Origin of the sequence: Devosia sp. ZW T5_3 (assembly GCF_044987315.1) — a bacterium.
Lineage (GTDB): Bacteria > Pseudomonadota > Alphaproteobacteria > Rhizobiales > Devosiaceae > Devosia.
This window is the reverse complement of the sequence record NZ_JBJDRE010000002.1, coordinates 281,947-339,617: the sequence shown is the minus strand read 5'-3', so window position 1 is coordinate 339,617 and position 57,671 is coordinate 281,947. Positions and strand designations below refer to the sequence as shown.

Annotated in this window: 52 protein-coding genes (2 of these 52 only partly in view); 32 read left to right on the top strand and 20 right to left on the bottom strand. The window is 61.9% G+C overall.

The window, feature by feature from the left end; all coding sequences use genetic code 11:
- The 6 genes from ACI3KW_RS04105 to ACI3KW_RS04080 all read right to left on the bottom strand — a co-directional run.
- Window positions 1–451 carry the 5' portion of an APH(3') family aminoglycoside O-phosphotransferase gene (locus tag ACI3KW_RS04105; RefSeq protein WP_404847032.1) on the bottom strand. Its footprint begins 347 nt before the window's first position, so only the first 451 of its 798 coding nucleotides appear in the window; its start codon is at window positions 449–451; its stop codon lies off the left edge, out of view.
- Window positions 430–1,065, bottom strand: a complete 636-nt coding sequence (aat, locus tag ACI3KW_RS04100) for a leucyl/phenylalanyl-tRNA--protein transferase (protein WP_404847031.1) — start codon at window positions 1,063–1,065, stop codon at window positions 430–432. Before aat ends, ACI3KW_RS04105 begins: the two co-directional genes overlap by 22 nt.
- Before the next feature lie 42 nt (window positions 1,066–1,107).
- Entirely contained in the window at window positions 1,108–2,454 is a 1,347-nt protein-coding gene (gene accC, locus ACI3KW_RS04095) for an acetyl-CoA carboxylase biotin carboxylase subunit (protein ID WP_113120274.1), read from the bottom strand.
- Window positions 2,455–2,466: 12 nt separating this feature from the next.
- The gene (gene accB / locus ACI3KW_RS04090; protein WP_113120275.1) at window positions 2,467–2,955 is read right to left on the bottom strand and encodes an acetyl-CoA carboxylase biotin carboxyl carrier protein; all 489 of its coding nucleotides are present in this window, start codon (window positions 2,953–2,955) and stop codon (window positions 2,467–2,469) included.
- Between the two features lie 35 nt (window positions 2,956–2,990).
- Window positions 2,991–3,428: a type II 3-dehydroquinate dehydratase gene (gene aroQ, locus ACI3KW_RS04085; RefSeq protein ID WP_113120276.1), complete on the bottom strand. Its 438-nt coding sequence runs from the start codon at window positions 3,426–3,428 to the stop codon at window positions 2,991–2,993.
- 94 nt (window positions 3,429–3,522) lie between these two features.
- Window positions 3,523–4,377 carry a DsbA family protein gene (locus tag ACI3KW_RS04080; RefSeq protein WP_404847030.1) on the bottom strand — a complete coding sequence of 285 codons (855 nt, stop codon included), beginning with the start codon at window positions 4,375–4,377 and terminating at the stop codon, window positions 3,523–3,525.
- A gap of 151 nt (window positions 4,378–4,528) precedes the next feature.
- Here ACI3KW_RS04080 and ACI3KW_RS04075 point away from each other — a divergent pair, with 151 nt between their 5' ends.
- Window positions 4,529–5,674, top strand: coding sequence for a pyridoxal phosphate-dependent aminotransferase (locus tag ACI3KW_RS04075; protein WP_404847029.1), 1,146 nt, complete (start codon window positions 4,529–4,531; stop codon window positions 5,672–5,674).
- Here ACI3KW_RS04075 and ACI3KW_RS04070 read toward each other — a convergent pair whose 3' ends face one another.
- The 3 genes from ACI3KW_RS04070 to ACI3KW_RS04060 form a co-directional block, all read right to left on the bottom strand.
- Window positions 5,675–6,049: a VOC family protein gene (locus ACI3KW_RS04070; RefSeq protein WP_404847028.1), complete on the bottom strand. Its 375-nt coding sequence runs from the start codon at window positions 6,047–6,049 to the stop codon at window positions 5,675–5,677. It abuts the gene before it with no gap.
- A 66-nt stretch (window positions 6,050–6,115) separates the two neighbouring features.
- Window positions 6,116–6,799, bottom strand: a complete 684-nt coding sequence (locus tag ACI3KW_RS04065; protein WP_404847027.1) for a helix-turn-helix transcriptional regulator — start codon at window positions 6,797–6,799, stop codon at window positions 6,116–6,118.
- A 66-nt stretch (window positions 6,800–6,865) separates the two neighbouring features.
- Complete coding sequence (locus tag ACI3KW_RS04060; RefSeq protein WP_404847026.1) at window positions 6,866–9,547, bottom strand: ribonuclease E/G; 2,682 nt, start codon at window positions 9,545–9,547, stop codon at window positions 6,866–6,868.
- A gap of 605 nt (window positions 9,548–10,152) precedes the next feature.
- Between ACI3KW_RS04060 and ACI3KW_RS04055 the strand changes: the two genes are divergently transcribed.
- The 4 genes from ACI3KW_RS04055 (at window position 10,153) to prfB (ending at window position 15,731) form a co-directional block, all read left to right on the top strand.
- A complete protein-coding gene (locus ACI3KW_RS04055; protein WP_404847025.1) occupies window positions 10,153–11,394 on the top strand; it encodes an N-acetylmuramoyl-L-alanine amidase in 1,242 nt (413 codons plus the stop codon).
- 190 nt (window positions 11,395–11,584) lie between these two features.
- Entirely contained in the window at window positions 11,585–14,038 is a 2,454-nt protein-coding gene (locus ACI3KW_RS04050; RefSeq protein WP_404847024.1) for a penicillin-binding protein 1A, read from the top strand.
- Window positions 14,039–14,536 carry a peptide deformylase gene (locus ACI3KW_RS04045; protein WP_404847023.1) on the top strand — a complete coding sequence of 166 codons (498 nt, stop codon included), beginning with the start codon at window positions 14,039–14,041 and terminating at the stop codon, window positions 14,534–14,536.
- Window positions 14,537–14,605: 69 nt separating this feature from the next.
- Window positions 14,606–15,731 (top strand): peptide chain release factor 2 gene (gene prfB, locus ACI3KW_RS04040; RefSeq protein WP_404847022.1). Its coding sequence is split into 2 segments (ribosomal slippage): window positions 14,606–14,674 and window positions 14,676–15,731, totalling 1,125 coding nucleotides; the frame shifts between segments, so codons are not numbered across the junction.
- 18 nt (window positions 15,732–15,749) lie between these two features.
- Here the strand turns inward: prfB and ACI3KW_RS04035 are convergent.
- Window positions 15,750–16,892, bottom strand: coding sequence for a M23 family metallopeptidase (locus ACI3KW_RS04035; protein WP_404847021.1), 1,143 nt, complete (start codon window positions 16,890–16,892; stop codon window positions 15,750–15,752).
- Between the two features lie 75 nt (window positions 16,893–16,967).
- Entirely contained in the window at window positions 16,968–17,447 is a 480-nt protein-coding gene (locus ACI3KW_RS04030; RefSeq protein WP_404847020.1) for a peroxiredoxin, read from the bottom strand.
- 212 nt (window positions 17,448–17,659) lie between these two features.
- Between ACI3KW_RS04030 and ACI3KW_RS04025 the strand changes: the two genes are divergently transcribed.
- Window positions 17,660–21,076: an AsmA-like C-terminal domain-containing protein gene (locus ACI3KW_RS04025; RefSeq protein WP_404847019.1), complete on the top strand. Its 3,417-nt coding sequence runs from the start codon at window positions 17,660–17,662 to the stop codon at window positions 21,074–21,076.
- Between the two features lie 45 nt (window positions 21,077–21,121).
- Here ACI3KW_RS04025 and tyrS read toward each other — a convergent pair whose 3' ends face one another.
- Both tyrS and ACI3KW_RS04015 read right to left on the bottom strand, forming a co-directional pair.
- Window positions 21,122–22,372 (bottom strand): tyrosine--tRNA ligase, encoded by a 1,251-nt coding sequence (gene tyrS / locus ACI3KW_RS04020; RefSeq protein ID WP_113120288.1) that lies wholly within the window; start codon window positions 22,370–22,372, stop codon window positions 21,122–21,124.
- Between the two features lie 132 nt (window positions 22,373–22,504).
- Entirely contained in the window at window positions 22,505–23,167 is a 663-nt protein-coding gene (locus tag ACI3KW_RS04015; RefSeq protein ID WP_113120289.1) for an alpha/beta hydrolase, read from the bottom strand.
- A 288-nt stretch (window positions 23,168–23,455) separates the two neighbouring features.
- Here ACI3KW_RS04015 and ACI3KW_RS04010 point away from each other — a divergent pair, with 288 nt between their 5' ends.
- From ACI3KW_RS04010 to aroA, 10 genes are all read left to right on the top strand, one after another.
- A complete protein-coding gene (locus ACI3KW_RS04010) occupies window positions 23,456–24,604 on the top strand; it encodes a cysteine desulfurase family protein (RefSeq protein ID WP_404847018.1) in 1,149 nt (382 codons plus the stop codon).
- Window positions 24,605–24,673: 69 nt separating this feature from the next.
- Complete coding sequence (sufB, locus tag ACI3KW_RS04005) at window positions 24,674–26,176, top strand: Fe-S cluster assembly protein SufB (RefSeq protein ID WP_113120291.1); 1,503 nt, start codon at window positions 24,674–24,676, stop codon at window positions 26,174–26,176.
- Window positions 26,176–26,679, top strand: a complete 504-nt coding sequence (locus ACI3KW_RS04000) for a cupin domain-containing protein (protein ID WP_404847017.1) — start codon at window positions 26,176–26,178, stop codon at window positions 26,677–26,679. The genes sufB and ACI3KW_RS04000 overlap by 1 nt, the downstream gene beginning before the upstream one ends.
- A gap of 47 nt (window positions 26,680–26,726) precedes the next feature.
- A complete protein-coding gene (gene sufC / locus ACI3KW_RS03995) occupies window positions 26,727–27,476 on the top strand; it encodes a Fe-S cluster assembly ATPase SufC (RefSeq protein ID WP_035097067.1) in 750 nt (249 codons plus the stop codon).
- A 2-nt stretch (window positions 27,477–27,478) separates the two neighbouring features.
- Complete coding sequence (sufD, locus tag ACI3KW_RS03990; protein WP_404847016.1) at window positions 27,479–28,690, top strand: Fe-S cluster assembly protein SufD; 1,212 nt, start codon at window positions 27,479–27,481, stop codon at window positions 28,688–28,690.
- Window positions 28,691–28,747: 57 nt separating this feature from the next.
- A complete protein-coding gene (locus ACI3KW_RS03985) occupies window positions 28,748–29,968 on the top strand; it encodes a cysteine desulfurase (protein ID WP_404847015.1) in 1,221 nt (406 codons plus the stop codon).
- 11 nt (window positions 29,969–29,979) lie between these two features.
- On the top strand, window positions 29,980–30,375 hold the full coding sequence (locus tag ACI3KW_RS03980; protein ID WP_035096953.1) for an SUF system Fe-S cluster assembly protein: 396 nt from the start codon (window positions 29,980–29,982) through the stop codon (window positions 30,373–30,375).
- Window position 30,376: 1 nt separating this feature from the next.
- Complete coding sequence (locus tag ACI3KW_RS03975) at window positions 30,377–30,796, top strand: VOC family protein (protein WP_404847014.1); 420 nt, start codon at window positions 30,377–30,379, stop codon at window positions 30,794–30,796.
- 14 nt (window positions 30,797–30,810) lie between these two features.
- Window positions 30,811–31,191, top strand: coding sequence for a HesB/IscA family protein (locus ACI3KW_RS03970; RefSeq protein WP_404847013.1), 381 nt, complete (start codon window positions 30,811–30,813; stop codon window positions 31,189–31,191).
- Between the two features lie 75 nt (window positions 31,192–31,266).
- Window positions 31,267–32,544, top strand: coding sequence for a 3-phosphoshikimate 1-carboxyvinyltransferase (aroA, locus tag ACI3KW_RS03965; protein WP_404847012.1), 1,278 nt, complete (start codon window positions 31,267–31,269; stop codon window positions 32,542–32,544).
- Here aroA and ACI3KW_RS03960 read toward each other — a convergent pair whose 3' ends face one another.
- The 3 genes from ACI3KW_RS03960 to parE form a co-directional block, all read right to left on the bottom strand.
- Window positions 32,545–33,609, bottom strand: a complete 1,065-nt coding sequence (locus ACI3KW_RS03960; RefSeq protein WP_404847011.1) for a GGDEF domain-containing protein — start codon at window positions 33,607–33,609, stop codon at window positions 32,545–32,547.
- 145 nt (window positions 33,610–33,754) lie between these two features.
- A complete protein-coding gene (locus tag ACI3KW_RS03955) occupies window positions 33,755–35,308 on the bottom strand; it encodes a DEAD/DEAH box helicase (protein WP_404847010.1) in 1,554 nt (517 codons plus the stop codon).
- Between the two features lie 393 nt (window positions 35,309–35,701).
- Window positions 35,702–37,717 carry a DNA topoisomerase IV subunit B gene (gene parE, locus ACI3KW_RS03950; RefSeq protein WP_404847009.1) on the bottom strand — a complete coding sequence of 672 codons (2,016 nt, stop codon included), beginning with the start codon at window positions 37,715–37,717 and terminating at the stop codon, window positions 35,702–35,704.
- Window positions 37,718–37,915: 198 nt separating this feature from the next.
- On the opposite strand from parE, the gene ACI3KW_RS03945 reads away from it, so the two are divergent.
- From ACI3KW_RS03945 to ACI3KW_RS03915, 7 genes are all read left to right on the top strand, one after another.
- Entirely contained in the window at window positions 37,916–38,242 is a 327-nt protein-coding gene (locus tag ACI3KW_RS03945; protein WP_262167679.1) for a hypothetical protein, read from the top strand.
- Between the two features lie 571 nt (window positions 38,243–38,813).
- On the top strand, window positions 38,814–40,328 hold the full coding sequence (locus ACI3KW_RS03940; RefSeq protein WP_404847008.1) for an ATP-binding cassette domain-containing protein: 1,515 nt from the start codon (window positions 38,814–38,816) through the stop codon (window positions 40,326–40,328).
- 163 nt (window positions 40,329–40,491) lie between these two features.
- Window positions 40,492–41,109 (top strand): LysE family translocator, encoded by a 618-nt coding sequence (locus tag ACI3KW_RS03935; RefSeq protein WP_404847007.1) that lies wholly within the window; start codon window positions 40,492–40,494, stop codon window positions 41,107–41,109.
- Window positions 41,109–41,609, top strand: coding sequence for a GNAT family N-acetyltransferase (locus ACI3KW_RS03930; RefSeq protein WP_404847006.1), 501 nt, complete (start codon window positions 41,109–41,111; stop codon window positions 41,607–41,609). Before ACI3KW_RS03935 ends, ACI3KW_RS03930 begins: the two co-directional genes overlap by 1 nt.
- Window positions 41,610–41,640: 31 nt before the next feature.
- A complete protein-coding gene (gene coaD / locus ACI3KW_RS03925) occupies window positions 41,641–42,135 on the top strand; it encodes a pantetheine-phosphate adenylyltransferase (RefSeq protein ID WP_113120305.1) in 495 nt (164 codons plus the stop codon).
- On the top strand, window positions 42,132–42,683 hold the full coding sequence (locus ACI3KW_RS03920) for a peptidylprolyl isomerase (RefSeq protein ID WP_262167686.1): 552 nt from the start codon (window positions 42,132–42,134) through the stop codon (window positions 42,681–42,683). Before coaD ends, ACI3KW_RS03920 begins: the two co-directional genes overlap by 4 nt.
- Window positions 42,684–42,784: 101 nt before the next feature.
- Window positions 42,785–43,264: a peptidylprolyl isomerase gene (locus ACI3KW_RS03915; protein ID WP_262167688.1), complete on the top strand. Its 480-nt coding sequence runs from the start codon at window positions 42,785–42,787 to the stop codon at window positions 43,262–43,264.
- Between the two features lie 70 nt (window positions 43,265–43,334).
- Here the strand turns inward: ACI3KW_RS03915 and ACI3KW_RS03910 are convergent, their stop codons facing one another.
- Window positions 43,335–43,679 carry a hypothetical protein gene (locus tag ACI3KW_RS03910; RefSeq protein WP_404847005.1) on the bottom strand — a complete coding sequence of 115 codons (345 nt, stop codon included), beginning with the start codon at window positions 43,677–43,679 and terminating at the stop codon, window positions 43,335–43,337.
- A gap of 4 nt (window positions 43,680–43,683) precedes the next feature.
- Window positions 43,684–47,436: a methionine synthase gene (gene metH, locus ACI3KW_RS03905; protein ID WP_404847004.1), complete on the bottom strand. Its 3,753-nt coding sequence runs from the start codon at window positions 47,434–47,436 to the stop codon at window positions 43,684–43,686.
- Window positions 47,437–47,695: 259 nt separating this feature from the next.
- Between metH and ACI3KW_RS03900 the strand changes: the two genes are divergently transcribed.
- Genes ACI3KW_RS03900 through ACI3KW_RS03870 form a run of 7 tightly spaced genes read left to right on the top strand, consistent with a single transcriptional unit; the run spans window position 47,696 to window position 54,829 of the window.
- Window positions 47,696–48,721 carry a septal ring lytic transglycosylase RlpA family protein gene (locus ACI3KW_RS03900; RefSeq protein ID WP_404847047.1) on the top strand — a complete coding sequence of 342 codons (1,026 nt, stop codon included), beginning with the start codon at window positions 47,696–47,698 and terminating at the stop codon, window positions 48,719–48,721.
- 60 nt (window positions 48,722–48,781) lie between these two features.
- Window positions 48,782–49,927, top strand: coding sequence for a D-alanyl-D-alanine carboxypeptidase family protein (locus ACI3KW_RS03895; RefSeq protein ID WP_404847003.1), 1,146 nt, complete (start codon window positions 48,782–48,784; stop codon window positions 49,925–49,927).
- Window positions 49,928–49,948: 21 nt separating this feature from the next.
- Window positions 49,949–50,635: a dTMP kinase gene (gene tmk, locus ACI3KW_RS03890; protein ID WP_404847002.1), complete on the top strand. Its 687-nt coding sequence runs from the start codon at window positions 49,949–49,951 to the stop codon at window positions 50,633–50,635.
- Window positions 50,632–51,660, top strand: a complete 1,029-nt coding sequence (locus ACI3KW_RS03885; protein ID WP_404847001.1) for an AAA family ATPase — start codon at window positions 50,632–50,634, stop codon at window positions 51,658–51,660. Before tmk ends, ACI3KW_RS03885 begins: the two co-directional genes overlap by 4 nt.
- Complete coding sequence (metG, locus tag ACI3KW_RS03880; protein ID WP_404847000.1) at window positions 51,657–53,207, top strand: methionine--tRNA ligase; 1,551 nt, start codon at window positions 51,657–51,659, stop codon at window positions 53,205–53,207. Before ACI3KW_RS03885 ends, metG begins: the two co-directional genes overlap by 4 nt.
- A 2-nt stretch (window positions 53,208–53,209) precedes the next feature.
- Window positions 53,210–53,992 carry a TatD family hydrolase gene (locus ACI3KW_RS03875; protein WP_404846999.1) on the top strand — a complete coding sequence of 261 codons (783 nt, stop codon included), beginning with the start codon at window positions 53,210–53,212 and terminating at the stop codon, window positions 53,990–53,992.
- Complete coding sequence (locus ACI3KW_RS03870; RefSeq protein WP_404846998.1) at window positions 53,993–54,829, top strand: MBL fold metallo-hydrolase; 837 nt, start codon at window positions 53,993–53,995, stop codon at window positions 54,827–54,829.
- A 149-nt stretch (window positions 54,830–54,978) separates the two neighbouring features.
- Here ACI3KW_RS03870 and ACI3KW_RS03865 read toward each other — a convergent pair whose 3' ends face one another.
- Both ACI3KW_RS03865 and ACI3KW_RS03860 read right to left on the bottom strand, forming a co-directional pair.
- Complete coding sequence (locus ACI3KW_RS03865; RefSeq protein ID WP_404846997.1) at window positions 54,979–55,770, bottom strand: creatininase family protein; 792 nt, start codon at window positions 55,768–55,770, stop codon at window positions 54,979–54,981.
- 10 nt (window positions 55,771–55,780) lie between these two features.
- Entirely contained in the window at window positions 55,781–56,170 is a 390-nt protein-coding gene (locus ACI3KW_RS03860) for a RidA family protein (protein ID WP_404846996.1), read from the bottom strand.
- 210 nt (window positions 56,171–56,380) lie between these two features.
- Between ACI3KW_RS03860 and ACI3KW_RS03855 the strand changes: the two genes are divergently transcribed.
- A complete protein-coding gene (locus ACI3KW_RS03855) occupies window positions 56,381–57,391 on the top strand; it encodes an ABC transporter substrate-binding protein (RefSeq protein ID WP_113120474.1) in 1,011 nt (336 codons plus the stop codon).
- Window positions 57,392–57,525: 134 nt separating this feature from the next.
- Window positions 57,526–57,671, top strand: the start of a protein-coding gene (locus ACI3KW_RS03850; protein ID WP_404847046.1) for an ABC transporter ATP-binding protein. 619 nt of this gene lie beyond the right edge of the window; 146 of the gene's 765 nt are visible here — the first part of the coding sequence; the start codon lies at window positions 57,526–57,528; its stop codon lies off the right edge, out of view.

Sequence of the window (57,671 nt, the reverse complement as noted above, 5' to 3'; positions counted from 1 at the left end):
CCGCGACACGGACGGCAGCGCGGGACAATTGGGCTTCGATCCGCTGGTCAAACGGACAATCGGCAATGTTGAGGGCGTGCAGCGGCTGCAAGGCCTCGACATAGAGGTGAATGAGCCGGTCCGGGGGCAGGTCACCGGAAGCCAGGTCATGGCCGGGGACGGCGGACATCAATAGCCAATGGGCGTCGGCATGATCGGCAACGTCGATGATGCGGGGGCAGGGAACGCCGTGCTGCGCCATCCAGTCGAGGCGGGCGATCTCACCCGGCAGCTCGGCCAAGGGCGCGTGTTGCTCGCTCTTGACGAATAAGGGAGCGCCGCCGGCCGGCGTCAGCCGATAGACCGAGGCGATGGATTCACCGATTGTCTGGCGTTGCCAAATCGCGTCGGCATATTTGGCACGCCAGGAAGGCGGAAGGTTTTCGGGGATCATTGGTCGCGGCGGTCCCATGCCGACCAGTCGCCCTCGAGTTGCAATGCCGCCGCCAATTGCTCTTCATATTCGGCGCGAGGGATTTCGATGCCGCCGAGCGAAGCCAGATGGTCCGTAACAAACTGGGTGTCGAGCAGCACGAAGCCGCCGGCGTTCAGGCGTTCCACCAGATGGGCCATGGCCATCTTGCTGGCATTGGTGGCGCGGTGGAACATGGACTCCCCGAAGAAGGCGCCGCCGATGGCGAGGCCATAGAGCCCGCCGACCAGGTTGGGGCCGTCCCAGACCTCTACCGTATGGGCGATGCCGCGGCGGAACAGTTCGCCATAGACACCTCGGATGGTCGCATTGATCCAGGTGGAACTGCGGTCCTTGCCGACGGTCGCACAGCCTTCGATCACGGCGGGGAAGTCGGTGTCGACGCGGATGACAAAGGAACTCTTGCGGATCGCCTTGCGCAGACTGGTGCTGAGCTGAAAGCCGTCGAGCGGAATGACACCGCGATATTCGGGGCTGACCCAGAACAGGTCTTCGTCCTCGGCATCCTCGGCCATGGGGAAAATACCGGCGCGATAGGCGCGCACGATCAATTCCGGGGTGATCTCGACATCGAAGGGATTGGGCCGCGACATGCTCGATCCTTGCAAAAGAAAGGGCGCCGCAGCGCCCCTCCGTCAGACTTTGTTCTCGGCCAGGTATTTTTCAAGCCAGTGGATGTCGTAATTGCCCGCGATGATGTCGGGTTCTTTGATCAGCCTCTGGAACAGGGGCAGGGTGGTCTTGACGCCATCGACCACGAATTCGTCCACGGCGCGACGCAGGCGCTGCAGGCATTCTTCGCGGGTGCGACCGTAAACGATCAGTTTGCCGATCAGCGAGTCATAATAGGGCGGAATCTTGTAGCCCTGATAGACCGCCGAATCGACGCGCACACCGACGCCACCGGCGGGGTGGTAGAAGGTGATCGTGCCGGGTGAGGGTGCAAAGGTCTGCGGGTCTTCGGCATTGATGCGCACTTCGATGGCGTGGCCATAGAACTGCACGGCGTCCTGCGTCATCGAGAGCTTTTCACCCGAGGCAACGCGGATCTGCTCATAGACGATGTCGATGCCGGTGATGCGCTCGGTGACCGGGTGCTCCACCTGCAGGCGGGTGTTCATTTCGATGAAATAGAACTCGCCATTCTCGTAGAGGAATTCGATCGTGCCAGCGCCCGAATAGGAGAGCTTGCGCATCGCAGCGGCGCAGATTTCGCCGATCTTGTCGCGTTCCTCGGGCAGGATGGTAGGGCCACCGGCCTCTTCCCAGACCTTCTGGTGACGGCGCTGCAGCGAGCAGTCACGCACGCCCAGATGGACGGCATTGCCCTGGCCATCGCCCAGCACCTGCACCTCGATATGGCGCGGCTTGCCGAGATACTTTTCCATATAGACGGAATCGTTGCCGAAAGCGGCCTTGGCCTCGGTGCGCGCGGTCGACCAGGCTTCGAGAACGTCTTTCTCGGTCTTGGCGACCTTCATGCCACGGCCACCGCCACCGGCAGTTGCCTTGATCAGCACTGGATAGCCGATTTCCTTGGCGGTCTTGATCGCCTCTTCGTCGCTTTCCACCGCGCCGGCAGAACCCGGAACGACGGGAATGCCAAGCTCTACGGCGGTCTTTTTGGCCGTGATCTTGTCGCCCATGATCTCGATGTGATGGGCAGACGGGCCGATAAAGGTGACGTTGTGCTCGGTCAGGATCTTGGCGAAGCGGGCATTCTCGGAGAGGAAGCCATAGCCAGGATGGACGGCATCGGCGCCGGTAATCTCGCAGGCGGCCATGATGGCCGGGATATTGAGATAGCTATCCTTGGCGGATGGCGGACCAATGCAGACGCTTTCGTCGGCCAGGCGCACATGCATCGCGTTCGCGTCAGCGGTGGAGTGCACCGCGACGGTCTGGATGCCGAGCTCCTTGCAGGCGCGCAGGATGCGCAGAGCAATCTCGCCGCGATTGGCGATGAGGACCTTCTGGAACATGGAAGTTCCCCCTTACTCGATGACGACGAGCGGCTCGCCATATTCGACGGGCTGGGCATCATCGACCAGCATCCGGGTAATGGTGCCCGAACGGTGCGCCGGAATCTGGTTCATGGTCTTCATCGCCTCGATGATGAGAACGGTCTGACCTTCGGAGACCTTGGTGCCGACATCGGCGAAGGGCGGCTTGCCGGGCTCGGGCGAGCGATAGGCGGTGCCGACCATGGGCGAGGTCAGGGTGCCGGGATTGGACGCGAGGTCCTCGACGGCGGGCACGGCAGCGGGAACCGAGCCGGCCGGGGCGATCGAGGTCGGGGCGGCCTGCTGGGGCATGTACTGCATCGGCGGAGCCGCATAGGTCACGCCTTCATTGGCGTAGGAGCGGGTGACGCGGACCCGGAAGTCCTCCTGCTCGATCTCGATCTCGGCCAGGTTTTCTTTGTTGAGCAGTTCGGCAATAGACCGGATCAGATCCTGATCCACCTGCGATGACTTTGTCATTCTTCTATCTCTCCCGCGTTTCCCGCGTCGAAGCGTTATTTGAGTTTTTCGGCCAAAGCGTGGAGCGCCAGTCTATACCCCGCCGCCCCAAAGCCGCAAATGACGCCATAGGCGACGGCCGAGACATAGGAGTGGTGCCGGAACGGCTCACGCTGATGGATGTTTGACAGATGCACCTCGGCGACCGGCAGGCCGACCGCCTTGAGCGCATCATGAATGGCGACAGAGGTATGCGAATAGGCGGCCGGATTGATCAGGATCGCGTCGGCAGTGCCACGGGCTTCCTGAATCCAGGTGACCAGTTCGCCCTCGTGATTGGACTGGCGGAAATCGACCGCAAGGCCCAGTTCGTCCGCCGCAGTGTGGCAAAGAGCATCGATATCGCTGAGCGTGGTGTGCCCATAGATATCGGGCTCGCGCATGCCGAGCAGATTGAGGTTCGGGCCGTTGAGGACGAGAACGCGCTTTGCCATTATTTTTGCCTTGTGCACCGGCCATTCCGGCCGACGCAAGGCCGGTTACACGAAATGCACCGAAAAGGCAAAAGGCGCGCAATATCCAGCGTGATCACCCTTGGCACTGTGCCTCGCCACATTCGCGCATATTGGCGATCCGCGAGCGCAATTCATCAATCCCGATCGCGCCCGGAATGATCTCGTTGCCGATGATGTAGGTGGGGGTGCCGGTGATGTTGAGGGCCTTGGCGATCTCGTAAGAGGTTTGGATCGCCTGGGAAACGCGGGGCTCGCCCATCTGCATCTCAAGGGTAACGGGGCTCAGGCCCAGTTCGCTCGCGGCGGTGAGGGCGGCGCCCTTGTCCACCTGGCCACGCGCGGAGAACAGGGCTTCGTGGAAGCTCCAGTAATCAACATCGGCCTTGCCGACCAGCACGGCCACGCGGGCGGCATCAATCGATTCGTTGGAGAGGATGGGGAATTCCTTGAGCACGACGCGCAGATTGGGGTCTTCGGCCAGCAGAGTCGCCAGATCGGGCAGGGCGCTGCGGCAATAGCCGCAATTGTAGTCGAAGAACTCGACCAGCGTCACATCGCCCTTGGGATTGCCCAGCACCACCTGGTCGGGGTCGTTGAAAATCTTGTCGCGCATCGTGGCGATGGCGGAGGTCGACTGCTCCCGCTGCTCGGCCTGGAGCGTACTATCGAGGGCCACCGACATGCGCTGCAGGATTTTGGGGTCGCTCAGCAGATATTGCTCGATCAGCGGATTGAGCTGGGCCGGATCGATGGCGGCGACGGCCTGGGGCTTTTCGGCCGCGTCGCGCGCTGCGAGAGCTTCATCGACAATGGCCCGCACTGCGACCGTATCGGTCGTCTGCGGCGCGGGCTTGTTGACAACTGAATAGCCGAGCGCCCCAGCCAGAATGCCCACCAGGGCGACGAGAGCAAGGGTGACGCGCGACATAGAGCAGGCTCCGGCTAGTTGGTTTCCTGCCTTCTAGCAGAGGTTTGCCCACAATAGCAGCCAGGGATGAACAGGCGGTGCGTCTCATCATCAATTGTTGTTGAGGCGCAACGCTGTTCGGGCTAGGCCGGATGAAACACTGGAGCCTGCCATGACCGACGCACCCATTGATGGCCTGATGCCCTTCCACGCCATGGAAATACTCAAGCGCGCCAAGGCTATCGAGGCATCCGGGCGCACTGTGTGCCACCTCGAAGTGGGCGAGCCCGGCGCGCCGCCAGCGCCAAAGGTGATCGAGGCGGTGCGCCGCGTGCTGCCTGATGCGCATGGCTATACCAATGCCAAGGGGCTTGGCGAGCTGCGTGAGGGGCTGACGGCCTATTATGCGGCGCAGCACAGCGTTTCGGTCGATCCCGATTCGATTGTCTGCACCATGGGGTCGTCGGCTGGGTTCATCCTGGCGTTTCATACCGCATTCCGGCCGGGCGCCCGCATTGCTATCACGCGGCCCGGCTATCCGGCCTATGTGAATACTCTGCTGGGGCTGGGGTTCGGCATTGCGGAAATCCCGCTGCATGCGGGCAATGGCTGGCGCCTGACGGGTGCGGATATCGCGGCGGCACATGCGCGTGAGCCGTTTGAGGGGCTGCTGTTTGCCAGTCCCGCCAACCCCACGGGCGCGGCGGTCGACCGGGCCGGGTTGGCCGATATCGTGGCGACCTGCAAACGGCTTGGCGTGCGGCTGATATCCGATGAAATCTACCATGGGCTGGATTATCGCGGTCCTTCGGTCAGCGCGCTCGAGCTGACGCGCGACGCCATCATCATCAACAGTTTTTCGAAATATTACTGCATGACCGGCTGGCGCATCGGCTGGATGGTGCTGCCCGATGAGCTGATCCGCCGGGCGGAAATTCTGCAGCAAAACCTGTTTATCTCGGCGCCGACCCTCAGCCAGATCGCGGCCACGGCAGCCTTGGGCGAGCGCGACTATTCGGAGCAGCAAAAGGCGGGCTATGCGGTCAACCGCGCACTGCTGGACGAAGGGCTGCATAGTCTGGGCTTTGAGATCGGCAGCCCGTCGGATGGCGCCTTTTACGCCTATGCCGGAATTGGCAGGTTTTCCAACGACTCCATGGTGTTTTGTGAATCGATGCTGGAAGACGCCGGGGTCGCCATCACGCCCGGCATCGACTTCGACCGAACAGATGGCGCCCATTTCGTGCGGCTATCCTATGCGGGCAAGCGCGAGTCTATCGAGCTGGCGCTTGACCGCATGGCTAAGGTTTTGCGGTAGTTAGCGCGGGTTCTCGGCCCGGGCGAAGACGCGTAGGATATAGCCGTCGGGGTCCTTGGCGGCGAAGGTGAAGCCGAAATCCTTGTCGGACGGCTCCTGCACGATCGTGGCGCCGCGCTGCTTCCAGGTCTCGTAGGTGGCGCTGACGGCAGCCCTGTCGGGTTCGGTGAACGTCACTTCGACGCCCCCGGCGGGCAGGGGCTTGGGCTCCATTTCGTCCTTGATCCACAGCCCCAGCTTGATGCCGTTGGGGAGGACATAGAGGACGAAGGTGGGGGCCTTCTCGACCGGCTGGATGTCGAGCAGGCGCGAATAGAATGTTTCGCTCTTGAGCGGATCGGCGACGGCGAGCAGGATGTAATTCAACGTGGTCATGGCGACCTCCTTGTTCTAATGGAGGTCACTCTAGGCGCCGGGACTGTCAGTTTCCGGCAGTGGCGTTCAGCTTTTCCTGGTGTAGAGGGCGCGCCATTCGCGCAGCATGACGGCCCGGCGCTTGGGATAGCGCTCGGCCAATCGTTCGACGGTTTCGATCCGGTCGACACGGAAATGGCGATAGTCCTGCCGTAATTCGCACCAGCCGGCGACGATGCGAGCCTCCTCGAAAAAGCCGATCAGGAAAGGCCAGATCGTGCGGCGGGAAACCGCCTCGTCGAGGCTGCGATAGCCGATGGTGATCTTGCGCTCGTCGCGGATAGCCAGGCGGATTTCGGCGGCGTCGATGCTGTCGGCATTGGCGCCCTGCGGCACCAGCAGAGTGGTGGCCTCGACGCGATCGCGCAGGTCGGCGGGCAGGACCGAAGTGATCTTGCTCAGCGCCTGTTGGGCGGAACTGCTGAGGCGGCTATCCGACGAGCGGGCGGCGACCCAGCGGGAGCCGAGCACCAGGGCCTCGATTTCATCAGCGCTGAACATCAGCGGGGGCAGGGTGAAGCCGGGGCGCAGCACGTAGCCCAGGCCTGGCTCGCCTTGGATATCGGCGCCCTGGCCCTGGAGGGTGGCGATGTCGCGATAGAGCGTGCGGATCGAAATGCCGAGTTCGGCGGCCAGATCCTGCCCGCTGACCGGCGTCGAGCGGTTGCGCAGGGCTTGCAGCAGATCGAGAAGACGGGCGGCGCGGGACATGTCAGTGGTCCAAAAGGACGAAAGGCGGCACAGGTGCCGCCTTTCTGAAATTATTGTTGAAGTGGCCTAGCCGAGACCAAGCCGGCGCTGCCACCAGCCGACCTTCTTCTTTTCCGGCTCTTCAGGCGTGTCGCTCTCGGCCTTAGGGGTACTGGAGGAGACAACAATGCCTTCCGCCGGCAATTCCTTCTTGGCGCGGCGCGGCTTGGGCGCTTCGGCCTCAGGCGCAGCGACCGGCTCGGCCGCAGCGGGCGCGGCTTGGGCCACGCTCGCGACTGGCGCGGCTTCGGCCGGTGCAGCGTCTGCCGCCTCAGCCTTGGGCTTGCGGGTGCGGGGCTTCCGCTTGGGCTTCTCGTCGCTTGCCGGCGTTTCTTCCGGTGCCGCTTCAACAGGGGTGACTTCCGCCACGGCCATTTCGGCAGGCACTTCGGCGGTCTTGCGGGTCCGACGCGTCCGCTTCGGCTTCTCGGCCGGCGCGTCGGCCGCAGGCTCTGCCTCTACAGCGACTGACTCGGATGCAGCTTCGGGAGCAGGTGCTGCCTCGGCCGCAGTCTCACTGGTTGCTTCGACCGGTTCGGCATCGCCGGCAGCCGCGGGCGAAGCCTCGCTGCCCTCAATGCCTTCCTCGCCCTCGCGACGATTGCGGCGGCCACCACGGCGACCGCGACGGCGGCGCTTGCGCGGCTCGTCATCGGCGCGGGCATCGGAGGATGCGGAAGCGGTATTCTCTTCGCCCTCTTCACCTTCATCATCGCTATCTTCGGCATCGGCCTCGATAGCGGGCTGCTGGGCGGCACGCTGCTGAGGCGGACGCTGACCGCCTTCATCACCACGCTCGCCACCACGACGGCGGCGACGACGGCGACGGCGGCCTTCGCCGTTCTCGGCAGCCTGGCGCTCGCCGGCCTCGGCTGGTGCCTCTTCGGCCTGTTCTTCGTCTTCTTCCTCGACGATATCGTCATCGGCGCTGTCATCGATGACGGCGCTATCGACGCGGACATGCTCGGTGGCGCGCTGATCGGCATAGGCGGAGACCCGGGCCTCGCCTTTTTCGATGGCGAACTGGTGGCCGGTCATCTTGCCGTCGGCCGTGATGGTGATCGACAGCGTGTTGCGGATTTCCAGCGCCGTCAGCGTGTCGCGCTTGAAATTGAGGATATAGAGCGCGACTTCGATCGGAACGCGCACATTGATCGACTGGCCCTGGCGGCGCAGCACATGATCTTCGATATGACGCATGATCATCAGCGCCAGCGACTCGGTGGACCGCACCAGACCCGTGCCATCGCAGATCGGGCACTTATGGGTGGAGCTTTCGACCACGCCGAAGCGGATACGCTGGCGGCTCATTTCCATCAGGCCGAAATGGCTGATGCGGCCAACCTGGATGCGGGCGCGATCGTCCTTCAGGCAATCCTTGAGCTTGCGTTCGACCGCCCGATTGCTCCGGTTCTCCATCATGTCGATGAAGTCGATGACGATGAGGCCGGCCAGATCGCGCAGCCGCAACTGGCGCGCAACTTCGTCGGCCGCTTCCAGATTGGTCTGGAGCGCGGTGTCCTCGATATTGTGCTCCTTGGTGGAGCGGCCCGAGTTCACGTCGATCGAGACCAGGGCCTCGGTCGGATTGATCACGATATAGCCGCCAGAGGGCAGGGTCACCGTGGGGGAGAACATGGAATCGAGCTGGGCTTCGATGCCATATTTGGAGAACAGCGGCTGATCTTCCTTGTAGAGCTGCACGTTTTTGGCGTGGCTCGGCATGATCATGCGCATGAAGTCCTTGGCCTCGCGATAGGCGTCATCGCCTGCCACGAACACTTCATCGATGTCCTTGTTGTAGAGGTCGCGAATGGTGCGCTTGATCAGCGAGCCTTCCTCATAGACCAGGCAGGGGGCCTGGCTCTTGAGGGTCAGTTCGCGCACGCTTTCCCATAGCCGCATCAGATATTCGAAATCGCGCTTGACCTCGGCCTTGGTGCGCGAAGCACCGGCCGTGCGCAGGATGACGCCCATGCCCTGCGGTACCTCGAGATCGCTGGTGATCTCCTTGAGGCGCTTGCGGTCGGCAGCGTTGGTGATCTTGCGGGAAATGCCGCCGCCACGGGCGGTATTGGGCATCAGCACCGAATAGCGGCCGGCGAGCGACAGATAGGTCGTCAGAGCCGCGCCCTTATTGCCGCGCTCTTCCTTGACCACCTGCACCAGCATCACCTGGCGGCGCTTGATCACTTCCTGGATCTTGTAGTGACGGCGATTGTTCTGCGAGCGGCGACGCTCGGGCAGTTCTTCAAGCGCGTCCGCTCCGCCGATCGATTCGACCGGTTCGGTATTGGCCGGTGCCTGCTCGATATGGCTGGCGCCTTCCATGTCCTGGGTATCGGTTTCAGCGTCCGGCTCGGTCACGCCTTCAGGCAGCGAGATATTCTCGTCGGCTGCCTCGTCATGGTGATCGTCTTCCTCGTGCTCTTCGCGCAGCAGGGCTTCGCGGTCGGCAACGGGGATCTGGTAATAGTCGGGATGGATTTCGCTGAAGGCGAGGAAACCGTGGCGATTGCCGCCATATTCGATGAACGCGGCCTGCAGCGAAGGCTCAACGCGCGTTACCTTGGCGAGGTAGATATTCCCCCGCAACTGGCGGCGGGTCGCCGATTCAAAGTCGAATTCCTCGAGCCTGTTACCCGATGTAACGACAATCCGTGTTTCTTCCGGGTGGATGGCATCCACCAGCATTCTCTTGGTAGCCATAATAAACTCCGCGCGCTCGCGCGCCGACAAGAGGCCGCCGGGAAGCCGGCATCCTTCTCATGGCGCTGTGCGAGGCGAATGGTTTGAAGGTAGTGGCGCGCGAAACGGAGGTGTTGGGTGCGCCGGCATAAATGGTCATGGCCGAGAGATGCAGCGTAGCAAAACGGCAATCGTTTACATCGATCGCGTCGCGTTTTGTCCGCCTGCGGGCCATCTGACCTCTTCCTATTGGGCTGCTCGCATCTAAAAATGCCAGCAGCCGTCCGGTCCGAACGGACCGAAATTTGTCGAGAAGCGCAGGATTTGCCGCTTCTGAACCGGCTTTCGGGAAGTCTCTTCGCCCCGTTGCCGGCCCACCTCCTGTGCCAATGTCGTCAGCCTCTAGCCAACGCGAACTGGTGCCGCAGGAAGCTTGCGCCTCATCTATAGCGTGTAGGGGGGTTGCAACAGATTGGCAACAGGAAAGTCAAAAAGCGCCTGTGCCCGACTTTTCAAACAGGCTTTATTGGCCCTCCGGGCAAATCATCGCATAAGAGCCTTGGCGCCGCAGAATCGCCCGAACTTTCTGGCATTGCGGCAGCCGTGACATAGGGGCAGTTCCAGTCTTGTTCAAATTTCTCCGCTCCATCAAATGGCCGGTGACCGCTCTGGTGCTGGCTTTCGCCGTGCTTTCGGTCGCGGCCCGGGCCCAGGACACGACGCCGCTGCCGGCGCTGCCCAATGTGATGGACGTGCGGGTGTCCGACACGCCGGAACGCGCGCGGCTGATCGTCGACCTGGCGGCCAAGACTGAATTTGCGCTGGTATCGCTGGATGGGCCGAACCGATTGGCCATCGATGTGCGAGCCGCCACGTTTTCGGTGCCCGAACCGACCGGCCAGCCGGCGGGCGAGGGGATTGTCTCGGGCTACGAGATCGAGCAAGCGGCGCCGGACCGGGTTCGCACGATTTTGACGTTGGCCCAGCCGGCGCAGGTGCAGCAGGCTTATGTGCTGGACGCGTTCGAGGATCAGCCGGCGCGGCTGGTGGTGGATATTATTCCGGCGACACCCGAGGAATTTGCCGCAAACGTCACCAAGGACAAGGCGGCCTCCACCGATATTGCCGCGGCCCCGGCGCAATCCACGCCGGCAGGTGGCTCTGAATTGCCGATCGCGACGCGCCCGCTGGTGGTCATCGATCCCGGCCATGGCGGCATCGATAGCGGTGCCGAGGCGGCCAATGGCATCAAGGAGAAGGATATCGTCCTCGCCTTTGCACTCAAGCTGCAGCAATTGCTCGTTGAGTCGGGGCGCGTGGACGTGGCCTTGACGCGCGAGGACGACACGTTCCTGCGGCTTGAGGAACGGGTGGCGCTGGCCCGCCGCAACAAGGCCGACCTGTTCATTTCGCTGCATGCCGACAGCTTCCAGCAGCCGGAAATCCGTGGCGCCAGCGTCTATACGCGGGACGAAAATGCCACGGATGTGCTCGACAAGGTGCTGGCGGACAATGAGAACAAGACCGACGTGATCGCCGGCTTCACCATGCCGCAAATGGCGCCGGAAGTGGTCGATATCCTGATCGACCTGATGCGGCGCGAAATGCGCAAGCAATCCTACATGGCCGCCCAGTCCATCGTGCATCAGCTCGAGCCCAGTGTGGAACTGCGCCGTTTCCCGGTGCGCCAGGCCGATTTTTTCGTGCTGCAGGCGCCCGACGTGCCCTCGGTGCTGATCGAGCTGGGCTTTCTGTCCAACGCCACGGACATGGCCAATCTGATGCAGAGCGACTGGCAGGAACGCACCGCCAATGCGCTGGCGCGGGGCATCTCGACTTATTTCGATAGCCTCAAGACCGACGAGTGATGTGATAAATCCGTCACGGCGGCGCTCAACGGCAGTGACCTGCCGATAAGTGCGGGCTTGTGATGCACATTCCGCGCGGCTTCTGGTATGATTCCAAACAGAAACGACGGGTGCTATCAGCGCCGCGTCGGCGACGCTATGCGGGCATGCTGCCATTGATCGGGCAGGGCCCCGTGGAGAGACTATCTATATGCTGCGTTTGCTCGGCTGGTTCTTTGGCTTTGGTATGTTTCTCGCACTGGCCGCTGTTGCCGGTGGTGCCGTCTACCTGACGACTGTCTCGGCCGAACTGCCCGACTATACCGTCCTCAAGGATTACCAGCCGCCCGTAACGACGCGCGTGCACGCCGCCGATGGCACATTGCTGGCCGAATTTGCCCGCGAACGGCGGCTGTTCCAGCCCATCGAAACCGTGCCGCCGCTGGTGATCAACGCGTTCCTGTCGGCTGAAGACAAGGACTTTTATCGCCATGGCGGCATTGCCGTGGATGGCGTGTTCCGTGCCGTGCGCGACAATCTCATGGCGCGGATGGATGGCAATTCCTCGATCCAGGGGGGCGGTTCGTCGATCACGCAACAGGTGGCCAAGAATTTCCTGCTGACCTCCGAGCAGACCTGGGATCGCAAAATCCAGGAAGCCCTGCTGGCCATCCGCATCGAGTCGACCTTTTCCAAGGATCGTATCCTCGAGCTCTATCTCAACGAGATATTCCTCGGCCTCAATTCCTATGGCGTTGCGGCGGCGGCGCTGAATTATTTCGACAAGGCGCTGTACCAGCTCGATCTGGCCGAAGCCGCCTATATTGCCGCGCTCCCCAAGGGGCCGAACAATTACCATCCCTTCCGCCGCCCGCAGGCCGCTATCGAGCGCCGCAATTGGGTGATCGATCGCATGGTCGAAAATGGCTATGCAACGCCGGAAGAAGCGGCCCTTGCCAAGGAAGAGCCACTCAATGTCGTGCCGCGCGCCGGTGGCAGCCAGCTCTATGCGGCGGAGTATTTCACCGAGGAAGTGCGGCGCGAACTGGCCAAGCTTTACGGCGAAGACCAGCTCTATGGCGGCGGGCTTTCGGTGCGCACGACGCTCGACCCCAAGCTGCAGGGCTATGCGCGCCGGGCCCTGATGGATGGGCTGATTGCCTATGATCACGGCCGGGGATTCCGCGAACCGGTCGCCAGTATCGAGATCGGCGAGGATTGGGGCCTTGCTGTCGCCAAGGTCAAGCCGCTCAGCGATGTGCCGGAATGGCAGCTGGCGGTGGTTCTGGAAATGAACGGCAACGAGGCGCGGATCGGCTTGCGGCCGGATTCAACGGTCGATGGCGCGATTGCCGACGATCGGGTGGAGGGCACGCTGTCCGGCCCTGAAATCAAGTGGGTTTCCAAGCCCCTATCGAGCATTCTCAAAGTGGGGGATGTGGTCTATGTCTCGCCCATAGTCGGCAAAGCCGGCATTTATACGCTGGAGCAGGTGCCCGAGATCGAAGGCGCGTTGGTGGCCATGGATCCGCGCACGGGACGCGTGCTGGCCATGGTGGGCGGCTTCTCCTTCGCCGAATCCGAATTCAATCGCGCCACGCAGGCGCTGCGCCAGCCCGGCTCCTCGTTCAAGCCGATCGTCTATGCCGCCGCGCTCGACAATGGCTATACGCCGGCCTCCGTGGTGCTCGACGCGCCGGTGGAAATCCGCAACTCGGATGGCTCGATCTGGCGGCCGGAAAACTACGCGCAGCAATTTTATGGTCCGCAAACCTTGCGGCGCGGCATCGAGCGCAGTCGCAACGTCATGACGGTGCGGCTGGCCAAGGATATCGGCATGCCGCTGGTGGCCGAATATGCCAAGATGTTTGGCGTCTATGACAGTATGCAGCCGGTGCTCGCCATGGCCCTCGGCGCCGGTGAAACCACCGATATGCGGATGACGGCCGCCTATGCGACCATCGCCAATGGCGGACGCAAGATCGTGCCGACGCTGATCGACCGCATCCAGGATCGCTATGGTGTGACGGTCTATCGCCACGACCAGCGCACTTGCGAGGGCTGCCAGGCGGAAGCTTGGAACGGGCAGGGCGAGCCGCGCATCATCGACAATCGCGAGCAGGTGCTCGATCCGATGACGGCCTACCAGATCACCTCGATGATGGAGGGTGTGGTGCAGCGCGGCACCGGCACCGCCGCCAAGGTGCTCAACCGCCCCGTCGCCGGCAAGACCGGCACGACCAATGACTACAAGGATGCATGGTTCGTCGGCTTTACGCCTGAACTCGCCGTTGGTGTCTATGTCGGATATGACCAGCCGCGCTCCATGGGCTCTTCGGTGACGGGCGGCACGTTCGCCACGCCGATCTTTACCGAGTTCATGCAGAAGGCGCTGGCCGGCACGCCCGCCACCCCGTTCAACGTGCCTCCCGGCATGACGACAGCCTGGATCAATCCTAATTCGGGCGTGCAGGCCTATAATGGCGAAGGTGGCATCGAAGAATCCTTCAAGCCCGGTACCGGGCCGAACCTCGCGACCTCGGTGATCGGCCTGGGCGTCAATGCGGCCGACGCCATCCAGCGCCAGCAGGAGATGCAGCAGCAATATGGCAATGGCTATATGGCCCAGCCAAGTGCCGATGCCGGTCGCGGCGGCCTGTTCTAAGTGCCCGATTTCGTCGTCTATCCGCATCCCGCATTGAGCCGGGCGGCCACACCGCGTCCGGTGGATGAGGCCATGCTGGAAGCAGGGGACCGGCTGCTAGCGGCGGCCAGGGAGGCGCAGGCCTATGGGCTGGCGGCGGCCCATCTCGGCGAGAATGAACCGCTGGTCGTCATGTCCATGGCAAGCGATCCGGCGCAGCGCGATTATCGGCTGTTGTACAACCCCGAGATCGTGGCGGTCGCTGAGGAAACAGCGAGTGGGCCGGAGGGATCGGTATCCATGCCGGGCATTGAAGTGGCCGTGCAGCGGCCGGTCTGGGCCGAAATCGCCTATGATGATGCTGATGGTATCCGGCAGCGTGAGCGGCTCGAAGGCTTTGTGGCGCGAGTTGCGTTGCACGAGATCGAGCAGGTCAACGGCATCTTCTTTTTGAGCCGCGTATCGCGGCTGAAGCGCGACGCGGCTTTGCGCAAGTTCGACAAGAGCCGGCGGGCATAATTGCCGCCGAAAGGTTGATCCTCAACCCGCACTCCGCTACACGGGGCGCCAGTTTTGAAGGAATAGACCATGCGTACGGAAATCGAAAAGACCGTCGCCGAAATCGAGCAGGTTCTGACCCTGCTGAGGAGGCATCTTTGACTGGGATACTGCAGAAGTCCGTCTCGACGCGCTGAACGCGCAAACCGAATCTCCCGATTTCTGGAACGATCCGGAAAAGGCCCGTGCCGCCATGCGCGAGCGCGACGAACTCGACGTGGCCGTCAAGGCGGTGCGCGAGCTTGAGGCCGGTATCCGCGACAATACCGAGCTGATCGAAATGGGCGAAGCCGAAGGCGACGCCGCGATCGTCAAGGATGCCGAAGACGCGCTGATCGAGCTCAAGCAGACGGCGCGCCGTCGCCAGATCGAGACGCTGCTATCGGGCGAAGTCGACGCCAATGACTGCTATGTCGAAATCCATTCGGGCGCCGGCGGCACCGAAAGCCAGGATTGGGCCAACATGCTGCTGCGCATGTATACCCGCTGGGCCGAACGCCGGAAGATGAAGGTCGAGGTCATGGAAATGCATGACGGCGAAGAAGCCGGCATCAAATCCGCGACCATTCTGGTCAAGGGCCACAATGCCTATGGCTGGCTCAAGACCGAGAGCGGCGTGCATCGCCTGGTGCGTATCAGCCCCTATGACTCGGCCGCGCGGCGGCATACCAGCTTTTCGAGCTGCTGGGTCTATCCGGTGGTCGATGATTCAATCGACATCGAAATCCGCGAGTCCGACCTCAAGATCGACACCTATCGCGCCTCCGGCGCCGGTGGGCAGCACGTCAACACCACCGACTCGGCCATCCGCATCACGCACGTGCCCTCGGGCATTATCGTGGCCTGCCAGCAGGAGCGCAGCCAGCACAAGAACCGTGCGACGGCCATGGCCATGCTGAAATCGCGTCTCTATGAGGCCGAGTTGCAGAAGCGCGAAGAGGCGGCCAACGCCCAGGCGGCCAGCAAAACCGATATCGGCTGGGGCCACCAGATCCGCTCCTATGTGCTGCAGCCCTACCAGATGGTCAAGGACATGCGGACCGGGGTTGAAAGCGGCCAGCCCTCAGTCGTGCTGGATGGCGACCTCGACGAGTTCATGGAAGCCGCATTGGCGCAGCGCGTCGGTGTCGCAACGGACGTGGCGGAAGCCGAATAACCGAAACAGCCTGACGGCCTAGCCCAGCAAGGCCGTCAGGCGCTTTCCGGCCTCGAGGAAGTTCTTGGGGTTGATGGCGACGTCGTCCTTCCGCACCTCGAAATGCAGGTGCGGGCCCGTTGAGCGGCCGGTCGAGCCGACCCTGGCAATCGGGGTGCCGGTATTCACCCGCTGCCCGACTTCGCTCAGAAACCCCGACAAATGCCCGTAGCGGCTGATCAGGCCATTGGCATGGGTGACTTCCACCACATTGCCATAACCCGATTTGACGCCGACAAAACTGACCACGCCTGCGCCAGCGCTGAGCACAGTAGTGCCGGTCGTGGCCGCAAAATCCATCCCGGAATGAAATGCCCGGCGGCCGGTGAACGGGTCGGTGCGATTGCCGAAGCCCGAACTCTGCCGGAAATTGCCGGATATCGGCATGTGAATGGGGGCGGTGTCGATGCTGTCGCGTGCCGCCTTGTACCGCACCAGCGCCGCCATCACCGCATTGGCATCGTCGATCATGGGCGAGGCTTCGGCGCCATCCACAGCCGCCAGCAGCGGGCCGCCAACGCCATCCAGATCATCCTCGGGCAGGGTGACGCGAATGCCCAGCCCCGACAGCTCCGTCACGATATTGCGGGTGCGCTCCGTTGCCGTTTCAGCAATCGAGGTCATGGCAAACTGGGTTTCGCCCATCATCTGGGTAATCGCACTGGCAGTCGCGTCGATCTCGGCATTGCCGCTGTTCATTGCCAAAGGCGCGATGGCCGGAGCGCCTGATGCCGAGGGCAGGGCGGCGCTATCGATGCCCAATTGTCCGGCCTTGTCGACCAGCACCTTGACCAGTTGGTGCTGCTCGATCAGCACTTCCTGCTGCTGGGACAATTCCTGCAATTGCAGGTTGATGTCGCCCGCCTGGGCATAGCTGCGCGAATGCAGCCGATCCACCTCGACGCGCAATTGCGCGATGCGGTCCTCATAGGCGGCCACGACCTGGTCGTTCTGGCGATTCCACAGCTTGGCGATGTCGTTTGAAAACAGGAATGCGGTGGCGGTCAGGGCATTGGCACAGAGCAGGGCGGCGAACATGCCGTAAAACAGGGCCGGGCGGATGCCCTGGCGCACAGGAACTGGCGCGGGAGCTGGACCGCCAAAACTGGCTGAATAACGCACGCAACATACCTCGCGACACCAACAACATGGTGAGCAAAGTATGGCTATGCATGGTTAATAAAGGCAAAAGCCGCGCTATTTCGCGGCCAGATGGGCATCCAGCGCGTCGAGCATTTTCTGCGCATGACCGGCAATACGGGTGGCCCGAATGATCCGGGCCACCTTGCCATCGGCGCCGATAATGAACGAGGTGCGGATCAGCCCCATGAATTCGCGGCCATAGAGTTTTTTGAGCTTCCACAGGCCAAACGGCTCGATAGCCTTGTGTTCTGGATCAGCGACCAGCGGAACTGTCAGCCCGTATTTGGCCCGGAACTTGGCGTGGCTCGCCAGGTCGTCGGGCGAAATGCCGGCTAAAACCGCTCCACGCTTGGCGAATTCGGGGGAGAGCGCCGAAAATTCCTGGTTTTCGTTGACGCACCCGCCCGAGTCGTCCTCTGGATAGAAATAGAGCACAACAGGCTTGCCGCGGTGGCTCGCCAGATCAAAGGTCGAGCCATCATCCAGCGGCAAAGTGAAAGTTGGTGCGAGGTCGCCCTCTTGCAGTTCGGTCATCGCGATAGGTCCTGGCTTTTCGGGCTGGATGCTATTGGAGGTGTCGGCGCCATATTACAGCCGGTATCATCAGGCACTAGACCGCATTCTGCGGTTGATTCTCAGGGGTGCCAGCAGATACCGGCCGAGTTTCGATCTGGAAGCAAGTGAGCGCGTCAACCTTACCCGCAGACACGCCAATTGTACCGTCTGCGACAAGCGGACGACATCCCGTGCGCCATGCAGCCAAAGTCTGCGTGTGGGTGGTCGGTATTCCTGCGGCTCTGTCGCTGCTGCTCTATCTCATCCTGCTGATCACCCCGATCCGCCTGCCATTCGGCGGCGACGCGGTGCGGGCCTTCGCCCAATCGACCATGCCAGCCACCTCCAATCTGCAGCTTGGGCAGATGGCGCTGGCGCTCGAAAACGGCGTCTGGCCCGTGATCCAGTTCTCGCCCGTGCAACTGACCGATGCCAAGAGCGGCGCCAATATCTCCATCGAGGCGCTTGAGATCGGCTTCTCGCCGGCCCGAGCTATTTTCGGCCAGCCGGGCGCGACGATAACGCTGGTGCGCCCGCATGTGCAGGTGGTGCAGGACCTGTTCGGGCCGCGCGTCACCAGTTTTGATCTGATCGATGATCCCAATGGCGGCCCGCCGACCGTGCAGGTTAGGGAAGGCGAGGATGCCTTTCCGGCCGTGGATATTTCCCAGCGCGGCATTGATCTGAGCGGAGCGGCGCAGCCGCAGCAGATGCGTTCGGACAATGATTGGCTGATCTATAATCTGGAGACCAGCGAGCAGGGCATTGCCGATATTGTCGAGCATGCGGCGCAAGGGCGCTTCTCCAAGCTCGTGATCCGCGACGGCACGGTGGATATGAGCGACACCGTCTATGGCCTGTTCCGGCAATTCGAGCACATCAATGTCGAAATCGGGCCGACACCGGACCGGCGCAATACCAATGGCAAATTCTCCGCCACGCTGGGCGGCCGCACCATGACGGGCAACCTGTCGCGCACCGTGGATGATGCGGGCGGCTCGCGGCTTGAGGCCGATGTCACCAATATCGATTTTGCCGCATTCCTGCCCTTCATCGATGATGCGACCAGCCTTGCCGCCATCCGCGGCGCGGGGGCGCTGTCGATCGATGTGCGGTTCCAGCCGGCGGGGGGCAAGCTGATCGATGGCGCGTTCAAGATCGATCTGACTGGCCTCGATCTGCGCATTGCCGATGCCTATTTCCCCATTGCCAGCTCGATCCTCAACATCAACTGGGCGCCCGAAAAAGGGCAGTTCACGCTGGAAGACAGTGCGTTGCAGATCGGCAAGAGCTCGGCGCGCGTCTCGGGCGTGTTCGGCCTTGGGCTCGATCCCAAATTCGGCCCAACCACCGGCATCGCGCTCAAGGCGACCGATGTTCGGATCCAGCCCGATGACATGGAGGCGCCGGCGCAGCCATTCGACAGCATGGAATTTTCCGGCTGGTCGGCACCGCTTTACGGCGCGCTCGGCATTGATCGGCTGATCGCCCGCAAGGGCACGGCAAGCGTTGAAACGACGGGCCGGTTCGACATGCTGCAAAAGGGCCTGGGGGTCGATCTGACGCTGACCGGGCAGGGCATCAGCGCCGACGATGCCAAGCGGCTCTGGCCCTATGTGATGGGCACGGAAAGCCGCGACTGGTTTGTCGCCAATGTGACCGACGGCACGATCACCAACGCCCGGATGCGGTTCAAATTCCCGGTCGGCACCCTGGCGCTGGAGGGCGAGAACAAGGCCATCCCCAAGGACGCCATGCAGATCGACATGGTCGGGGCGGGCGTCACGGTCACCCCCACCGCCGAGATGGCGCCAGTTACCCTGCAAGGCGATACGCGCCTGCAGATCGATGACAGCAATGTCACCATCTCGGCCGGCGGCGGCCAGATCGAAACTGCGGGCGGCCCGCTCAAGGTGACCAATCCGGCACTCGTGATGGACAATTCCGAGCCCACAGAGAGCATTATCGAGGTTTCCGGCGATCTGGAGGGTTCCATTCCCGCTTTGCTCGCCCTGACCCGCGAGCAGCAGCCGCAGGCCATCGAGCATACGCCGCTGCCGCTGGATCTGGATTCCCTACAAGGCAGTGTCGATGCCGGGCTGGTCGTGACCGTCAAGCTGCCCAATGAGGAGAGCGGCAAGGCGATGAATGTGGACTATGTGCTGAATGGCACGGTCTCGGACTTTGCCAGCTCGCAGCCCATCAAGGACCACAAGATCGGTAACGGCCAGCTTGCCTTTAGCGCCTCGCAGGCCGGCTACCAGGTGGGCGGCACGGCTGAGATCGACGGCATGAAGGCCGATGTCGAGATCATCGGGACGCTCGAAACCGAGCCGACCTTCCGCCTGTCCTCGGTCGTCAGCGCCGACGACCTCAAGGCAATGGGCTTTGATGCGTCGCCATATTTTGCCGGCACCATACGGATGGTCGGCCAGCCTCTGGCGGATGGCTCGATCCAGGTCGCCGCCGATTTGCAGGATGCGCGGCTGACCATAAAGGATATCGGCATCTCCAAGGCGGCGGGCACGGCCGGCACGCTGCATGCCAATGTGAAGCAGGATGGCGAACTGACCGAGCTGAGTGGGGTCGATCTGGCATTCGGCTCGGTGCATCTAAAGGGCGGCATCAAATACCACGCCACCGAGGGGCTGGAATCGGCCACTTTCGAGCAGTTCGCGCTGAGCCCGGGCGATAATGCGCAATTGGCGCTCGCCCCGCGCGAAGGCGGTTATTCGGTGCAGATTCGTGGCGCCCAGCTCGATCTCAAACCCATGCTCAAGCAATTCTTCGGGCTGGGCGAGGGCACGGGCGGGGTGCAATCCACCTTCACCCAGACCATCGCTCTCGATGTGAAGCTGGACCGCGCGCTTGGCTATTATGCCACCACCGCCTTCAATATGAATCTCGACCTGCTGCTGCGCGGCACCGATCTGCGTCGGGCCAACCTCACGGCACAGTTCAGCGACGGCAATGCTGTGTCGGTGACGACCAATCCGACGCCCGATGGTCGCACCATGTCGGTGGCTTTCAATGATGCCGGCACCATATTGCGCCTACTGGGTGTCTATTCGCAGTTGGCCGGTGGGGAGGGGAGCCTCGTCCTCAACACGTTCAGCGCGCAGAAAATGGATGTCGGGCAATTACTGATGCGCCATTTCGCCATTGTCGACGAAGCCAATGTCGCCCAGGTGCTCGGCAATCACTCGGACTCGCGCGCTGCCATCTCCAAGCAGAACCGGCTCGATTTCGATAGCGCCAAGGTGGATTTCGTGCGCCGCTCGGACCGTGTCGAGGTGTCCAACGCCGTGCTGACCGGCAGCACGGTGGGCGGCACGCTGCGCGGCTTCATCTATACCAATCAGCGGCAATACGACCTGACGGGAACCTATGTGCCGCTATTCGGGCTCAACAGCGCGTTCCAGAAAATCCCGCTGCTCGGCCCGCTGCTGGGCGGCCGCGATGGCGAAGGGCTGCTCGGGGTCACCTTCTCGGTGACCGGGGCGCTATCCAGCCCGGTCTTCCGCATCAATCCGCTCTCCGCCCTGGCACCGGGCGCGCTGCGCGAGCTGTTCGAATTCCGCGCCAACGAGCAGCCGCGCGTGGAATGAAAAAGGCGCCCGAGAGGGGCGCCTTCCACGTTTAGTTGGACCGATTTAGACCGGCTTGATCAGCGCATGGCGCTTTTTGCCGACCGAGAGCTTGATGACGCCTTCGGGCAGCAGCGCATTGTCGCCAATGCTGAGCTTGTCGTCCTCGATCACCGCGTCATTGACCCGTACGGCGCCCGACTGGATGTGGCGGCGGGCTTCGCCATTCGATCCGGCCAGCCCGGCAGTGACGAGCGCGGCAAGAATGCCCAGCCCGGTTGCCAGCTCGGCATGCGACACCGTCGCGGTCGGCAGCGATAGATCAATTCCGCCAGCCTCAAAGGTCGCCGATGCCGTCGAGGCGGCCTGGATAGCTGCGTCACGGCCATGCACGATGGCGGTGACTTCGGTCGCCAGCACCTTCTTGGCCTCGTTGATCTCGTTGCCGCCCAGAGCAGCGAGCTTGGCGATTTCGCTCAGCGGCAGGCGGGTGAAGATCTTGAGGAACTTGCCGACGTCGGCGTCTTCCGTATTGCGGAAATACTGCCAAAAATCATAGGGGCTGAAGAGATCGCCATTGAGCCAGACAGCGCCGGAGGCCGACTTGCCCATCTTCTCGCCCGATGCCTTGGTCAGTAGCGGGGTGGTCAGCGCATAGAGCTGCTCGCCGCCCATGCGATGGTTGAGGTCCACACCATTGATGATGTTGCCCCACTGGTCCGACCCGCCCATCTGCAACACGGTGCCATAGCGCCGGTTGAGCTCGGTGAAGTCGTAGCCCTGCATGATCATGTAGTTGAATTCGAGGAAGCTCAGCGATTGCTCGCGGTCGAGCCGCAGCTTGACCGAGTCGAAGCTGAGCATGCGATTGACCGAGAAATGGCGGCCCACATCGCGCAGGAATTCGACATAGTTGAGCTTGAGCAGCCAATCGGCATTGTTGACCATGATGGCCGGATTGGAGCCCTCATAGTTCAATATGTTGCTGTAGACCTTCTTGATGCTCTCGATATTGGTGTCGATCTGCTCGACGGTCAGCAGCTTGCGCTGATCGTCGCGGAATGAAGGATCGCCCACCATGGAGGTGCCGCCGCCCATCAGGCTGATCGCCTTGTGGCCGGTTTCCTGCAGCCAGTAGAGCATGGTGACGGTGATCAGATTGCCGATATGGATCGAGGTCGCCGTCGCATCATAGCCGACATAGCCGGTGATCGGCCCCTTGAGGGCAAGGGCGTCGAGCCCCTCGGGATCGGAAATCTGGTGAATGAAGCCGCGCTCATCGAGGACGCGCAGGAAATCGGATTTGAACTTGGTCATGTGACAGCCACTGAGGTTACTGAGACCTCATGGTGAGCTTGTCGAACCACGAGGTCGGTGCATGCGGGACCTCGTCCTTCGACAGGCTCAGGATGAGGTTCCTCCAACGGATCGTAGTGTTCGCGCTGCTATTTAGCGCCCGCCGCCGGCGGCGATCTCCTGCCGGCGACGGTCGAGATAGTCGGCGCAGCGGGTGGTCAGATCATCGATCTTGCCTTCGAAGAAGTGGTTCGCACCCTCAACGATCTGCTGTTCGATGGTGATGCCCTTCTGGGTCTTGAGCTTGTCCACCAGCTTCTGCACCGAAGTGGGCGGAGCCACGCGGTCCTTGTCGCCATGGATGATCAGGCCCGAGGAGGGGCAGGGCGCCAGGAACGAGAAGTCATAGAGGTTTTCCGGCGGAGCGACGGAGATGAAGCCTTCGACTTCCGGGCGGCGCATCAACAGCTGCATGCCGATCCAGGCGCCGAAGGAGAAACCGGCGATCCAGCAGCCGCGGCTTTCGCGGTTGATGATCTGCAGCCAATCGAGCGCAGCGGCAGCGTCGGAGAGCTCACCAATGCCGTGATCGAACATGCCCTGGCTGCGGCCGACGCCGCGCGAATTGAAGCGCAGCACGGCAAAGCCGCGTTCGGCGAACATGTAGAAGAGATTGTAGACGATCTGGTTGTTCATCGTCCCACCGAATTGCGGGTGGGGGTGCAACACGATGGCAATGGGAGCATTGGGCTCCTTGCCCGGCTGATAGCGGCCTTCCAGACGGCCCTCGGGCCCGTTGAAAATCACTTCTGGCATGGTCTTGTTCTTCCGGCCATTCGGCTCTGTTGGCGTGGTATTTCCAACCGTCGATCGGGCGGCACTGCGGCTTGACTAAGCGCGCCTTGCTGCCTAAAACATGGGTCGAAAAATCCAGTTTAGAATTATTCGAAACTTGGTTTTTGGCCGCAAAGCGGCCTGTGAGAGCGCCCCTTGTAATGAAGTTGGGCGGCAAATTTCAAGAAGTGTTTGGATTCGGCGGCATATCGGTGCCCCGAGGCTAGGCATGGAAGCCATGAGCGGCGCGCATGCGCCGATGAGAATTCGATGACGCGAGCGGCGATCTACCTCGATCACAATGCCTCGTCTCCGCTTCTGCCCGAAGCGCGGACGGCGCTGCTCGCTGCCCTCGATCTCACTGGTAACCCATCATCCGTGCATGGTCACGGCCGCGCGCTGCGCCATATCCTGGACACCGCCCGCACCCAGGTGGCGGCCTTGGCGGGTGCTGAACACAAGCAGGTGGTCTTCACCGGCTCGGCCACAGAAGCCATCACCCAGGCCATTGTCGGCGGCGCCAAGATTTTCGGCAGCGACGCCATTATTATCAGCGCGGGCGAGCATGCGGCGGTCTCCAAGGCCGCTGAAGCCACCGGCCTGCCGGTGCTGACCATTGGGCTTTTGGCCGATGGCCGCATTGATCTTGATCAACTGGCCGCCATGCTGGCCGACGCCGATGTAAATGGCCGCACCTTCCTCGTCGCCTTCCATTGGGTGAATAATGAGACCGGCGTGGTCCAGCCCATCGGGCGGATCAATGCCCTGGTCGGACCGACGCGTCACACACTATTCATCGATGCGGTGCAGGCCTTCGGCAAACTGCCCCTCGAATTTGCCGCCTCGGCACCCGATATGATGGCTATCAGCGGCCATAAGATCGGCGCGCCGGCGGGTATTGGCGCGCTGCTGGTCAAGTCGCATGCCGATGTCGTTCGGCTCATTCCCGGCGGCGGGCAGGAGCAGGGGCGGCGCGGCGGCACTGAACCGGCAAGCCTGATCGCTGCATTCGGTGCGGCTTCGGCGGCCTTTGGCGAGCGCTATGGCGCAGTCGATGTGGCAGGACTGATCGACCGGCTGGAAGCCGGCTTGAAGGCCATGGCGGATGATGCGGTGATTTTCGGCGCCGAGCGGCTTGGCAATGTGATCAATTTCGCCGTGCCGGGCATCAAGAATACCACGGCCATGATGGGCCTGGACCTGGCGGGACTGTCCGTGTCCTCGGGTTCGGCCTGTTCGTCCGGCAAGGTCGGCCCCAGCCATGTGCTGGCGGCCATGGGCGTTAAGCCCGAGCTGGCCGAATGCGCCCTGCGGGTCAGCCTCGGCTGGTCCTCGACGGCAGAGGATGTTGATGCGTTCCTCGCCGGTTACCAATCCATCCTGTCGCGCCATCGCGCCCGGCAGGGGCAAGCGGCCTGAGGCCGCAATAGTTTTTGACGGCTCGCGGCGACCTTGAATCGCCTGTCGGGCAAATAGGAGAAGCCAATCATGGCGGATTACGACGATATCCCGACGCTCAAGGAAAACATTGATCGCGCCACCGTGGACTCGGTGCGCTCGCTCGATGTCGACAAGTACAAGTATGGTTTCGAGACCGATATCGAATCCGACATGGCCCCCAAAGGCCTGAGCGAAGATACCGTACGCTTCATCTCGGCCAAGAAGAACGAGCCCCAGTGGATGCTCGATTGGCGCCTCGAAGCCTATCGCCGCTGGCTGACCATGAATGAGCCGACCTGGGCCAAGGTGCATTATCCGCAGATCGACCTGCAGGACATGTATTTCTACGCCGCGCCCAAGTCGACGCCCGCGCCCAAGAGCCTCGATGAAGTCGATCCGGCGCTGATCGCCATGTATGACAAGCTCGGCGTACCGCTCAAGGAACGCGAAATCCTGGCTGGCGTCGAGCGCCCCAAGGTCGCGGTCGACGCGGTGATGGACTCGGTGTCCGTGGTCACCACTTTCCGCGAGGAATTGGCCAAGGTCGGGATCATCTTCTGCTCGATCTCGGAAGCCATCCGTGAGCATTCCGAGCTGGTGCAGAAATACCTGGCCTCGGTCGTGCCGGTTTCGGACAATTATTACGCGACGCTGAATTCAGCCGTCTTCACCGATGGGTCCTTCGTCTACATCCCCAAGGGCGTGCGTTGCCCGATGGAGCTGTCGACCTATTTCCGCATCAACGAAAAGAAGACCGGCCAGTTCGAGCGCACGCTGATCATCGCCGAAGCTGACTCGTATGTGAGCTACCTCGAGGGTTGCACGGCCCCGATGCGGGACGAAAACCAGCTGCACGCTGCAGTGGTCGAGCTGGTCGCGCTCGAAAATGCCGAGATCAAGTATTCCACCGTCCAGAACTGGTATCCCGGCGACAAGGACGGCAAGGGCGGCATCTACAATTTCGTCACCAAGCGTGGCGATTGCCGTGGCGACAATTCCAAGATTTCCTGGACCCAGGTGGAAACCGGTTCGGCCATCACCTGGAAATATCCGAGCTGCATCCTGCGCGGCGACGGCTCGCGCGGCGAATTCTATTCGATCGCCATTTCGAACGGCTACCAGCAGGTCGATAGCGGCACCAAGATGATCCATCTGGGCAAGAACACGTCCAGCCGTATCATCGCCAAGGGTATCGCCGCCGGCTTCTCGGACAATACCTATCGCGGCCAGGTCTCGGCCCACGCCAAGGCCAAGAATGCCCGCAATTTCACCCAGTGCGACAGCCTGCTGATCGGCGACAAATGCGGCGCCCACACGGTTCCCTATATCGAGAGCCGCAACGGTACGGCCGTATTCGAGCACGAGGCGACCACGTCCAAGATTTCCGATGACCAGATGTTCTATTGCCAGCAGCGCGGCCTCAATGAGGAAGAAGCTGTGGCGCTGATCGTCAATGGCTTCGTGCGCGACGTGCTGCAGCATCTGCCCATGGAATTCATGGTCGAGACGCAGAAGCTGATCTCGATCTCGCTGGAAGGCAGCGTGGGATAATGGCCGACCAAACCAACCCGGTCATCTCGCTGGGCGGGCTCAAGCTCGACCAGTGGGAGCAGGGGACGCTTTACAAGTCTGCGGATACCTCGTTCGGCGCCCTTCTGGGGCTGCGCGGCCTTGGCATCAGCTACAATGAAGTGCCGCCCGGCAAATCGAGCTGCCCGTTCCACAATCACCATGTGGAAGACGAGCTGTTCGTGGTGCTGGAAGGCGAGGGCACCTATCGCTTTGGCGAGGCTCACCTGCCGTTCAAGGCCGGCGACGTGCTCGGCGCTCCCGCTGGTGGCAAGGAGACGGCGCACCAGATCATCAATACCGGCTTGGTACCGCTCAAATATCTGGGCGTCGCCAACAATGCCGCGACCGAGGTCTGCGAATATCCGGACTCCGGCAAGTTCCAGGTCACCAGCCGCCCGGCCGGTGCCGCCAATCGCCTCCGTCACTGTGGCCGCGAAGGCCAGAACCATCTCGATTATTGGGACGGTGAGCCTGGCGCTTGAAGCGCCGCTGCCGTCCACCCATTGGAGACTAAGTCATGACCACCCCAATTCTTGAAATCCGCAACCTGCACGCGCGCATCGAAGATCGCGAAATCCTCAAGGGCGTGAACCTGATCATTCCCCCCGGCCAGGTGCATGCCGTGATGGGCCGCAATGGTTCGGGCAAGTCGACGCTGAGCTATGTGCTCGCTGGCAAGGAAGACTACGAGATCACCGAGGGCGAAGTGCTGCTCGATGGCGAGAACCTGCTGGATATGGAGCCGTCCGAACGCGCCGCTGCCGGCCTGTTCCTGGCCTTCCAGTACCCCATCGAAATCCCCGGCGTCGCCACCATGACCTTCCTCAAGGCTGCGATGAACGCCCAGCGCAAGGCACGCGGCGAGGGTGAACTCTCGACGCCCGACTTCATGCGTGCGGTCAAGACCGCCGGCACCGATCTCAATATCGACACCGATATGCTAAAGCGTCCGCTCAATGTCGGCTTCTCCGGCGGCGAGAAGAAGCGCGCCGAAGTGCTGCAGATGGCCTTGCTGGCCCCCAAGATGTGCATTCTCGACGAAACCGATAGCGGGCTCGACATTGATGCGCTGCAGGTCGTCTCCAAGGGCGTCAATGCGCTGCGCGCCGCCAATCGCTCCATGCTGGTCATCACCCACTATCAGCGCCTGCTGAACCACATCGTGCCCGACGTGGTGCATGTGTTCTCGGATGGCCGGATCGTGGAAAGCGGCGACAAGGACCTCGCTTTGCAGCTCGAAGCCAAGGGCTATGCCGACTTCGACGGCGCGGCGGCCTGATCATGCGTCAAACCATGCCAGTCCGGCTCAATGCAGCCGAGGAAACCCTGATCGCGCAGCTCAAGAGCGTCGGCGCCGAGGCGGATGCCGAACGCATCAGCGTTGCCGGCCTGCCCACGCGCCGCGTCGAGAGCTATCACTATACCGACCTCAAAATGCTGCTGAAGGCCGTGCCGCCTTTGGCCGAGGCCGCTAACGAAGCCAGCGCGCCCGCGCTGCGCGTCGCCGGCGCCTATCAGCTGATGATCGCCAATGGCGTCGTGCAGGGCGGCACCACGGCTCCGGCCGGCGTTATCGTTGGTTCAGCTGAGGGCTCGGCCCTCTCCACCCGCGACGACGTGCTGGTGCATCTCAACACCGCCTTGGTCCGCAACAGCCTGACCCTGACGCTGGAAAACAGCGTCGATCCGGTGATCCAGATCGACCATCGCAGCGAGGGCGAGGCCGCCCATGTCGCTGACTCGGTCAAGGTTTTCGTGGCCGACGGCGCTTCGGCGACGATTCTGGAAACCTTCTCGGGTTCCGACGCCGCCCACGTCAACAACCACGCCACGTATATTGCGCTCGGCAAGGACGCGGTGCTCACCCACATCACTGTCGATCTGTCGGGCCGCGCGAGCTCGCATTTCGCGACCAATGAATATCACCTGGCCGACGGCGCCAAGCTGCGGACACTGGTGATCCATGCCGGTTCGGGCCTGAGCCGCACGCAGCTCTTCCCACGCTACGAGGGCGCCGGCGCCCATGGCGACATTACCGGGCTCAACCTGGTGTCGGATGGGCAGCATAACGACATCACCATGGACGCGACCCATGCTGTGCCGCACACCACGTCCCAGCCGCTGTTCAAGTCGATTGCCCGTGGCCGCGGTAAGGCCGTGGTGCAGGGCCGGCTCGTCGTGGCTCGCGATGCGCAGAAGACCGACGCCAAGTTCATGCATCAGGGCCTGATGCTGTCGGACGAAGCCGAAATCCTCAGCAAGCCCGAACTCGAAATCTATGCCGACGACGTTGTCTGCGGCCACGGTTCGACCTGCGGCAAGCTCGATGCGGATTCCCTGTTCTATCTGGTCAGCCGCGGCATTCCGAAGGCCGAAGCCGAAACCATGCTGGTGCGCGGTTTCCTCGAGGAGCTCGTTGATCCGATCGAGGACGAGGCGCTTGGCGAAGCTCTGCGCAGTGTCATCGATGGCTGGTTGCTGGCTGCAAAGTAGCAACCGCCGCTCGCACCGTAGGAAAATCAAAGGCGCTGCTAGCGCCGAGGAACGTGCATGACCTTCGATCTCGAAAAAGTCCGCGCTGATTTTCCGATCCTGTCGGAACAGATCCACGGCAATCGGCTGGTCTATCTCGATAGCGGCGCATCGGCCCAAAAGCCGATGCAGGTGCTGGACCGGATGGATTATGCCTTCCGGCACGAATACGCCAATGTCCACCGCGGCTTGCATACGCTGGCCAACCGCGCGACCGAAGCCTATGAGGGCGGCCGCCATGCGGTGCAGCATTTCCTCAATGCGGCACGGCCTGAAGAGATCATCTTCACCCGCTCGGCCACCGAAGCGATTAATCTTGTGGCGTCGTCCTTTGCCGGTCCGCGCATCGGCGAGGGCGACGAAATCGTCACCACGATCATGGAGCACCACTCCAATATCGTACCGTGGCATTTCCATCGCGAGCGCAAGGGCGCGGTGATCAAATGGGTCGATGTGCGGGATGATGGCAGCTTTGACATAGATGCCTTCGAGGCTGCGCTAAGCGATCGCACCCGTATCGTTGCCGTTACGCATATGAGCAACGTGCTGGGCACTGTCACCCCGATCAAGGACGTGATCGCCATTGCCCATGCGCGTGGCATTCCCGTGCTGATCGATGGCAGCCAGGGCGCGGTTCACACCAAGGTGGACGTGCGCGATCTCAATGCCGATTTCTACGTCATGACCGGCCACAAGCTCTATGGCCCCACCGGCATTGGCGTGCTCTACGGCAAATATGACCTGCTCGCCGAGATGCAGCCCTATCAGGGCGGCGGCGAAATGATCGATGTCGTGACCATGGAAACGGTAACCTATAACGAACCGCCGCATCGCTTCGAGGCCGGCACTCCCCCCATCGTGCAGGCCATCGGGCTGGGCGCGGCGATCAAATATATGGACGATCTGGGCCGCGACGCCATTGCCGCGCATGAAGCCGATGTGGCCGCCTATGCCCATGAACGGCTGAGCCGGATGAATTCGCTGCGCCTGATCGGCACGGCGCCGGGCAAGGGCGGCATTTTCTCATTCGAGGTCAAGGGCGCCCACGCCCACGACATGGCGACGATTCTGGACCGTTACGGCATTGCCGTGCGCGCCGGCACGCATTGCGCCATGCCATTGCTCAAACGTTTCGGTGTCACCTCTACCTGCCGCGCCTCCTTCGCCCTATATAACGGCAAGGATGACGTGGACGCGCTGGTGGACGGCATCGAACGCGCCCAGAAATTTTTTGCCTGATTGGTATCGCTATGACCGACGAACCAGAAATCGCTCCGGCCCCGACCATCCCCGAGCCCCGCATTACGCCCAATGTTTCCGGCGGCTTGCCGGAGGCCGAGGTCGAACGCATCACCACCGACCTGATCGGTGCACTCAAGACCGTCTATGACCCGGAAATCCCGGTCGATATCTACGAGCTCGGCCTGATCTACAAGGTCGATCTGGATGACGATCGCAAGCTGGTTATCGACATGACGCTGACGGCGCCCGGTTGCCCCGTGGCCGGCGAAATGCCCGGCTGGGTCGAAAACGCCGCTCGCGGTGTCGAAGGCATCCAGGACGTGACGGTCAACATGGTCTTTGATCCGCCATGGGACGCATCCCGCATGAGCGAAGAAGCCCAAGTCGCGCTCAACTGGTGGTAAGATGAACCGGCCGCCCTTGCATGGCTTGGTAGAAACCTGCCTTTACGTCTCCGACGTGGTGCGCAGCCGCGACTTCTACGTCGAGGTGTTCGGCTTCGAGCCGATGGGCGGTGACGACCGCATTCAGCCGCTCCAGGTCGGCCCGGGTCAGGTGCTGATTCTCTTTCGCCGCGGCGCCACGCTGCAGCCAATTCCCGTTGGCGGCGGTTTCATCCCGCCCCATGACGGCGCCGGAGAACAGCATTTCGCCTTCGGCATAACTGAGGACGCCTTCGAGGATTGGAAAATCTACCTTGAAGGTCTACATATAGAGTTGGAAAGCGAAGTTGCCTGGTCGCAAGGTGGCCGCAGCATCTATTTCCGTGATCCGGATCGCCTTGTGGTCGAATTGATCACCCGGGGCGTCTGGCCGAATTACTAGAAGGATATGGCTTCATGGCCTTCAAGATTATGTCGCTGACCGATGCCGCTGCTGAGCGCATCACCGAAATCATCGAAGATTCGGACAAGCCGGTCATCGGTCTGCGCGTCGGCATCAAGAATTCCGGTTGCGCCGGCGTGGCCTACACCATGGATTATGTGTCCGAGCCGGTTAAAGGCGACGACCATGTCACCGACAAGGGCGTCAATGTCTATGTCGACCCCAAGGCGACCATGTACCTGCTCGGCACGGTGATGGATTTCGAGCAATCCAAGATGAGCTCGGGCTTCACCTTCACCAATCCGAACCAGACTGGCGCCTGTGGCTGCGGCGAGAGCGTCACGCTCAAGGCTGCCGATCTCAAGGCCATTGCGGAAGCCCGCGTTCCCGCCTGATCGTCCGGTTGCACCTGCCCGGTATTTGCCCTAACAGGCGGGAGCAATTTGGCTCCAGCCCGTAGAGTATATTTCATGACCGGCCTGCCTCCGGCTCTTACCATCGTTCCGCCCAATCATCCGCTGGTCGGCCGGGTATCGCCTCCGGGTTCCAAATCCATCACCAATCGCGCTCTGCTATTGGCCGCTTTGGCCAATGGCACCAGCCGCTTGTCCGGTGCGCTCAAGAGCAAGGACACGGTGCTGATGGCGGCCGCCTTGCGGCAAATGGGTGTGACGGTCGAGGAACCCGACGAAACCAGCTTCGTGGTGACCAGCACCGGCCGCCTGCAGCAGCCCGATGGCCCGCTCTTTCTCGGCAATGCCGGCACCGCCACCCGTTTCCTGACGGCTGCGGTCGCCACCGTCGATGGCGAAGTGATCGTCGATGGTGACGACGAAATGCGCCTGCGTCCCATTGGCCCGCTGGTAACTGCGTTGCAGTCCTTGGGCATTGATGCGGCCAGCCCAACCGGTTGCCCGCCGGTTACCGTTCGCGGCAAGGGCAGCTTCGGGGAGGGGCGCGTCGAGATCGACGCGGGTCTCTCCAGCCAATATGTGTCGGCCTTGCTGATGGCCGCGCCGCTGGGCGATGGTCCGATTGCCGTGGCTCTGAGCGGCAGCGACATCGGCGCCCGCGGCTATGTCGACCTGACACTGGCAGCCATGCGCAGCTTTGGCGCCGATGTCGAGCAGATCGATGCCGGATCCTGGCTGGTGCAGCCCACCGGCTATGTGGCCGCCGACCTGTTGGTCGAGCCTGATGCTTCGGCCGCAACCTATCTCTGGGGGGCAGCGGCGCTCACTGGCGGCAAGATCGATCTGGGCGTAGCCGCCGACGCCTTCACCCAGCCCGACGCGGCAGCGCAGTCGATCATCGCGCAATTCCCCAATATGCCTGCTGTCATCGATGGATCGCAGATGCAGGACGCCGTGCCGACGCTCGCAGTGCTAGCCGCCTTCAACAATCATCCGGTGCGGTTCGTTGGCATTGCCAATCTGCGCGTCAAGGAAACCGACCGCATCCGCGCCGTCGCCAACGAGCTGAACCGCATCCTGCCGGGCCTGGGGACCGAGGAGGGGGATGATCTGCTCGTGGCGTCCGATCCCAATCTGGGCAGGCAGCTGGCGGGCAAGAATGCGCTTACCCGCATCCACACCTACCACGATCACCGCATCGCCATGAGCTTTGCCCTGGCAGGCTTGCGCCTTCCTGGCATCACCATTCTTGATCCGGCCTGCACCGGCAAAACCTATCCGGAATACTGGGACATGCTGGCAGGGCTGGGCGTAAAGCTGGAACCGGCCGCCTGATCAGGCGGCCGAAACGCCGTCCTTGGGACCATGCTGCTCGGCCAGGTCGTTCTCGCTGACCACCTTGTTGCGGCCGGCATGCTTGGCGGCATAAAGGCAGCGATCGGCGCGCTCGAGCAGTGAAGAAGGCGTGTCCGAAGGGCGGAATGCCGCTACGCCGAACGAGGCCGTGATGCGACCCAGCTTCTCATTGGTAGAGCGTTTGAGCAATTCCTTGGCCTGAATGGCCCTGCGGACATTCTCGGCGACGATGACCGCGCCTTCAAGGTCTGTGGAGGGCAGGATGGCGACGAATTCTTCTCCGCCATAGCGCGCGGCGAGATCCTTGCCCTTGATATTGGACTTGATGGTCATGGCGACCAGCCGCAGCACCTGATCGCCGGTCTGGTGGCCATAGGTATCGTTGAAAGTCTTGAAGTGGTCGATGTCGGCGATCAGTAGGCAGAGCGGCTGATGGCCGCTCTGTGCCTCGGCAACGGCTGTTTCCAGGCCCTCGTCGAAGCTCTTGCGATTGGCGATTTTGGTGAGCGGATCGAGACGGGATTCCCGCCGCACATCGTCCAGGTCGCGCTGCAGCGCTGCAATGTCATCCCGCGATGCTTCAAGCTTTTGCTCCAGCGCGCGATTGGTGTCCTGCATGACGCGGGTTTCCAGCAGCAGCCGGTTGGCCAGCGATTGCAGGGCCTCGGTGGAAATATCCTGTTCGAGATCGCCGCTTGCTGACTGCAGCGAGCCGGAATAGGCGCTCGCCGTGGTCATGGCCGTGTCGATTGCATTGTGCACCGCTTCGATGCGGGCATGCATGCGCTCGGAAACGTCGGTTATGCGGTCGTTGACGTCGGACTTGAGGAATTCGTTGTAGAGCGCCTCCGCCAAATCCGCGGAAGGGGCATGCCCCTCCCGGAAAATGGCATTGATCCGGCTGTTCAGGGACGGATTGACGCCCGTGGCATAGGTGTAAAGCAGTTCATAGAACTGCGGATAGGGCGGAATTCCGCTGCGCTTGAGCAGGTCGAAAGCGGCATTGGCATAGCCAAGCGCTCGTTTGAATTCCTGTCCGGACACCGCTTCCCTCGCGTCCCGTTGCGCTCACCCGGCATTTCTTGTCCCAGAAACCCGAATCTATACGGATAGATACAGGTCCCGTCGCGCTAAGTACAAGTGTAAGATCGCTTTTTACTGCGAGCTACATAGTCAACCGCTGTACTGATCAGGACGCGGTGCGTGTCGATCGCAGTAGAAACGCCGGCACTGGACCGTCATTGCCGAAGGGCGAGCTGGAATCGATGCCCGATTCGTCCATCTTCGGTTCTGCGGGCCGGCGATTGCGGCCGCGCGGGGACCGAGACTCTTCGTTGCGGGAAGGCTTGGCTTCCTCGCTTTGCGCCGGCTTGGCGGGCTGGCTCGGCGCTGCCGGCTGAGCTTCGGCGGGAGGCCTGCGACGCGAGCGAGACGCGGGCTTGGCTTCTGCCGGAGCGGGAGCAGGAGTTGCCTCGGCGCTTTCCGTCTTGGCCGGGCTTGCTGCTGACTTTTCGGCAACAGGGCGTGGACCGCCACGGCGCGAACGGGCAGGGCGCTTGGACTTGCTCTCTTCGCCGGCTTCCGCTGTCTCTGCCGGGGCAGGTGCGGCGGTGCCAGTGGTTTCCAGGTATTCGATGGGCTTCTGGATCAGCTTGATGATGGCATCGAGATGCTTGCCGTCAGCCGGAGCTACCAGCGTATAGGCAACGCCCGAACGGCCGGCGCGGCCAGTGCGGCCGATACGGTGCACATAGTCTTCGGCATGCACGGGCACGTCGAAATTGAACACGTGGCTCACCGCGGGAATATCGAGACCGCGGGCGGCTACGTCACTGGCCACCATCAGGGTCAGCCGGTTGGCGCGGAACGCATCGAGCGTTTCGGTGCGGCTCTTCTGGTCCATGTCGCCGTGGAGAGCGCCAACGCTATAGCCATGCCGCTCCAGCGAGCGGGCGAGGGTCGCCACGTCGCGCTTGCGATTGCAGAAGATGATGGCATTGGTCAGCCCGGTGGCCGCATCGATGCGGGCGCGCAAAGCGGCGCGCTTGTCTTCGGGCTTGGATGACACTCTGACCAGCTTCTGGTCGATCGTGTCGGCCGTCGAATTCTGCCGCGCGACTTCCAGCTTGATCGGATCGCGCAGGAACTGGTTGACCAGCTTCTGCACTTCGGGCGGCATAGTGGCTGAGAACAGCAGCGTCTGCCGGCGGGCCGGGAGCAGGCTGCAGATCTTCTTGATGTCGTCGATAAAGCCCATGTCCAGCATACGGTCGGCTTCGTCGATCACCAGGATGTCGACGCCGGTGAGCAGAATGCGGCCGCGGCCGAACAGGTCGAGCATGCGGCCGGGCGTGGCGATCAATACGTCAACGCCGCGATCCAGCTTCTTGATCTGGTCATCAAAGGACACGCCACCGATCAACAGCGCCATGTTCAGCTTATGGTTCTTGCCATATTTCTCGAAATTCTCGGCCACCTGCGCCGCGAGTTCGCGCGTCGGTTCGAGAATGAGCGTGCGGGGCATGCGCGCACGGGCGCGGCCGCTTTCCAGCAGCGTCAGCATCGGCAGCACGAAAGACGCGGTCTTGCCGGTCCCGGTCTGGGCGATGCCGATAATGTCCTTCTTCTGCAGGACGTGGGGGATGGCCTGCGCCTGGATTTCAGTAGGCGTCGTGTAACCCGCAGCGATAACTGCCTCGGTTACTTTGCTCGAAAGGCCCAGCCCGGAAAATTCGTCGGTCAAATTCAGTCGTTCCACTCAAAGCTGTTGCCCGATGCAGGATCCGCTCGAAACATTCAAGGCGGCGCACCGGGAAGAAAGCCGCAAACGACGCAGGCATCATGCCGCGGTTTGCGTCAGCGGCGGACTGGAAAGGCAATCACACAAACAGTCCGCATACGGGAGGTGGCCACGAAAGCGAGAGCAACACGTGCTGGTCGACAGAGTGGCCCTGGGGCACCTTCAGCAAAGGCGGACTGTGTCCAATAAAACCAGCCGTCAAGCCGGAAATGCTCCAGCGGCGCGGACCATAGCGCAAAGGCCTTTCAAGTCAACGGCCTTGCAAGATTTAACATTAACTGCTGCGCAGATGGTCAAGATAAGTCGAGATTCACATCAGTGTGAGGCTCGACTCGCCTAGATATCGAGGTCCGTAACAAAGGCCGCGTTCTCCTGGATGAAGTCGAACCGCGCCTCCGGCCGATTGCCCATCAGGCGATCGACACTGATCTTGGTGGCATCCAGCTCGTCCAGGATTTTAACCTGCAACAGCGTCCGCGACTTGGGGGACATGGTCGTTTCGCGCAGATGCGCGTAGGGCATTTCGCCCAAGCCCTTGAAGCGGGTGATGTCGACCTTGCTCTTGCCGGTGAACTCGGTGGCCATCAGCTCGTCCTTATGCGCGTCGTCGCGGGCATAGAGCGTCTTGGGGCCCTGGCTGATGCGGTACAGCGGCGGCAGCGCCAGGAACAGGTGCCCGCCATCGATGAGCTTGGGCATTTCCTGGAAGAAGAAGGTCATCAATAGAGAAGCGATGTGGGCGCCGTCCACGTCGGCGTCGGTCATGATGATGATCTTGTCGTAGCGCAGGTCATCCTCGCGATAGCGATCGCGCGTGCCGCAGCCCAAAGCCTGGATCATATCGGCGATCAGCTGGCTGGCCGCCATCTTTTCGCGGCTGGCGCCGGCCACGTTGAGAATCTTGCCACGCAGCGGCAGCACGGCCTGGCTGGCACGGTTACGCGCCTGCTTGGCTGAACCACCAGCCGAGTCACCTTCGACGATGAAGAGTTCCGCGCCCTGTGCCGCGCCCTGGGTGCAATCGGCCAGCTTGCCCGGCAACCGCAATTTGCGGGTGGCACTGGCGCGGTCGATCTCTTTTTCCTTGCGGCGGCGCAGGCGTTCCTCGGCCCGCTCGACCGCCCAATCCATCAGCTTGCCGGCCTGATTGGGCGAGGCCGCCAGCCAATGATCGAACGCATCGCGCAAAGCCGTATCGACAATGCGGGTGGCTTCGCCCGAGGCCAGTTTATCCTTGGTCTGACCGACGAACTCGGGCTCGCGCACGAAGACCGAGAGCATGGCGCTGCAATGGGCGAACACATCTTCCGCCGTCAGGATGGCAGCGGCCTTGTTCTTGGTCAGCTCGGCATAATTCTTGAGCCCACGCAGCACGGCGGTGCGCAGGCCGGTCTCATGCGTGCCGCCGTCGGGGGTCGGCACGGTATTGCAATAGGAGGAGACGCCGCCATCGCCCAGCGTCCAGGCGATTGCCCATTCCACCGCGCCATGCGAGCCGGCCTTGCCGGTGCTGCCCGAGAAAATGTCGTCGACAATGCGGGTTTCGCCCTCGATCCGCGCGGTCATGAAGTCGCGCAGCCCGTCGGGATAGTGGAACACCGCCTTGGCCGGCGCTTCCTCGGTAGCCAGGCTCTCGTCGCAACTCCAGCGCAGCTCGACGCCGCCGAACAGATAGGCCTTGGCGCGCGTCATCTTGAACAGGCGGGCGGCCGAGAACTTGGCAGCCTCGCCAAAGATCTGAGGATCGGGATGGAAACGCGTGGTGGTGCCGCGGCGATTGTTGACGCGGCCGAGCGCCACGATATCGCCCTGCGGAATGCCGCGCGAGAAGGTCATGCGGTAAAGCTGCTGCTCGCGCGCGACTTCCACCACCATGTCGTCCGACAGCGCATTGACCACCGAAACGCCTACGCCATGCAGGCCGCCCGAGGTTTCATAGGCCTTGGAATCAAACTTGCCGCCGGCATGCAGCACGGTGTGCACGATTTCCAAAGTGGAGCGGCCTGGAAATTTTGGATGCTTTTCGACCGGGATGCCGCGGCCATTGTCGGAGACGGTGATGTAGCCATCTTCGCCGAAATGCACTTCGATACGGCTGGCATGGCCGGCAATGGCCTCGTCCATCGAATTGTCGATGACTTCGGCAAACAGGTGATGCAGTGCATTGATATCGGTGCCGCCGATATACATGCCCGGCCGGCGACGGACGGGCTCGAGCCCTTCCAGAACCTCGATATCGGCGGCCGAATAGCTTCCCGCTACCGCTGGAGCGGCGGGCTTGGGCGCCTCGGTTTTTACGCGTGGGCGTTCGGGTTCGATGGGGCCGCCGAAAAGGTCGTCTGCCTGGGACAATGCACTATCCGTATTAAAGCCCGAATCGGGCGATTCCGCCTTTTAACATATCTGATCCCGAGCGCACGCTGGTGCCCGATCGGCGGCTGTGCCTTGGAATTTCCACATATCTGAGCGAATTATGAGCGGGCAGTTCGGCGCTGGTTCAGCATGTGTCTGCTATGCGGCTAGCTGATGTATCGCAGCCGGGAGATGGCCATGCGCAAGATCGGGTTAGCCCTGGTTTCTGTCTTATTCATGATCGGGGGAATGAGCGGCGCCGCAACAGCGCAGCCCTCCTTTGGCTTCGGCTTCCATTTTGGCGATGAACGGGAAGATTTCTTCCATGGCCGAGTGATCTGCCAGACTGACCGGCAGATCCGCAACACGATTGCCGCCGCTGGCTACACCGATATCTCGCTGAATGTGCCCAATGACGGGCTGATCAAGGTGCGAGCCACCCAGGGCGGCTGGGTCTATCAGCTCAACTACAACTATTGCCGCGCCTATATCAAAGAACGGATGCGCCTGCGCCCGGCGGGTTGAGCAACATATCGGCACAAAACCGTCCCAAGATCGGGCGCCGTATTTACGTTCCGTTTGCTTCTTGAAAGCACTTTCTTAAACGCCCGCTGCTAAAACAGTGGACATACGGTTTTTGTCTGGAGTTGCCGTATGCGAGCCGATTGGGATCGTCGTTCTGCGTATCAAGCGAACCCTGCTGGCTCATTTCTCGGTGTTTGGCCGCATGCCGGATCAGGTATTGCGTACCGGTTGGCCAAGCTGTCCGTCCCGCGTTTTGGGGCGCTGACTATAGTTTCTGCCTTGTTCTACCTCATCTGACCGCCGCGAATTGATTTTCGCGGCGGCCGGGGTTATTGCTGCGTCATTGATCAACACCAGCACGGAGGAGGGCTGCATGAGATTTTCGTTCGAGCATCGTCAGCGCGGCCCCGTCCAGGCCCTGTGGCACACGCTACAGGGCTGACCAGCGACTGGTACTGACACTTCTTCCTGTCTCCCATTCTGGTTTGCCCTTCCAGGCGGCGCACTGATTGCAGCCGCGCAGTGAATGCAAAGGCGCGCGAATATACAGCGCCAGACCAGTGAGACGAAAATGGGCTCGATCAGCCTCCGCAATGCCGGCCTTACGGCAACCGACACACTCTTCAGCAAACTCGACATCGTCATCGCCGAAGGCGACCGCGTGGGCCTGGTTGCGGGCAATGGCAAGGGCAAGACCACGCTGCTGCGGGCCATAGCCGGCAAGGGCGAACTCACCGAAGGCGAAATCATCTGCTCGCGCGGCCTGCGCATCGGCTATGTCGAGCAGGACGTGCCGGCGGGCATTCTCGATATGCCGCTTTACGACGCCGTGCTTGCTATGCTGCCCGAAGCCGACCGAGCCAGCGATAGCTGGCGGGTGGATGTGGTACTGGTCGATCTCGAAGTGCCCGACGATCTCTGGAAAAAGCCGGTACGAGAACTGAGCGGGGGCTGGCAGCGCATCGCGCTGATCGCCCGCTGCTGGATCGCCGAGCCCGATGCATTGCTGCTCGATGAGCCGACCAACCACCTCGATTTGGGCAAGCTGTTGCTGCTGGAAAACTGGCTGGAGCGCGCGGCCCGTAACATCCCGGTTATCATTGCCAGCCACGACCGCGCGTTTCTCGACGCCACCACCAATCGCACGCTGTTCCTGCGGCCCGGCAATTCGGCCTATTTCCCGCTGCCTTATGGCAAGGCGCGCATCGCGCTTGATGAATTGGATGCAGCCGCCGAACTCAAGCGCGAACGCGATATGAAGGAAGTCGACCGGCTGCGCCGGCAGGCGGCCAAGCTGACCAATATCGGCATCAATTCGGGCAGCGACCTTTTGACGGTCAAATCCAAATATCTGCGCGAGCGCGCCAGCAAGATCGAGGATAATCTCAACGAGCTGCACAAGGAGCGCTCGGGCGACATCAAGCTGAGCAATAGCGGCGCGCAGGCGCGAGTGCTGCTGGCCATCGAGAATTTCGACGTGACCACGCCGGATGGCCGCAAGCTGTTCCGTATCGACAAGCTGCATATTTTTCAGGGCGACCGCGTCGTCCTGCTGGGCCGCAATGGCACGGGCAAGTCGCAGCTGATGGGGCATCTGCATCGCGCCATGACGCGGCAGGACGTGCCGGGCATTCGCGTCAGCCCGCAGCTCAATGTGGGCTATATCGATCAGGCCATGACGCAATTGCCCAACAAGCTTTCGCCGCTGGCCTTCATCACCGGCGAGTTCGACAATGGCGACCAGCGCAGCAAGAGCCTGCTGGCCGCCGCCGGCTTCCCGGTGGAGAAGCAGGACAAGCCCATCGCGACCTTGTCCTTCGGGCAGCGCACGCGGCTTGGTCTGCTAGCGCTGCGGCTGAGCCAGCCCAATTTCTACCTGCTGGACGAGCCCACCAACCATGTCGACATCGCGGGCCAGGAGCAGCTGGAAAGCGAAATCCTGGCCCATGGCGCGACTTGTATCCTGGTGTCACATGACCGCAGTTTCGTGCGCGCGCTGGGGAGCCGGTTCCTACAGATCGATGGTAAGAGATTGAAGGAAGTGGATGATCCAGAAGGATTTTTCGCGGCAACCGTCGCAGGGTAGGCGGTTTAACGAAGGGGCGGAGGGCAAAGACGCACGCTCATTGCCTTCGTCCCCTCGTTGCGGCTGAATTGGCGGTCAGCCAAAGCCCTCTTGCACTTTCCTGCGCGCAATGGCTTGCTACCTCCCTGCTAGGGGGCTTCATCAGGCTCCCTGAGGAGACATCATGATCGATCCCGCAATCATTCTGCCCTACATGCTGGCCTGTCTGCTGTTCTCCATCATTCCGGGCCCCTCCGTGTCGGTGGTCATCGCCAATTCGCTGGCCGGTGGTACGAGGGCCGGGCTGTTCACCATTCTTGGCACCGAATTGGGCATGTTCAGCATGGTTTTCATCGTGGCCATTGGCCTCGAAGCGGTGATGAGCGTCGTCTCCGGCGCCTTTGAAATCATCAAGATTGTCGGCGCCGCCTATCTGATCTGGATCGGCTGGAAGATGTTCCGCTCCTCCGGCCAGCTCAGCTTTGCCGATGGCGCCCGCCTGCCGGTCGGCCGCTATATCTGGCAGGGCGTGCTGACCAATTGGTCCAATCCCAAAACCCTGCTGTTCCTCAGCGCCTTCCTGCCGCAATTCATCGATGTGAGCCGCCCCGCCTTCGGCCAAATCATGATCCTGGGGCTGATCGTCATGGCTGTCGCCACCGCCAGCGATTGCATCTATGCCGTGGCTGCAGGTCGGGCTCGCCACCTGCTGACCGCCGCCCGCGTGCGCCTGGTCAATCGCGTCTCCGGCGCGGTGCTGATGTGCGGCGGCGTCTGGCTCGCCTTGCAAAAACGCGCCTGATGGGCGGCAACTCGGTAACGATTCAGGACCTGAACGACGCGCCCGAATTCAAAGCCATCGTCGCCGACCGAATCTGGCAGGCATTCTGGCGCCCGTACGGCGCTGCGCTCACCGATGTCGAAACGGCCCTGGCCGACGTTCTGGCAGGCGGAGCATTCCCCTTCAGTCTCGTTGCGGCCGATGACGAGGGGTTCACCGGCACGGTAACCGCCATAGAATCCGATCTGGCTGCCCGCCCGCTGCTGTCGCCCTGGATCGCCGCCCTTTGGGTCGAGCCCGACCGGCGCGGCCAGGGGATAGCCGAGGCGCTGGTCAATGCCGCGACGGCAAGGCTCTTCGCCCAGGGCCGCTCGTCCCTCTATCTCTGCGCCAAGCCGCCTATGCGCGGCTTTTATCAACGGCTCAAATGGGGCCTGATCGAGCAGGATGTCGGTCCCGACGGGCTCGATGTCTTTACGCTCCACGCGGTTCCGCGCTTGCATTGGGCCATCGACCCATGACACAAACCGCGCCAAACAGGGGGAGGGCCCAATGACCAAGCTCGTCGGATTTTATCCCGGCTCGTTCGATCCTTTGACCAATGGGCATCTCGATGTCATCGAGCGTGCTTGCAAGCTGGTCGATACGCTCGTCGTGGCCGTCGGCATCAATGCGGGCAAGAAGACGCCGCTCTTCGCCCATTCCGATCGGCTCGAAATTCTCGAGCAGGTGCTCGCCCCGGTGGGCAAGCGCACCGACACCGAATTCAAAATCGTCGATTTCTCCGGCCTCATGGTCAATGCGGCGCGCGAGCATGGCGCCAAGCTGATCATCCGCGGCCTGCGCGATACCACCGATTACAATTATGAAATGCAGATGGTGGGCATGAACGCCCAGATGGCGCCCGATCTGCAGACCGTGTTCCTGCCTTCCAGCCCACCCGTGCGGCATATCTCGGCCACATTGGTCCGCCAGATCGCTGAAATGGGCGGCGATATCTCCGCCTTTGTCCCGCAAATCGTACTCAAGGCCCTGAAATCCAAATGATCGCCTTCACCCGCCGTTTTGCCCTGGTCGCCGCCGCTGTGCTGGCCGCAACCTTCGCCGCTCCCGCCTTCGCCCAGACAGGCACGCCACACCTGATCCTGACGCTCGAAAAGGGCGACGTCGATATCGAGCTGCTGCCCGCGCTGGCCCCCAAGCATGTCGAGCGCATCGTGACGCTGACCAATGAGGGCTTCTATAATGGCGTGGTCTTCCACCGCGTCATCGACGGCTTCATGGCCCAGACCGGCGACCCGACCGGCACCGGCATGGGCGGCTCCGAACTGCCCGATCTGGCTGCCGAATTCACCGACAAGGAAAGCTTCCAGCGCGGTGTGCTCGGCATGGCCCGCGCGCAGGATCCGAACTCGGCCAATTCGCAATTCTTCATCACCTACGCCGATGCCAGCTTTCTCGATGGCCAGTACACCATCTTCGGCAAGGTCGTTTCCGGCATGGAATATGTCGACGCGCTGCCCAAGGGCACCGATCAGTCCGGCATGGTCCAGAACCCCGGCAAGATCGTCTCCGCCAAGATCGAATATAAGTAGGACAGTGCCGCGGCCCGCTCGGGTTGCGCCAAACGCCAACATTCCTTACATGCGGGGCCAAGGCTTGCGACAAGCCTCCCCCAACACGAAAGTTGCAGAAAATGGCCGAGATCACTGATCCCGAAAACACCCTCGTCATCGAAACCACCAAGGGCAAGGTGGTCATCGCCATGCGCCCCGACCTGGCGCCCAATCACGTCGCCCACATCAAGAAGCTGGCACGCGAAGGCTTTTACGACGGCATCGTGTTCCACCGCGTGATCGATGGCTTCATGGCCCAGACCGGCTGCCCGCAGGGCCGCGGCACCGGCGGTTCGAAGTATCCCGATCTGAAGCAGGAATTCAACGCCGAGCCCCATGTGCGCGGCACCGCCTCGATGGCCCGCGCCCAGAGCCCCGATAGCGCCAATTCGCAGTTCTTCATCTGCTTCGGCGACACGCCATTCCTCAACAAGCAGTACACCGTTTGGGGCAAGGTCATCGAAGGCATGGAAAATGTCGACCAGATCAAGCGCGGCGAGCCCGTGATCAACCCCGACAAGATGATCTCGGTCAAAGTCGCCGCCGATATCGCTGCTTAAGCCAAGCCTGCGGATGAGGGTATTTGATCCTCATCCGCCTTTTAGGCCGTCAGCACCGAGCGGCGTCCACTCACCCCACCAGATAAAACAACCGCGCCACCGTATGGTCCCGCATGGCCTGCGCCGGCAGTTTGCCCGTTAGCGCGGCAACAACTTGTGCCGGATCGGCCACGGCGCTCGCATCCACCACCACATTCTTGAACGCCGGCCGCAGTCCCTGTTTCGCCCCTTCGAGCAGGTCGAACAGCATGGTGCGCACGTCGCTGCGCCCGGCGCAGGCGATGCAATAGTCGCCATCGGCATGGCCGTGCCCGCTATTGGCGGGCAGGCGTAATAAGGCCGTGTCCGGGTCCAGCACCAACAGGCGCGTGGGCTCGGTTACCAAGGTTACCGGGATTGGCTCAACGCGGGCCATGGCATCACTCCGCCGCCACGATGGCGGGGCCGGGAATGTAGTTGAGGATCGGGCCGAGCCAGCGTTCGACCTCTTCCACCTTCATGCCCTTGCGCTGCGCATAATCCAGCACCTGGTCGCGCTCCACCTTGGCCACGCCGAAATAATAGGAGTCCGGGTGGCTGAAATAGAGGCCCGAAACCGACGATCCTGGCCACATGGCGTAGCTTTCCGTCAGCGTCACGCCAGCATTCTTTTCGGCGTCGAGCAGACGGAACAGCGTGGTCTTTTCCGTGTGGTCGGGCTGGGCCGGATAGCCTGGGGCAGGGCGGATGCCCTTATAGGGTTCGCCGGCCAGTTCCTCGGGCGAGAAGGTTTCGCTGGCGCCATAGCCCCAGAATTCGCGTCGCACCCGCTCATGCATAGCCTCGGCAAAGGCTTCGGCGAAGCGGTCGGCCAAGGCTTTGACCAGGATCGACGAATAATCGTCGTTCTGCTGTTCGAAGCGCTCGGCAATAGCCACTTCTTCCAGTCCCGCCGTGACGACGAAGGCGCCCAGATAGTCCGGCGTGCCGGCGGGGGCCACGAAGTCGCTCAGGGCCATGTTGGGCTTGCCATCGCGCTTGCTCAGCTGCTGGCGCAGGGTGAACAGCGTGGCCAACTCCTCGGCGCGGCCCTCATCCCTATACAGGCGGATATCGTCGCCCACCGCATTGGCCGGCCAGAAGCCGACCACGGCGCGCGGATGGAACCATTGCTCTTCGATGATCTGCTTGAGCATCTTCTGCGCATCGGCGAACAACTGCCGCGCGGCCTCGCCCTGCTTCTCGTCTTGCAGGATAGCGGGGTAGCGGCCCTTGAGTTCCCAGGTCTGGAAGAAGGGCGTCCAGTCGATATATTTCGCCAGCGTTTCGAGATCATAATCCTCGAACACGCGCGTGCCGAGGAAACTCGGCTTGGGCGGCGTATAGCCCGACCAATCCGGCTTGAAGGCATTGGCGCGGGCCTTGGCCAGCGGCAGGCGCTGCTTTTCTTCCTCCGCCCGCAAATGGGCATTGGCCGCCTTGGCATATTCGGCGCGCACCTGCTCGATAAACGTCACCTTGGTATCCTGCGACAACAAGTTCCCCACCACGCCCACGGCGCGGCTGGCGTCGTTGACATAAACGGCCTGGCCGGCGTTGTAGCGCGGGTGAATCTTGACGGCCGTATGCACGCGGCTGGTCGTCGCCCCGCCGATCAGCAGCGGGATGTCGAAGCCTTCCCGCTCCATTTCGGCAGCCACATGCACCATCTCGTCCAGCGAAGGCGTGATGAGGCCGGAGAGCCCGATAATGTCGACCTTCTCGTCGCGCGCCGTCTGCAAGATCTTGGCCGTGGGCACCATGACGCCCAGATCGATGATCTCGTAATTGTTGCAGCTCAAAACCACGCCGACGATATTCTTGCCGATATCGTGCACGTCGCCCTTCACCGTCGCCATCAGCACCTTGCCGGCGCTCTTGCGGCCCGTGGCATTGCCGTCGGCATTCTTCTCGGCTTCCATATAGGGCAGCAGCAAAGCCACGGCCTGCTTCATGACGCGGGCGGATTTTACCACCTGCGGCAGGAACATCTTGCCCGAGCCGAACAGGTCGCCAACAATGCTCATCCCGGCCATCAACGGGCCTTCGATGACATGCAGCGGCCGCGGCAGCTTCTGGCGGGCTTCCTCGGTATCGGCATCGATATATTCGGTGATGCCATTGACCAGTGCATGGGCGATGCGGTCCTCGACCGACTTTTCGCGCCAGCTCAAATCCTTGGCGGCAACTTCCTTGCCGGCGGCGCCGCGATAGCGCTCGGCAAGCGCCAGCAAGCGGTCGGTCGCGTCCTCGCGCCGGTTGAGGATCACGTCCTCGCAGGCATCGCGCAGTTCCTTGTCGATGCTCTCATAGACGGCCAGTTGGCCGGCATTGACGATGCCCATGTCCATGCCATTCTGAATGGCATAGTACAAAAAGACCGCATGCATGGCCTCGCGCACCGGCTCATTGCCGCGGAACGAGAAGCTCAGGTTGCTGATGCCGCCCGAAATATGCACATGGGGCAGGGTGTCGGTGATGATCTTGGTCGCCTCAAGGAAGGCGACGCCATAGCCATTGTGCTCCTCGATGCCGGTGGCAACCGCGAACACATTGGGGTCGAACACGATATCTTCGGGCGGGAAGCCGACTTCCTCGGTGAGCAGCTTATAGGCGCGGGTGCAAATCTCGACTTTGCGTTCCAGCGTGTCAGCCTGGCCCTGCTCGTCAAATGCCATCACCACCACGGCAGCGCCATAGGCGCGTACCAGGCGAGCGTGATGCAGGAATTGCTCTTCGCCTTCCTTCATCGAGATGGAATTGACCAGCGCCTTGCCCTGCACGCATTTGAGGCCCGCCTCGATCACTTCCCACTTGGAAGAGTCGATCATCAGCGGCACTTTGGCGATGTCGGGTTCGGCGGCCAGCAAGTTGAGGAATTCGATCATCACCTGCTTACTGTCGATCAGGCCCTCATCCATGTTGATGTCGATGACCTGGGCGCCATTGGCCACCTGGTCGCGGGCAACATCGAGCGCGGCGGTATAATCGCCGGCAGTGATCAGCTTGCGGAAGCGGGCCGAGCCGGTGACATTGGTGCGTTCGCCCACATTGACGAAAGGAATGTCGCTGGTCAGCGTAAAGGGCTCAAGGCCTGACAGGCGCAGCAGCTTGTCGGCTTCCGGCACCACGCGGGGCTTGTGCTTGCCCACGGCCTCGGCGATGGCGCGGATATGGTCGGGCGTCGAGCCGCAGCAGCCGCCGACAATGTTGACATAGCCCGAGGCCGCGAAGCCCTCGATCTGCTCGGCCATGAATTCGGGCGTTTCGTCATACTGGCCGAAGGCATTGGGCAGGCCGGCATTGGGATAGGCGCAGATGAACGTATCGGCCACATCGGACAATTCGCCCAGATGGGCGCGCATGGCATTGGCGCCCAGTGCACAGTTGAGCCCAATGGTCAGCGGATTTGCGTGGCGCACCGAATACCAGAACGCCGTCGGCGTCTGGCCCGATAGCGTGCGGCCGGAAAGATCGGTAATGGTGCCCGAAATCATGATCGGCACATCGATGCCGCGTTCGCGGAACAGCTTTTGTGCCGCAAAGATGCCGGCCTTGGTGTTCAGCGTGTCGGTGATGGTTTCAAACAGCAGCAGGTCTGCGCCGGCATCCACCAGGCCGCGGATCGCTTCGCCATAGGCCACGACCAGTTCATCGAAAGTGATGGCGCGGTGACCGGGGCTATTGACGTCCGTCGACATGGACGAGGTCTTGTTGGTCGGCCCAAGCGCGCCCGCCACGAACCGCCGCTTTCCGTCCTCGGCCTCAGCTCGCAAGGCCGCACGGCGCGCGACGAGCACACCCTGGTAATTGATGTCATAGACCGCGCTTTCACAGGCATAGTCCGCCTGCGCCACCGAGGTGGCCGAAAACGTGTTGGTCTCGGCGATATCCGCCCCAGCCATGAAATACTGGTAATGGATATCCTCGATCATCTGCGGTTCGGTTATAACCAGCAGGTCGTTGTTGCCTTGCAGCGGCAGCGTCCAATCCTTGAACCGTTCGCCGCGGAAATTTTCCTCGGTGAGTTTGAGGCGCTGAATCATGGTGCCCATGGCGCCGTCCAGAATCAGGATGCGCTCGCGCGCTGCCTCGGCCAGCGCGGTGCGGACCTCGTTCCAGTCGGGGATGTGGGTGTTCTCATGCTGGCTCATCGCCATCACCTCGGTTCGATCGATATTTCCGGTGACATAAAGATATCTTTATATCCCTTGAGATGCAAGGACAGGAGCACTGCCACATTTTGCACTCAAGCACCGCCAATTTACGTCAAATGCTACGCTCAATGCTAACAGTCCGTTCCCTTTAACCTGGCTGAAACCAGAAAAGGGTTCTTTGCGCATTACGGCACGAGATCGCGTTATGATCTGTGCGTACCAGTGTGACCAGCGTAAGAGTTTGCGTACCGTGACGATGACCCCCTGGCGCCAAGCCATCCGCCTCGTGGCCCTCGGCGCCCTGATCGCCCCGACACTTGCGGCCTGCTATACCGGCGGCCTCGGCGCCACCGTCAAGCGCGGCGCCTTCAGCTCGAAAGAGTATGGCGTCGGCGTTTCTCCCCGCGTTACCAACAATCCCAATCCGCCCAAGGGGGGAGGGCGCTATCAGGTCGGCCAGCCCTATACGGTGCGCGGAAAAGTCTATGTTCCTCAAGAGGATCCGAACTATCGCGCCGCCGGCAACGCCTCCTGGTATGGCTCGGATTTCCACGGCCGCCGCACTGCCAATGGCGAGATATTCTCCGCCAATGCCATCACCGGCGCCCATCCCACACTGCCACTGCCATCCTATGTCCGGGTGACCAATCAGGAAAACGGCCGCTCCATCGTGGTCCGCGTCAACGACCGCGGCCCCTATCTCCCCGGCCGCATCATGGACCTCTCCCACCGCGCCGCCGAAATGCTCGGCTACGTCAATAACGGCTCCGCACAGGTGCAGGTCGAATATGTCGGCAAGGCTCCACTCGAAGGCGATGACACCCGCGCTTTGCTGGCCAGCTATGACGGCCCGCCGATCTCCGGTGGCACCCGTTATGCCGATGGCACCAATAGCCTGGCCGACATGGCCGGCAATTTCTTCGGCAATCTATTCTCCTATTCCGACACCACGCCGCAGGCCCAGGACGCGAACATCGGCACGGCCTTCGCCGCCGTCAACGCCATGGCGACCAAGTCTCCCGACCTGCAGGATTGGGCCAAATCGGTGGATGCCGACTCGCGCACGATCAAGCTGGGGCTTGGTGTCTTCTCGGACCAGGCCAATGCAATCGCGCTGTCCGAACAATTTGCTGTTATCGGTTCGGTTCTGGAAGAGCCAGTTTCCGTCAATGGCACGCCAGCAACGCGGCTAACGCTGACTTATCTCAAGCCCGGCGTAGGTCGCGAAGACGCTATCGCGCTGGCACGAAAACTTGGCCTCAGCGACGTAAATCTCTATTAGTCTATAAAGCCGGCGCGGCTATCCTGGGTGCCGCCCCGAAAGGGATGGGAGGCCTGGTTCGTGAAGCTGATAGCGCCGATTGTTATCCTCCTGCTGGCGCTGACGGCGCCGGCTTTCGCGCAAGCCTCTTTCGACACCAAAGCCAGGTTCGCCATCCTCATGGATGAAGAATCCGGCACGGTGATTTTCCAGAAAGACGCCGACCTGCCGATGGAGCCGGCCAGCATGGCCAAGCTCATGACCATCGCCGTCGTCTTCAACGAAGTCCGTGCCGGCCGCGTCAAGATGAGCGACGAGTTCTTCGTCTCCGAACACGCCTGGCGCACGGGCGGTGCGGCCTCCGGCGGCTCGACCATGTTCGCGGAGCTCAACTCCAAGATCAGCGTCGAAAACCTTATCCGCTCGGTGATTATTCAATCGGGCAATGACGCGGCTATCGTGCTGGCTGAGGGCATTGCGGGCTCCGAAACCAGTTTTGCCGCGATGATGAACGAGTTGGCCGAAGCTATCGGGTTGGAAGGCTCGGTCTTCACCAATGCGACCGGCCTGCCGGACCCCAACATGCATGTAACGGCCCGCGATCTTGCCGATCTGGCACGCTACCTGATCCATGATTTTCCCGAATATTACCACTATTTCTCCGAGCCGGAGATGGAGTGGAACGGCATCAAACAGGCCAACCGCAATTCCCTGGTCGAGCTGGGAATCGGCGTCGACGGTCTCAAGACCGGGCATACCGAAGCCGCAGGCTACGGTTCGGTGATCTCCACCGACGATGGCGGGCGGCGGCTGATTGCCGTGGTGCATGGCCTCAAATCCATGGCCGAACGCACCGAAGAAGGGCGCAAGCTGATCACCTGGGGCGCCCGTGCTTTCGAGCGTGTTGCGGCTTATGCGGATGACGCCGTGGTGGCTTATGCGAATGTTTATGGTGGTACGAGTGGCAGCGTCGGCCTGGTTGGCGAGGGAGAAATTGCCCTCTATCTGCCGCGTGGATCGCGCAAATGCCTTGGCGCATCAGTGGTCTATACGGGGCCGTTAATGCCGCCAGTCAATGCAGGCGACAAGGTTGCGGAATTGCGCGTGTTCTGCGACGAACAACTGGTACAGACCGCGCCGCTCTTTGCCGCCGAGACGGTAGAGCAGGGCGATATCGTGCGCCGTGCGACCGACGCGCTGAAGCAGTTGGCCTTGGGCTGGCTCTAAGACTGGGATAAAGACTGGCTGATGCTGGAAGCGCCAAAAACCAACCGGGCCCGTTTCATCACCTTTGAGGGTGGCGAAGGCGTCGGCAAATCGACGCAGGTCAAACGCCTGCTGGCCAATCTGCATCGCCTGTCCATCGAGGCCATGCGCACCCGTGAGCCCGGTGGCACGCCGCGGGCCGAAGCGATCCGCTCATTCATCCTGCAGGGACGCTCGGAGAGCTGGGGCGCCGGAGCCGAGGCCGTATTGTTTGCGGCGGCGCGCCTCGACCATGTCACGCAGTTGATCGAGCCCAACCTGCAAGCTGGCACCTGGGTGATCTGCGACCGCTTCCACGATTCGACCCGGGCCTATCAGGGCCTGACCGGCGGCGTCGATGACAAACTTATCCGCGGCCTCGAAACCCTGGCCCTCGACGGGCATACGCCCGATCTGACGATCATCCTGGATATGGATCCCGAAGCCGCCTTCAAGCGTGTGGCTCTGCGCGCCATCGAGGACGGGCTGGCCCAGACGGGCGATCGCTTCGAAAAGGAAGACCTGAACTGGCACAAGCGGCTGCGCGAGGGCTTTCTTGAAATTGCCCGCAACAACCCGGACCGCTGCGTCGTGATCACGGCGGAACAGAGTGCGGATGCCCTGGAAACCACGATCTGGGACGCGGTTTGCCAGCGGTTTCCCGAATTGCTGCGTGGTTCGCAGGCATGAGCGACCCGGACGCCATCGAGGATGTGCCGCTACCTGAGCGGCGCCAGCGGGCGCGTGGGCATGATGCTGCGCGCAACGCCATTTTTGCCAATATTGCCGAGCACCGCCTGCCGGGCGCCATCCTGCTGCATGGGCCGCAGGGCATAGGGAAAGCCACGTTCGCCTTTGAAATCGCCGCCGCGATTCTGGTGGCGACGGGTGATGAGGATGCGGGGCGCGTCGAGGAGCAGGTGGCGGCAATGTCCCACCCCAACCTCTTCCTGCTGCGCCGCCGCCCCAAGGACGGCAAGGGTTATTACACAGTTATCCGCGTCGAGGACGTCCGCGAGGTGCGCGATTCCCTCCATCACACGCGGGGCAGGGCGGGACACCGGATCGCCATCATCGACAGCATTGACGACTGCAATCCATCAGCCGCCAACGCCCTGCTGAAAACGCTGGAGGAACCACCCGCGGACACCACATTCCTGCTGGTATCGCACCGCCCCGGACAGCTCCTGCCAACCATCAAATCACGCTGTCACAACCTGGCGCTGCGGCCGATTGCCGATGCTGACGTCGCTGCGGTGTTGATGGAGCAGGGGGATGCCCTGGGCGAGGCCGAATTGCAGCGGGCCGTGGCGCTGGCTGGCGGGCGACCGCGCCGGGCGTTTGAGACGCTGGCGCTCGAAGAAGGCTCGGCTCTGGGCGCGCTTCAGGCCTGGCTGGCCGATCCGCTGCGTCATCCGGCCGGTGTGAGCCTGCAATTGGCGGATGCCCTGGGCGCCGATGCGCAAAGCACCGAATTGTCGTTTGCCCGCGAAATGCTGGACGACTGGATGGCCGACGAAGCCCGCAATGCGGCCATGCAGACAGGCGCCCGCAAGCGCCTTGCCTCTGCCAACGAGCTATGGGACAAGGCACACGCCCTGCTCGCCGAGGCCGACAGCATCAATCTGGACATGAAACAGACGCTGGCCGCCATTTTCGATGCGATCAGAAAGCATGTTTCACTGACTGTTCCCGTTTCCGCCGAGCCACGATGACCGCAAAGCCCTTCTACGTCACCACAGCGATCTCCTATCCCAATGGAGCGCCCCATATCGGGCACGCCTATGAGATGATCGCGACCGACGCCATCGCCCGCTGGAAGCGGCTGGAAGGCCGCGAAGTCTATTTCCTGACAGGCACTGACGAGCATGGCATCAAGATGGTGCAGACTGCCGCCGCGCAGGGCGTGACCCCGCGCGAACTCGCGGATCGTAATTCCGGCGAGTTCCGCCGACTGGCCGAGCTGTTGGACATCTCTAACGACGATTTTATCCGTACCACCGAGCCGCGTCACCACGAAGCCAGCCAGGCGATCTGGTCCAAAATGGCCGCGAGCAATAATGGCGACATTTTCCAGTCGACCTATAAAGGCTGGTATTCGGTGCGCGACGAAGCCTATTTCGACGAGGACGAACTGACGGAAAAGGATGGCAAGCGCTTTGCCCCATCCGGCGCCGAGGTGAACTGGGTCGAAGAGCCGACCTATTTCTTCCGCCTGTCGGCCTACCAGCAGAAGCTGCTCGATCTTTACGAGAGTAATCCGGATTTTATCGCGCCCAAGGAGCGGCGCAATGAAATCATTTCCTTCGTCAAAAGCGGCCTGAAGGATCTGTCGATTTCGCGCACCACATTCGATTGGGGCGTTCCTGTGCCGGGCGCGCCTGGGCATGTGATGTATGTGTGGGTCGATGCGCTGACCAATTATATCAGCGGCCTGGGCTTTCCCGATGAGCAGAGCACGCTGTTCAAGAAGTTTTGGCCGGCCGATCTGCATGTGGTAGGCAAGGACATCATTCGCTTCCACACCGTCTATTGGCCCGCTTTCCTGATGAGTGCGGGTATCGATGTGCAGCATCGCGTGTTTGCGCATGGCTTCCTGACCGTGGACGGCCAGAAGATGAGCAAGTCGCTCGGCAATGTGGTCGATCCATTTGAACTTGCTGAGGAATTCGGCGTCGATCAGCTGCGCTATTTTCTGCTCCGCGAAGTGTCTTTCGGGCAGGATGGCGATTATAGCCGCGATAAATTGGTCAACCGCGTCAATGCCGATCTTGCCAACAATCTCGGCAATCTGGCGCAGCGTTCGCTCTCGATGATCAACAAGAACTGCGACGGCCTAGTGCCGGAATATGCCGGGGTAACGCCGGACGACGAGGCTATTGTGGCCGAGGTCGAAACGGCACTGGCTGAGGCGCAGCGGGCTATGGACGGTCAGCTGGTGCATGAGGCGGCCGGGGCGATCATTGCGGCGCTGAGTGCGGCAAACAACTATTTCGCGGCCCAGGAGCCTTGGGCGCTCAGGAAAACCGACCCGGTGCGCATGGGCTCGGTGCTTTATCTGACGGCGGACGTGGTTCGCCGGCTGACCATTCCGCTGCTTGCTTTCGTGCCGAAATCGGCCAATGCGATCCTCGATCAACTGGCTGTGCCGGCTGAGGGACGCACTCTGGCGGCCGCGCAGCTTGCCAATGGGCTGCAGACGGGCGCCGCTTTGCCGGTGCCGCAGGGCGTTTTCGCGCGACTCGAGCGCAAGGCTTCCTGACCATGCTGATCGACAGTCATTGCCATCTCGACTTCGAGGCGCTGGCCGGTGATATCGACGGCGTGATGGCGCGTGCGGCGGCGGCGGGCGTCGATGGCATGGTGACGATATCCACACGTGTGGATAACTTTTCCACATACGCGGCCATCGCGGAACGTTTCCCGAACGTCTGGTGCTCGGTCGGCACGCATCCGCACAATGCGGATCAGGAACTGCACATCCAGACCGAGGATTTGATCCGGCTTTCCGCCCATCCGCGCTGCGTCGCGATCGGTGAAGCCGGGCTCGACTACTTCTATGACAATGCGCCACGCGAGGCGCAGGCGACCGGTTTGCGCCGTCACATCGCGGCAGCACGATCCACAGGTCTTCCACTGGTTATCCACAGCCGCGCGGCCGATGATGACATGGCGGCTATCCTCGAAGAAGAGAGCGGGCAGGGGGCCTTCCCGTTCGTGCTGCATTGCTTCACGGCGGGCACGGATTTGGCGAACAGGGCGCTGGCTCTGGGCGGCTATATTTCGTTTTCGGGCATTATCACCTTCCGAAATGCCGAGGAAATCCGAGAAGTGGCCAAGATCGTCCCGGCGGATCGCTATCTGGTGGAGACTGACGCGCCGTATCTGGCGCCGATTCCGCATCGCGGCCAATCCAATGAGCCGTCATTCGTGCGGCACACGGCGGAGAAACTGGCGGAAGTCCGCGGCATCGACTTGGTGACGCTGGGCCAGCAGACCACGACCAATTTTGCGCGGCTCTTCGCCAAAACCGGTTTGAGCGCCTAGATGGCGGCTGCGCAACGGATCATTGCGACGATCCTGGGGTGCGGCTCATCGGGCGGCGTGCCGCGCATCGGCAATGTCTGGGGCGATTGTGACCCGGACGAACCGCGCAACCGGCGGCGGCGCTGTTCCTTGCTCATCGAGGGCTGGAGCGACGGCAGCAGCGAGCCGACGCGGGTCCTGATCGACACCGGCTGCGATCTGCGCGAGCAGTTGCTGGATGCTCAAGTCGATCGCGTCGACGCCGTATTCTATACCCATGAACATGCCGACCACACCCATGGCATCGATGACCTGCGCGTGCTGGCGCTGCACAATCGGCGGCTGGTCGATGTGTATTTCACCCAGGTCACCGGCGAACGGCTCCGCGAAGCCTTCGGCTATTGCTTCACGGCGCCGTCCGGCAGTTCCTACCCGCCCATCCTGAGCGCTCACACGATCGCTCCCGACGCGAAATGCGTCGTCGAAGGGCCGGGCGGCTCCATTGCAGTCCAGGCCTTCGAACAGACGCATGGCGATATTTCCTCGCTGGGCTTCCGCGTCGGCGACTTTGCCTATTGCTGCGATCTGTCGGGTTTCCCACCGCAGTCACATGACGCGATATCCGGCCTGTCGATCTGGGTCATCGATGCGCTGCGGCCGACGCCGCATCCCAGCCACCTAAGCTTGCCTGAGACCTTGGACCTGATCGCCCAATTCGCACCTAGCCAGGCCGTGCTCACCAACATGCATATCGATCTCGACTACCGTGCAACCGAAACCGCAACGCCGGCAAAGGTCACGCCGGCATTCGATGGCATGCAGATCGACGTGCTGTCCGGACGCATCCTCAATCTGTAGGTTTGTGGTGCAGTTGGCTCAAAGGCCCGCAATGCCTGGGCTTTTTGATCCATTTTAGTTCCATAATATATATTATGCGAACGACGGATGCGCGGCGCGGAGCCCTGGCGGAACCTGCCCACTGCAGCGTTCCGAAACCGCGCTCCCGCCTAGCGACTGCCCGGCAGCGGCATGCGTTCGATTTCGGCGAGGACTTCGAGCATGCCGGCGACGTTGTGCTCGGCGATCTCGCGGCCCTTTTCTGCCGTTGCAATGGACGCATCGCCGACCGCGCCGCCCGGATTGATATCCGAGGCGATCCACGCATAGGTGTGGCCGAAGGCGCCGGTGGGCCGCAGATATTTGTACTCGGCCTCGTCGCGCGCTGCGATGGACACGAAGTTCTCGGCGCGACTCATATCGACCAGATCGGGCCGGAAATGCAGGATGAGCGAGGTTTCGGCATCCCCGCCATGGATGCCGTGGCGGCGCTCGAGGTCGCTCAATAGGCCAGCCGGTGTAAAGCGCCAGCCGCTTTTGACGGCCAGCATGCCGGCTTGCACCCGCAGTTCGCGGGCGACGATGCCCATGATCTCTTCGTTGCCGCCATGCGAATTGACGAAAATGATCTTGCGGACCCCTGCCCGCGCCACTTCCAGCCCGATCTGCGTCCAGGCGTCGATCAGATTGGTTGCCTTGTGACTGAGCGTGCCCTTGGCCCAGATATGTTCGTTGGATTTGCCAATGGCCTGAACCGGCAGGATGCGGATATCCAACTCGGCCGGCGCGCGGGCCGCGAGCAGCTCCATCATCGACTGGTTGATGATCGTGTCCACGCCCACCGGCAGATGGGGGCCATGTTGCTCGACGGCCGCGATGGGCAGGATGGCAATGGTCTTTGCCGGATCGATCGTGTTGAAATCGGACGCGGAAAAGTCGGTCCACCAGATTTTGCGGGTCATAGAGAGGTCCTCAGGCCGGTCCGGCGGCAATAGCTTCGATTTCGACCACGAATTCGGGCCGGGCAAAGCCGGAAACGATCATCAGAGTCGAGGCGGGATAAGGCTCGGCAAACAGCACGTTGCGCACGCCCATATAGTCCGGCAGGTGCTCCCTGCCCGTCACATAGGCGTTGATGCGGATGATATTGGCGAGCGTCATGCCGGCCTCGCCCAGAATGGCGGCGATATTGTCAAAACAGATGCGCGTTTGGCCCACGCAGTCGGGCGGCACAATCTTGTCTGCCCCAATGCCCAATTGGCCGGAGCAGAACACCAGGCGCTGCCCCGCCGGCACGACAATGCCGTGGCTGTAAGGCGCGAAAGGCGGATGAATCTGCTGGGGAGAGAGGGGCGTCGCCATAGTCAAAAACTTCCTTGAGGTGGCGATGCTAGCGTCCGGTAAACCGCTTGCCTAGCCCAAACTGCACAATTTGCATGCATGGCAGGCATTTTATACAGCTGCTCATTTTTTGACTTCACAACGGAGCAAGACCGGGACAACAATTGCGCAAGCGACGCGGTCGCACAGAAATTGGTCGTGGCTGCTCATAGCCATGCCGGGGAGCGCAACATGCACGATATTACCAAACTCGTCTCATCGTCGGTCCTGATCTTCGGTGCCCTGGCGGGAGCCGCTACGGCCCAGGACAAGGTCACATTCGGCACCAACTGGCTCGCCCAGGCCGAGCATGGCGGCTATTACCAGGCCGTCGCCGATGGCACTTACGCCAAGTATGGCCTGGATGTGACCATCCGCCAGGGCGGCCCGCAGGCCCCAAATGGTCAGCTTTTGGTTGCCGGTCAGCTGGATTTCTACATGGGCGGCATGGGCACGATCGACTCGGTATCGCGCGGCATCCCCGTCGTTACTGTCGCGGCGATTTTCCAGAAGGACCCGCAGGTCCTGCTGGCGCATCCCGATGCACCCTTTACCGATCTCGCGAGCCTGACGGGCGCCAGCAAGATGATCCTGGGCAAGGACAGCCTGTTCAGCGGCTTCTGGCCATGGATGAAGTCGTCAATGGAAGGTTTCTCCGACGACAAATACGAGCCTTATACGTTCAACCCCGCGCCCTTCATCGCCGATCCGCTGGCCGTGCAGCAGGGCTATTTGACCTCCGAGCCCTATGAAATCGAGCGCCAGACCGGCTGGGCGCCCAAGATCTATCTGCTCGCCGACTATGGCTATGACCCCTACTCTACCGCCATCGAGACCCGGCAAGAGATCGTCGACACCAAGCCGGACCTGGTGCAGCGGTTCGTCGATGCCTCGATCATCGGTTGGTACAATTACCTTTATGGTGACAACACAGCCGCTAACGATTTGATCAAGAAGGACAATCCCGAGATGACCGATGGTCAGATCGCCTTCTCGATCGCCAAGCTGAAGGAATATGGCGTCGTCGTTTCCGGCGAAGCCGAGACCCAGGGCATTGGCTGCATGACGGCCGAACGCTGGCAGGCTTTCTATGACATGATGGTCAAGGCCGGCGTTTACGAAGCCGGTATCGATATCTCCAAGTCGTTCTCGACCGCATTCGTCTGCAAGGGCGTGGGTCTGGAACTGGCCAAGGCCGAATAGCACCGCGATCAATCGGCGCGGGCAATCCCGTCCGCGCTGTTTTGACCCTAATCCGGGTTCCGATATTGACCGATACATCAGCTGCCGTCGCCGCTCGCCCTATCGAGGTCGAAGCTCCCCGCGCCATCGTCTCGATGCGCAACGTCACCAAAGTGTTCTCCAACGGCACGCTGGCCCTCAAGGACATGTCGCTCGATGTGAAAGCCGGCGAGTTCATCTCGCTACTCGGCCCCTCCGGTTGCGGCAAGTCGACGGCCCTGCGCATCATCGCGGGGCTTGG

What these genes read in the sequence shown, in the direction of transcription:
- aat (WP_404847031.1), bottom strand. Translation starts at nt 1,065, where the DNA reads ATGTCGCGGCCCAATCCCTTCGATGTCGAGATCACCCCGGAATTGATC.
- accC (WP_113120274.1), bottom strand. Translation starts at nt 2,454, where the DNA reads ATGTTCCAGAAGGTCCTCATCGCCAATCGCGGCGAGATTGCTCTGCGC.
- accB (WP_113120275.1), bottom strand. Translation starts at nt 2,955, where the DNA reads ATGACAAAGTCATCGCAGGTGGATCAGGATCTGATCCGGTCTATTGCC.
- aroQ (WP_113120276.1), bottom strand. Translation starts at nt 3,428, where the DNA reads ATGGCAAAGCGCGTTCTCGTCCTCAACGGCCCGAACCTCAATCTGCTC.
- ACI3KW_RS04080 (WP_404847030.1), bottom strand. Translation starts at nt 4,377, where the DNA reads ATGTCGCGCGTCACCCTTGCTCTCGTCGCCCTGGTGGGCATTCTGGCT.
- ACI3KW_RS04075 (WP_404847029.1), top strand. Translation starts at nt 4,529, where the DNA reads ATGACCGACGCACCCATTGATGGCCTGATGCCCTTCCACGCCATGGAA.
- ACI3KW_RS04070 (WP_404847028.1), bottom strand. Translation starts at nt 6,049, where the DNA reads ATGACCACGTTGAATTACATCCTGCTCGCCGTCGCCGATCCGCTCAAG.
- ACI3KW_RS04065 (WP_404847027.1), bottom strand. Translation starts at nt 6,799, where the DNA reads ATGTCCCGCGCCGCCCGTCTTCTCGATCTGCTGCAAGCCCTGCGCAAC.
- ACI3KW_RS04060 (WP_404847026.1), bottom strand. Translation starts at nt 9,547, where the DNA reads ATGGCTACCAAGAGAATGCTGGTGGATGCCATCCACCCGGAAGAAACA.
- ACI3KW_RS04050 (WP_404847024.1), top strand. Translation starts at nt 11,585, where the DNA reads ATGCTGCGTTTGCTCGGCTGGTTCTTTGGCTTTGGTATGTTTCTCGCA.
- ACI3KW_RS04030 (WP_404847020.1), bottom strand. Translation starts at nt 17,447, where the DNA reads ATGACCGAACTGCAAGAGGGCGACCTCGCACCAACTTTCACTTTGCCG.
- tyrS (WP_113120288.1), bottom strand. Translation starts at nt 22,372, where the DNA reads ATGACCAAGTTCAAATCCGATTTCCTGCGCGTCCTCGATGAGCGCGGC.
- ACI3KW_RS04015 (WP_113120289.1), bottom strand. Translation starts at nt 23,167, where the DNA reads ATGCCAGAAGTGATTTTCAACGGGCCCGAGGGCCGTCTGGAAGGCCGC.
- ACI3KW_RS04010 (WP_404847018.1), top strand. Translation starts at nt 23,456, where the DNA reads ATGACGCGAGCGGCGATCTACCTCGATCACAATGCCTCGTCTCCGCTT.
- sufB (WP_113120291.1), top strand. Translation starts at nt 24,674, where the DNA reads ATGGCGGATTACGACGATATCCCGACGCTCAAGGAAAACATTGATCGC.
- ACI3KW_RS04000 (WP_404847017.1), top strand. Translation starts at nt 26,176, where the DNA reads ATGGCCGACCAAACCAACCCGGTCATCTCGCTGGGCGGGCTCAAGCTC.
- sufD (WP_404847016.1), top strand. Translation starts at nt 27,479, where the DNA reads ATGCGTCAAACCATGCCAGTCCGGCTCAATGCAGCCGAGGAAACCCTG.
- ACI3KW_RS03985 (WP_404847015.1), top strand. Translation starts at nt 28,748, where the DNA reads ATGACCTTCGATCTCGAAAAAGTCCGCGCTGATTTTCCGATCCTGTCG.
- ACI3KW_RS03980 (WP_035096953.1), top strand. Translation starts at nt 29,980, where the DNA reads ATGACCGACGAACCAGAAATCGCTCCGGCCCCGACCATCCCCGAGCCC.
- ACI3KW_RS03975 (WP_404847014.1), top strand. Translation starts at nt 30,377, where the DNA reads ATGAACCGGCCGCCCTTGCATGGCTTGGTAGAAACCTGCCTTTACGTC.
- ACI3KW_RS03970 (WP_404847013.1), top strand. Translation starts at nt 30,811, where the DNA reads ATGGCCTTCAAGATTATGTCGCTGACCGATGCCGCTGCTGAGCGCATC.
- aroA (WP_404847012.1), top strand. Translation starts at nt 31,267, where the DNA reads ATGACCGGCCTGCCTCCGGCTCTTACCATCGTTCCGCCCAATCATCCG.
- ACI3KW_RS03945 (WP_262167679.1), top strand. Translation starts at nt 37,916, where the DNA reads ATGCGCAAGATCGGGTTAGCCCTGGTTTCTGTCTTATTCATGATCGGG.
- ACI3KW_RS03940 (WP_404847008.1), top strand. Translation starts at nt 38,814, where the DNA reads ATGGGCTCGATCAGCCTCCGCAATGCCGGCCTTACGGCAACCGACACA.
- ACI3KW_RS03935 (WP_404847007.1), top strand. Translation starts at nt 40,492, where the DNA reads ATGATCGATCCCGCAATCATTCTGCCCTACATGCTGGCCTGTCTGCTG.
- ACI3KW_RS03930 (WP_404847006.1), top strand. Translation starts at nt 41,109, where the DNA reads ATGGGCGGCAACTCGGTAACGATTCAGGACCTGAACGACGCGCCCGAA.
- coaD (WP_113120305.1), top strand. Translation starts at nt 41,641, where the DNA reads ATGACCAAGCTCGTCGGATTTTATCCCGGCTCGTTCGATCCTTTGACC.
- ACI3KW_RS03920 (WP_262167686.1), top strand. Translation starts at nt 42,132, where the DNA reads ATGATCGCCTTCACCCGCCGTTTTGCCCTGGTCGCCGCCGCTGTGCTG.
- ACI3KW_RS03915 (WP_262167688.1), top strand. Translation starts at nt 42,785, where the DNA reads ATGGCCGAGATCACTGATCCCGAAAACACCCTCGTCATCGAAACCACC.
- ACI3KW_RS03910 (WP_404847005.1), bottom strand. Translation starts at nt 43,679, where the DNA reads ATGGCCCGCGTTGAGCCAATCCCGGTAACCTTGGTAACCGAGCCCACG.
- metH (WP_404847004.1), bottom strand. Translation starts at nt 47,436, where the DNA reads ATGAGCCAGCATGAGAACACCCACATCCCCGACTGGAACGAGGTCCGC.
- ACI3KW_RS03900 (WP_404847047.1), top strand. Translation starts at nt 47,696, where the DNA reads ATGACCCCCTGGCGCCAAGCCATCCGCCTCGTGGCCCTCGGCGCCCTG.
- tmk (WP_404847002.1), top strand. Translation starts at nt 49,949, where the DNA reads ATGCTGGAAGCGCCAAAAACCAACCGGGCCCGTTTCATCACCTTTGAG.
- ACI3KW_RS03885 (WP_404847001.1), top strand. Translation starts at nt 50,632, where the DNA reads ATGAGCGACCCGGACGCCATCGAGGATGTGCCGCTACCTGAGCGGCGC.
- metG (WP_404847000.1), top strand. Translation starts at nt 51,657, where the DNA reads ATGACCGCAAAGCCCTTCTACGTCACCACAGCGATCTCCTATCCCAAT.
- ACI3KW_RS03875 (WP_404846999.1), top strand. Translation starts at nt 53,210, where the DNA reads ATGCTGATCGACAGTCATTGCCATCTCGACTTCGAGGCGCTGGCCGGT.
- ACI3KW_RS03870 (WP_404846998.1), top strand. Translation starts at nt 53,993, where the DNA reads ATGGCGGCTGCGCAACGGATCATTGCGACGATCCTGGGGTGCGGCTCA.
- ACI3KW_RS03865 (WP_404846997.1), bottom strand. Translation starts at nt 55,770, where the DNA reads ATGACCCGCAAAATCTGGTGGACCGACTTTTCCGCGTCCGATTTCAAC.
- ACI3KW_RS03860 (WP_404846996.1), bottom strand. Translation starts at nt 56,170, where the DNA reads ATGGCGACGCCCCTCTCTCCCCAGCAGATTCATCCGCCTTTCGCGCCT.
- ACI3KW_RS03855 (WP_113120474.1), top strand. Translation starts at nt 56,381, where the DNA reads ATGCACGATATTACCAAACTCGTCTCATCGTCGGTCCTGATCTTCGGT.